The organism is Arthrobacter stackebrandtii, from assembly GCF_017876675.1.
GTDB classification, from domain to species: domain Bacteria; phylum Actinomycetota; class Actinomycetes; order Actinomycetales; family Micrococcaceae; genus Specibacter; species Specibacter stackebrandtii.
Genome location: NZ_JAGIOI010000001.1, coordinates 1,839,055 through 1,896,725 on the forward strand (window position 1 = coordinate 1,839,055; position 57,671 = coordinate 1,896,725).

The following is a 57,671-nucleotide window of genomic DNA, read 5'->3' on the forward strand; positions in this document are numbered from 1 at the left end:
CATGTCACCGTTTCACATGAAGGACCCGGCAGCGCTGCCGACGAAGCCGCCGGATCGAAGACTGTTGGGCAGGCGCGCCACAGCGGTGGCTCTGGCAGGGCTGATGGCCGTTGGAACTGTGCCGGCACTCGCAGTGTCCGGGGCCGGACTGGCACCGGCCGCGGCAGCGGACGCGGGAACCCCCATCTCGGCCTCAAGCATCAAGCCGGAAGTGGGGGTGGACGCCAACGGGAGTACCCTCGGCGCCATCGCCTCATTCAGCCAGGCCGACAACGTCGTCACCCTGGTCCCGGCCAAGGGCGCCGTCCGCGTCACCTTCCTCGACGACGGAAACTTCCGTCTCGAAGCCACCCCCACGGGAACTTTCACCGACCCTGCCAACACTCCGGAGTCCCCGGCGGACCCCACCCGCATCGCTGACATCGTGGTGGGGGCGGACCAGTTCAAGAAGGGCTCCGTCACGGTCACCGATTCCGGCGGCGTGATCACCATGGCCACTGCAACGGTCAAGCTGGAAGCCAACAAGGCCAGCGGGGCCTTCACGCTCAGGCGTGCCGACGGCACCGTCGTATGGCAGGAGTCCTCGGCACTGAGCTTTGGTTCCGACACCACCACCCAGCACCTCGAGCCCATCGCCGGGGAGCAGTTCCTGGGCGGCGGCATGCAGAACGGCCGCGTGGTCCACACGGGATCCACCATCAACATCTCCAACAACTTCAACTGGGCGGACGGCGGCCACCCCAACGCCGCCCCCTACTACATGACGAGCGCCGGCTATGGCGTGCTGCGCAACACCTTCGCGCCCGGCTCCTACACGTTCACCCAGAACGAGACCACCACACACCGCGAAAAGCGTTTTGACGCCTACTACTTTGTCGGCGACTACAAGCAGAGCCTGGACGGCTACACCAAGCTGACAGGCCGGCCCAACCTGCCTCCCGTCTACGGCCTGGAGTACGGCGACGCCGACTGCTACAACCGCTCAAACCCGGGATATTCGTCGTCCGGCTATGGTGAGGGCGACACCCCCAAACAGGTCACCTTCGACGCCGTCCAGACGGCCAAGGCGTTCAAGGACAACGACATGCCGGCCGGCTGGATGCTGGTCAACGACGGCTACGGCTGTGAATACACGCCGGACCCGGCAGGCTACGACAAGGACGCCCCCTACGATCCGGTCAACCCGGACAAGGGCCTCGGCGGGACCGTGAAGGCCATCAAGGCCGAGGCGGACCTGAAGACCGGCCTGTGGACGCAGCGCTCACTCACCAACCAGGAATCCGAGGTCGGCAACGACGGCATTGCCCTGCGCAAGCTCGACGTCGCCTGGGTCGGTGCCGGCTACCGCCTGGCCCTGACCGGCTGCGAAAGCGCCAAGTCCGGCATCGAAAGCTATTCCGACGGCCGCGCCAACACCCTCATGGTCGAGGGCTGGGCCGGCTCCCAGCGTTGCGGCGTGCAGTGGACAGGCGACCACTCCGGCAACCTGGACCAGGGCCGCTGGGGTGTTTCGGCGCTGGCCGGCGCCACGAACTCGGGGATGGCCTTCACCACTTCGGACGTGGACGGCATCTTCGGCGGCAGCGCCGAAAGCTACGTCCGCGACCTGCAGTGGAAGGCCTTCGCCCCGGAAATCTACTCCATGAGCGGCTGGGCGCCCACCGACAAGCGCCCGTGGCTCTACGGCGAGACCGCCACGGAGATCAACCGCAAGTACCTGCAGATGCGCCAGGAGCTCATGCCCTACATCTACTCGCTGGCGGTTGACGCCAGCAACACCGGCGTGGGCATGATGCGCACCATGCCGCTGGAGTTCCCCAACGACCCGCTCTCCTACACCAAGGAAGCCGAGACGCAGTTCTTCCTGGGCCGCGACTACCTGGTCGCACCCATCTCCAACAGCAACCCTGTCCGCAACGGAATCGTGCTCCCGGCAGGGTCACAGTGGGTCGACTACTGGACCGGCGCCGTCTACGAAGGCGGCCAGATCCTGAACGGCTACAGCGCCCCCCTGGAGACGCTGCCCATGTTTGTCCGGGCAGGATCCGTGGTGCCGCAGGGCGAGATTGCCCGCAACGCCTCGCTCGTCCCGGAGGACTCACCCATCACGGTTGACGTCTACCCTGCAGGTGCCTCCTCATTCGCCATGAATGAGGACGACAAGGTCAGCCGAGAATACCGCAACGGCGCCACCAGCCGGCAGGAATTCGCCGTCACCGCACCCGCCAAGGACGGCGGCGACGTCGCCGTCACCATTGGCAAGCGCGACGGCGACTACGCCGGCAAGGCTGCCGCCCGCCCCTACAAGCTGGACGTCCACAGCGGCTCGCAGCCGTCGGCCGTGCTGGTCGGGGCCACCATCCTGGACAAGGTCGCCGACGCTGCAGCCTTCGACGCCGCCGAGACGGGCTGGTACTACGACGCCGCCGACGCGGGCGGCACGGTGCATGTGAAGGCCGGGGCTGTTGCCTCCAACGCAACCGCAACGATCACGCTCAAGGATGCATCCGCCGTCGGCGGCACCGATTCAGACGCCAAGGCCGCACAGGTGGCAGTGACGCTGGAGGAGAAGGTCTTCCAGGGCCAGGCAACGCAGGCCTCGGCACAGTTCACCAACACCGGATCCAATGCCAAGACCGACGTGGTCATCACACCCGCCGTCCCCGAAGGCTGGAGCGTCAGCAACGCCAAGGGCAACACCGTGGCCTCGGTGGCTCCGGGCGCCACGGTCCAGGCAACATTTGAACTGACACCCGGCACGGAGGCTGCGGCCGGGCTGCAGAGCATCGGTGCCACCGCGAGCTACACCGACTCCAAGGGCGCGGCCCGGGAAGTCACCGGTTCCAACCAGATGTACGTTGCGTACGGCTCACTCGCCGGAGCGTTCAACAATATCTCCGTCACGACCGCCAACGGCTCGTTTGTTGACAAGCTGGGCAACTTCGACGGCGGCGGCGCCACGTTCAGCGCCGACCAGCTCAAGACCGCCCCGGTTCCGGCCGGCGGCGTAAGCCCCGGTTCCACGGTAACCGTGGACGCGGGCCTGCCCACCGAGGTCAACTACACCTGGCCTGCCGTGGGTGCGGACAAGAACAACGCGGTGGCCCTCAACGGCCAGACCGTTGCCCTCACCGGCAAGGGAACCGACCTGGCAGTACTTGGTTCCTCCGCATCCGGCCCCGGCGTCAGCCCGGAATTCACCATCACCTACACCGACGGCACCGTCCAGAAGCAGAGCCTGTACTATCCCAACTGGCTGCCGCAGGGCGACACCAAGGGCGCCAAGGTGGCCATCAAGTCCATGGGCCGCAACAGCACCGGACAGGCCAGCAACCCCGAGTACACGAGCACCGGCTACCAGATCTACTCCGGCACCCTGCGCCTGCTGCCCGCCAAGGAACTGGCGTCCGTGCAGCTGCCCATTGCCGAAAACGTGAAGATCTTCGACTGGCAGGTGGTGGACTTCCCGCTGCCGACGGCCCCGGATGCGGACGCCTTCGCCTCCGACCTGGAACCTGTCAGCGCCACCAACGGCTACGGCGTCATCGGCTGGGACGTGGTCAACAAGGACTCGGCCGGCTCGCCGGACGTCCCGCTGACCATCATCGACAAGACGGATCCGGCCAAGCCGGTCACCAACACCTATGAAAAGGGCCTGGGCGTTCACGCGCCGTCCAACGTCCAGTTCTACACGGGCGGGCAGTGCACCAGCTTCTCGAGTTTCGTCGGCCTGGAAGGTGCGTTCGGCGGCAAGATCATCTTCACCATCGTCGGCGACGGCAAGGTCCTCTACCAGAGCCGCACCTTCACGAGCGGCTTCGCCCCGGAGCACCCTGTGGTGGACCTGACGGGCGTCTCCTATGTTGAGCTGAAGGTCGACCCAATCTCCGCCGGCGCCATCAACGGCGCCCACGGCGTGTGGGGCGATGCCAAGTTCAGCTGCGGCGCACCCGCCCCGGTGGATGAGACCGCACCCGTCACGACGGCGACAATCGCACCCGCCGAGCCCGCCGCATCCGGCTGGTACACCACTGCCCCGGCGGTGACGCTGGCAGCGGCGGACGAGTCCGGCGTCGAGCTTACCGAGTACAAGATCGGTGAGGGACCCTGGACCGAGTACACCGGGACGGTGACGCTCCCCGAGGGTGTCAACGGCTTCAGCTACCGCTCACGCGACACGGCCGGCAACCTCGAGGAGGCCAAGGCCGCCGCCGAGTTCAAGGTGGACACGCAGGCGCCCACGGTGTCGGCCGCGGTTGACGCCGATGCCCGCACCGTCACGGTTGAGGCCGCGGATTCCGGCTCAGGCATTGCCACGGTGGAATACTCCACCGACGGCGGCGCCACCTGGCAGGCCTACGCGGCTGCGATCCAGGCCGGGGACGACGGCGTGTCCGTCGCCTACCGCGCCACGGACCACGCAGGCCTGGCAGCAGCCTCCGCCGCGGACGCCGTCGTGGCACCGGTTGACACGCCGGCACCCCCGGCACCCGTGGTCGATGCACCCGCCAAGGCCGCACCGGGCGAAACCGTCACGGTGCAGTTCACCGGACTCGCGGCCGGGGCCAAGTACGCGCTGTGGACCAACGCCAAGCCCGGCAAGTCCGCGGCCGTGGGCGACCTCAAGCTCGCGGACGTCACGGCCGGGGCCAACGGTTCCGCAACCGTTGACATCACCCTGCCGAAGTCGCTGTCCAACGGCATGCACACCCTGCTCCTGCAGCAGGGCGGGACCGTGGTGGCCAATTCCGCCATCGTGGTGAACAAGGGGAAGGGCGGCAGGTAGCCGTTCCTGAATTGCAAGGGCCGGGCCCGTCCGCCTTGCGCGGGCGGGCCCCGGCCCTATTTTGCGGGGGCGTTGGTGCGGCCGGCCTGACCGTTCCGGCGGCGTTTCCCGCGGATCAGCCCCGCGTCTGCAGGAATTGCAGCACGGCCAGGACGCGGCGGTGGTCGTCGGGACCCTGCGCCAGCCCCAGCTTCATGAAGATGGAGCTGATGTGCTTTTCCACGGCGCCGGCGCTGACCACCAGGGCCCTGGCGATGCCGGCGTTCGTGAGCCCCTGCGCCATGAGTCCGAGGACCTCCGATTCCCGCGGGCTCAGCGCATTCAGCGGGTCCTGGGCGCTCCGGTTGCCCAGCAGGGCGCCGACAACCTCGGGGTCGAGCACCGTGCCGCCGGCGCAGACGCGTGCAACGGCGTCCGTGAAATCTTCAAACCGCGCCACCCGGTCCTTGAGCAGGTAGCCCAGCCCGGCGCCGCTGCCCGCACCCGCCAGCAGTTCGCCGGCGTAGCTGAGCTCAACATATTGCGAGAGCACCAGGATGGCCACCTCCGGGTGCCGGGCCCTGACCTCCAGCGCCGCACGCAGCCCCTCGTCCCGGTGCGACGGCGGCATCCGGACATCCGTGATGAGCAGCTCCGGGCGGTGCCGGGCCACCGCCTGGAGAAGTTCGACGCCGTCTCCCACCGCCGCGCACACCTCGCCGCCGATTTCCCCGAGCAGGCGGACCAGGCCCTCCCGCAGCAGGACGGAATCTTCAGCTATGACAACACGCATGGCATCCACACTAGCGCCCGGGTGCCGTGGACCGGCCGCTTCCGGCCAGGCCGCAGCCGGCAGGTGCGCCATGGGTTTCAGCCGTTGAGCGGGATGCTGGCGCGCAGCGAAGTGGGCCCGCCCGCGGGGCTGCTGATCTCCAGGGAACCGTCCACGCCGGCCAGCCGGTCCACGAGCCCGGCCAGCCCGTGGCCCTTGCCCACATGGGCGCCGCCAACGCCGTCGTCCGTGACAACAATGAGCAGCTCGGTGGGCTGGGCGTCGACGGCGACACTGGCGCTGCCGGCACCCGAATGCTTGGAAACGTTGGCGAGGGCTTCCGAGACCACAAAGTAGGCTGCGTTTTCCGCACCCTCGGCGAGCCTGGCGCCGTGGGCAAGGCTGCCGTTGACGGTCACAGGGACGGCGGATTTTGCGGCAAGGGACTCGACGGCGGCGCGCAGCCCACGGTCCGCCAGCAGCGGCGGCGCGATGCCGCGGGAGAGCTGGCGCAGCTCGGCGAGGGCCTCGCGGCTCTGCTCAATGGCGCCGTCCATCAATTCGCGGGCGCCCGCGGGGTTCTTCTCCATCTGGCGCTGGGCCGCCTCGACGTCCATTTGCAGGCGGATCAGGCGCTGCTGCGGGCCGTCGTGGAGGTCGCGCTCGATCTTGCGCAACGTGCTGGCCTCCTCTTGGACCACCTGCGCGCGGCTGGCGGCCAGCTCCTCGCTGCGGGCGCGCAGGGCCGCGGTCTCGTTGGTGAGCAGGGTGCGGGTGGTGGCGGCGTCGGCCAAGGCCAGGGCGTGGGTGATGAAGGGCAGGGCGAGCAAAAGTATCACGCCGTAGGCCAGGCCGAACCAGGACTCGGCTGTCTCCGGGCTGACACCCAGGTACGTGTCCAGGCCGATAAGTTCGGCGAGGGTGGTGTTGTCCGAGGGCAGGAACCTCATCCAGAACCACTGCGTCAACCCGCCGGCCGTGGCTGCAAGGATGGTGATGGCCGTGCAGAAGGTTGCGGTGCGCAGCGGAAAGGCAACCAGGAAACCGTGGAAGAAGTCCTTCCACAGCTGCGGATCGCCAAGGTTCTTGAACATGCCGCCAATGGAATATTTGTGCGGCTCCCGGTAATGGACAGGCGGAATATTACCCGCCCAGCGGCGCAGGGCAGCACGGTTGACGCCGGCAAACCAGCGGGCCGTTGCGAGGCAGGCGATGAGCACCGGCAGCCCCACCCAGATGATGAGGGTGCTCACGCCGAGGGTGAACAGGGCCGTCAGTGCCGTGAACGAGGCGATGGAAATGAAGAAGCCCGGCAAGATATATGCCAAGTCGCGGCCGATCTGGCGCCACGTGGCGGGGCGCAGGATGAACCAGGACTTCTGTTGCATGGGTGACATGGTTTTGCTCATGTATCAATCCTTGTTGCGGCGGCGTCCTGAAACCATCATGCCAGCCGGTGAATGCGGGGTGGGGTTTTCCCCACCTGCGACAGGGTCCGTGAAATTCCAGCCAGTGCTGCGACAGGGTCCACGAAGAATCAGCCAATGCCGCGACAGGGTTTGGGGGAGGGGCGGGGAAGTCGTGCGGAAGATGGGAGAATTGCCGGGTGGGACATATTGACGTTGCAAACATTGACTATTTTCTCTCCGACGGCCGGCAGCTGCTGAACGGGGTGAACTTTCGCGTCTCCGACGGCACCAAGACGGCCCTGATCGGGCCCAACGGCACCGGCAAGACCACACTGCTGCGCATCATCTGCCAGGACATCAAGGCTGATGAAGGGGCGGTGTCGCGCTCGGGCAGCATGGGTGTGATGCGCCAGTTTGTGGGCCAGGTGCGCGATGACAGCACGGTGCGCGACCTGCTGCTGTCGGTGGCGGCCGAGAACATTGCCAAAGCCGGAAAGGCCGTCGACGACGCCGAGCTGGCCATGGTTGAGCGCGACGACGAGCCCAGCCAGATGGCCTACGCGCAGGCGATTGCCGACTGGGGCGACGTGGGCGGCTACGAGATGGAGACCACCTGGGACGAGGTCACCATGGCCGCCATGGGCATGGACTTCTATACGGCGCAGCATCGCAAGGCGGCCTCGCTGAGCGGCGGCGAGCAGAAGCGGCTCGTGCTGGAGGCGCTGTTCTCCGGTCCCGACGAGCTTCTGCTCCTCGATGAGCCCGACAACTACCTCGACGTGCCCGGCAAGCGCTGGCTCGAGGCGAAGATGGCGGAGTCGGACAAGTCCGTGCTGTTTGTCAGCCACGACCGGGAGCTGCTGGCCAACGCCGCGGACCGGATTGTCACGCTGGAGCCGGGCATCAACGGCGCCTCGAGCTGGACGCACGGCGGCGGATTTGAGTCATATGTGAAGGCGCGCGAGGACCGCAACGCCCGTTTTGAGGAGCTGCGCAAGCGCTGGGACGAGGAGCACATCAAGCTCAAGGAACTCGTCAACATGTACAAGACCAAGGCGGCCTTCCGCTCCGACATGGCCAATCGCTACCAGGCCGCGCAATCACGGCTGGCACAGTTCCTCGAGAAGGGTCCGCCGGAAGCACTGCCGATCGAGCAGAACGTGAAGATGCGGCTCAAGGGCGGGCGCACGGCGAAGCGTGCAATCGTCGCCACGAAGCTGGAGCTGACAGGGCTCATGAAGCCGTTCAACACCGAGGTGTGGTTTGGCGACCGCGTGGGCGTCCTCGGCTCCAACGGCTCGGGCAAGTCCCACTTCCTGCGCCTGCTTGCCGCGGGAGGCTCAGACCCGGACAAAGAGCATGAGCCGGTGTCCGACGTCGAAATTGCCCACGTGCCCCACGAGGGGTCCGTGAAGCTTGGCGCCCGGATCCGTCCCGGCTTCTTTGCCCAGACGCACGCCCGCCCGGACCTGCTGAACCGCACGCTGCTGGACATCCTGCACCGCGGCGACGAGCACCGTTCCGGGCTGGGGCGCGAGGCCGCCGCCAGTGCGCTGGACCGCTACGGCCTGGCCTCCAGCTCCGAGCAGAAGTACGACTCCCTCTCCGGCGGGCAGCAGGCGCGCTTCCAGATCCTGCTGCTGGAGCTTTCCGGGGCAACGCTGCTGTTGCTTGACGAGCCCACCGACAACCTTGACCTGCATTCGGCCGAGGCGCTGGAAAAGGCGATCGACTCCTTCGAGGGGACCGTCCTGGCCGTCACGCATGACCGCTGGTTTGCCCGGTCCTTTGACCGGTTCCTGGTGTTTGGCTCCGACGGCAAGGTGTACGAATCCGACGAACCCGTGTGGGACGAAAAGCGGGTGGAGCGGGCCCGCTAGAACTGGGCGAAGGTCTTCTGTGCCAGTCCGAAGCTGATGGTCATGCCGATGCCCGAGGTGACCGAGACTGCGGTGACGTTGGGCGCCAGCTCCTTGATGAGGAAGCTCTGCTGCGGGCTCGAGGCGTAGATGCCCTGCCACCGCTGCAGCACCTCGAAGTTGCGGCCCAGCAGTGTTTGGGCGGCCTGCATCAAGGTGTCCGAGGTTGCCTCGGACAGGAACGGGTCCTGCGTGGTTTCCGTGTGGTGGCTGTCGCCAATGAGCAGGGTGCCGTCGGGGCGCTGGGTCAGCATGAGGTTTGCGTCGATCGCCAGCAGCTCGGGACTCCTGGCTTCCAGTTCCGTCCGCAGGGCCGCGGCGGCAGCGGTCTCGGCAAAAGCCGGGTAGCGCAGCATCGACGTGCCGGTCAGCACGGCGCGCTTGATGGACGTGTGGGCAGCGGGGCGGACCAGTGCCATCTGCAGTGCGCAGCGGTTGACCTCGAACGGTTCGGCAAGTTCAGTGTGCACCCAGTCGAGGTCGTGCCCCACGCAGACAATGGCGCGCGACGCCGTCACCGGGCCGCGGGAGGTGCGCACGGTGACGGGGCCCTCCGGGGAGGATCCGGCGTCGGCCACGCCAAGGTAGGAGGTGCGCCAGGAGAAGCTGACGCCGGGCTGCGTGGCAAGCCAGGCGGCCAGCCTGCCCACGGCCTCGCGGGGGTCCACGCGGATGTCGCGGTGCAGCAGCGCGCCGCCCAGGATGGCCGGGTCGCCGCTGCCGGAAAGCTCCTGCCGCACGCGTGCGGCGCCCACCAGCTCCACCTCGCCGGCGCCCCGGACGGCCGAAAGCTCCTCGAGCACGGCCACCTCCTGCACATTCCGCGCCACGGCCAGGGCGCCCGACTCCACCGCAAAAAAGCCGGCCAGTGCGCTGTGCCTGAGCCAGCCCTCCCGTGCGGCCGAGGCCAGTTCGAGCAGTTCGCCGGACTGTGCGCTGACGCAGCAGTGCCCGAAGTTGCGGATGGAGGCGCCCACGGCGCGGGTGTCGCGGTCGATGATGTGCACGCTCAGGCCGCGGGCCACTGCCTCGGCGGCGTGGGCCAAGCCAATGATGCCGGCCCCCACGATGAGGACGTCGGCGGGCGGAACGGGGTTGGAAACTGTCATGACTTCGACTTTTCCTTGCCGGGATCGGGCCGGGCAAGCTGTGGCGGGCCCGCCGCGGGAAGTTCTCCCAGGGTTCATCCGGCGGCCCCACTGTTTGCAAATTGTTCAACCGAAGGGCCTCTGGTTTGGCGGAATTCCGCGGATTTCGGGGGATAGACTCAACGCCATGAGCGGGCAGCCCCGCACCCACAGCACTGCAGCCAAGGATTTGAACACCATGATTGAACTCGCCGTCTTTGACATGGCCGGAACCACTGTCGATGACCACGGAATTGTCTACATCGCCCTCAAGGACGCCGTGGAGGAGACCGGGGCCCCGGTGTCGGCGGCGGACCTGCAGGAGTGGATGGGCGCCGACAAGGTTTCTGCCATCACGGCCCTCATGAAGCTTGGCGGACAGGAGCCCGACGGCGGCCGGGTCGCCGCCGCGTTTGTTCGCTTCCGCGAGATCCTGGCCGAACGCTATGCGGCCACCCCGCCCGTGGCACTGCCGGGCGTGGCGGAGGCCATCGAAACGCTGCGCGGCCGCGGCATCAAGGTTGCGCTTACCACCGGCTTTGACGACGGCGTTGCCTACCCGCTGCTCGAATCGCTCGGTTGGGCAGTTGGGGCGGGGGAGGGGACGATGGTCGATGCCGTTGTCACCACCTCCGACGTGGCGCAGGGCCGGCCCGCGCCCTACATGATCCACCGGGCCATGGAGCGCACCGGCGTGCACAACGTCCGTGCCGTGCTGGCCGCCGGGGACACGGTGGTCGACATGCAGGCGGGGCGCAATGCCGGAGCCATCGCCGTGGGTGTGCTGACCGGCAAGCTCGGCCGCGCCGAACTGGCGGCCGTGTCCCACGACCACATCCTGGCCGGTGTGGCGGACGTTCCGGGACTGGCGGAGACGCAGCCGGGGGCCTGACCGCCGGCCAAGCCGGTGCGCCGGGGCAGGCCGTTCCGGCGCACCTCTGGACAACAACGGCGCAGGCGGCACTAGAGTTGATGGAGCGCCGGGAAGTGTGGCGCCCCTTTCGCCCCTCCCCGTGTAAAGAGCCCCACCACCATGAACCAGAACACGGTCCGCGCAGCCGCGGTCGCCACCTTCTCCGTCTTTGCCATCAACGGCTTCGTCTTCGCCAGCTGGGCCGCGCGCATCCCCGCCGTCACACGCATCCTTGACCTGACCGCCGGGGAGATGGGCCTGCTGCTGCTGACCATCGCAGCCGGCTCCGTGATTGCACTGCCGCTGGCCGGGACCGTGGTGGCGCGGATCGGCACGGCACATACCATCCGCACCGGCGGCTTCACCGCGGCGTTTGGCGGGCTCATCATTTCCCTGGCCCTTTCCCAGCACAATGTTCCGCTGACCGCCGTGGGGCTGTTCTTCTTCGGCATCGGGATCGGCCTGTGGGACGTGGCCCAGAACATCGAGGGCGCCGACGTGGAACGCCACCTCGGCCGCACCGTCATGCCCCAGTTCCATGCAGGGTTCTCCGGCGGGGCGCTCATCGGCGCCCTTGTTGGAGCCGGCCTTTCCGCCCTGGACGTGAGCATGTCGGCGCACCTGCTGGTCATTGTGCTGGGCGTGTCGGTGGCAATGGTGTTCGTGCCCAAGCTGTTCCTGCCCGAAACCGCCACCAGCGGCAGCCGCAGCTCCGCCGCGGACAAGGCCGGGAAGGGTCGCAGCGCCTGGACCGAAAAGCGCACGCTCATGGTGGGCCTGGTGGTCCTGGGCGCGGCCCTCACGGAAGGTTCCGCCAACGACTGGATCGCCAAGGCAACGGTTGACGGGCTGGGCTCCACCGAGGCCGGCGGGGCCATCATGTTCGCCGTCTTCGTCGCCTCCATGACGCTGTTCAGGTTCTTTGGCGGAAGCTTCGTGGACAAGTTTGGCCGCGTCCCCGTGCTGTACGGCAGCCTCGGCTCGGCGCTGCTGGGCCTGGTGGTCTTTGTTGTGGCGCCGAATCTCCTGCTCGCCGCCGTGGGAGCCGTATTGTGGGGCGCCGGGTCCGCCATGGGCTTCCCCATGGGCATGAGCGCCGCCGCCGACGACCCCGCCCGGGCAGCCGCCCGCGTCTCCGTGGTCTCGACCATCGGCTACGTGGCGTTCCTCGCGGGTCCTCCGCTGCTGGGCTTCCTGGGCGACCACTTCACGATCCGCTGGGCGCTGCTCGCGATCGCGGTGGCCATCATTGCCTCCATCCTGACCGCCCCGGCCGCCAAGCCGCTGCCGAAGTCGGAATACGAGAACGCAGCGAACTAGCCCGGCATATGCTGGCCCAGGCATTTGTTCCTGGCCACGGCCCACACCAGCAGGACCATGCCGGCTCCGAGCAGCGCCCCCGCAATGGTGTCGGAGAGCCAATGGGCGCCCAGATAGGTGCGGCTGTACATCATGGCCACGCTGAGGATGGCGCCGCTGACCCACATCCACAGCCTGCCAAGCACGACGGCGGTTGCCACCATGGCAGCCACCGTGGCACTTACATGCCCGGAAGGGTATGAGTCCGAGCTGACATGCACCAGCCGGTCCAGCGGGCGCGGGCGGCCCACAAGGAACTTGACGAGGTGGGTCAGGCCCAGCGCGCCAAGGTTTGCGCCTGCGGTAAACAGTGCCAGTCGCCAGTGGCGGCGGGCCAGCACCAGTAACAGCGCCACGGCGTAGATGTACATGCCGGCGTTGCCCACGAAGTTCAGCACGAGATTTGCCTGGGTGAGCCACGGCGTGCGCGAGGACAGCATGAAAAGGTACCAGTCGTCGTCGTACTTCTGAAAGGGCGGGTTGTTGCCGGTGGCCCACACCAGCAGGCCCCCGGCCAGCATGAGCGCCAGGGCGGGCAGCGATGCCCAGAGAAGGCGGGACCGGGCCCAGTCGAGGGGGCGCAGTGCGGCGGTGCGGAGAGCAGTTTGGACCATGGGGCAAGTCTAGGGCGGCGGGCCTGTCATCCCTTGTGACTACCCTGAGTGAACCCTGAATCATCCCTGAGATAGATGTAATACGGCATTCCGTTGCGTACCGTGGTTATAGATTCGCACGCCGTGCCGCAATGGGCCGGCGGTCACCCGAGGGGGAACCCACATGATTGAGGCAGTAAACCTGGCCAAGCACTACGGTGCCAAGACGGCCGTCGGCGGTGTCACGTTCACCGTCAAGCCGGGAATGGTGACGGGCTTCCTGGGCCCCAACGGCGCCGGCAAGTCCACCACGATGCGCATGATCGTGGGACTGGACAAGCCCACCCGCGGCACGGTCACCGTCAACGGCAAGCCGTTTGAACAGCACCGCGACCCGCTGCACCAGGTGGGCGCCCTGCTCGATGCCAAGGCCGTGCACACGTCCCGCAGCGCGTACAACCACCTGCTGGCCATGGCCGCCACGCACAACATCCCCACCCGCCGCGTCAACGAGGTCATCGACATGACAGGCCTGGGCCCGGTGGCCAAGAAGAAGGCCGGCGGCTTCTCCCTCGGCATGGGCCAGCGGCTGGGCATCGCCTCGGCACTGCTGGGCGATCCCCAGACCCTGATCCTGGACGAGCCCGTCAACGGCCTGGACCCCGAAGGCGTGCTGTGGGTGCGCAACCTGGCCCGCTACCTGGCCTCCGAGGGCAAGACCGTGTTCCTGTCCTCGCACCTCATGAGCGAAATGGCGCAGACCGCCGACCACCTCATCGTGATCGGCCGCGGCCAGATCATCGCCGACGCGCCGATAGCCCAGATCCTGGCCGGTTCGGACAAGGCCAAGATCCGCGTCCGCACCTCCGAGGTCACGCGCCTGAGCCAGCTGCTGGGCGGTGCCGGCGTCAACGTGGCCTGCCACGAAAACGAGACCCTTGAGGTCACGGGCCTCGATGCCCGCCAGATCGCGGCCACCGCCCTGGAGAACCAGGTGCTCGTGTACGAGCTGACGCCCATGAACGGCTCCCTGGAGGACGCGTACTTCAACCTCACGAAGGACGAGGTCGAATACCACTCCCAACAATTCAATGACCAAGCCCCCGTTGCTGTGAAGGGACTCTAAAGATGAGCACGACGACGATTTCCTCACCCTCGCGCGCCGCCGGTGGCACCGGGCTGTCCTTTGCCGGCATCCTCCGCAGTGAATGGATCAAGTTCCGTTCCCTGCGCTCCACCCAGCTGTTGCTGCTGTTCACCTTCCTGGCTGTTGTGGGCGTTGGCGCCATGACGGCCTGGGTACAGGCACTGTCCCTTGACGGGATTATGCAGCACGGCATGGGCATGGGTGCTCCCGGGTCGCCGGAGAGCAAGATGACGCTCGACCAGGCCACCGCTGCCATGGGCGTCAACCTCTACGGGATCCCGAACGCGGGCCTGCAGATCGGCATCTTGATCCTGGGCTCCCTGGCCGTGCTGTTCATCTCTTCTGAATTTGGCACCGGCATGATCCGCTCCACCCTCACCGCTGTCCCCAAGCGACTGCCGGTCTTCTTCGCCAAGGCAGCCGTCCTGGTGGTGGTTTCCTACGTCCTGACCCTGGTGGCCGCCGTTGCCACGACGGTTGTGGCCATGCCCATCTTCAGCGCCTACGGGATTGAGATCTCCTTTGGCCTGGACGGCATTGTCTACTCAATCCTCATGGGCGGGCTCTATGTGGCCGGCGTGGCCCTGATCGGCCTGTCCCTGGGCACGCTGCTGCGCAGCTCCGCAGGCGGCATCATCGTCTTGGTGGTGGTATTTTTCCTCCTCGACTTCGGCACCCAGCTCATGAGCTTCATCCCCGGTGAGTTCTGGAAGTACGTCAACCAGTACGTGCCCAGCGTGGCCGGCGGCCGCATGCTGGAGATCAACGACAAGGTGGCCTTCATCAGCCCCGGGGCCGGAGCGCTGATCTTCGTCGGCTGGATCCTGCTCTTCATGATTCCGGCACTCATCGCCCTCAAGACCCGTGACGTCTAGAAACGGTCCGGCGCCCCGCACGGGGCCCTGACCCGAAGCGATGAGCACACCAGACCAGGCGGGGGACGCGGAACGAACGGCCGCGCCCCTCGCCGAACTACCCTCCGTTGTGCGGCGGGCCGAAGAATTTGCGGCCCGCCGCCGCGGCGTGCTCCGGACTTATTTTTACAACCACCCCCGCATCATGGATGTGGTGGTGGTTTTGGTTTACCTGCTGGTCTCCTCCGGGGTGTTTGCCGGCGACCGCCCCGGCATGAACGTGCGGGCCCATGTCGTCATGGTGGCTGCGTCCGCGATCGTGCTGATGTTCCGGCGGGACAAGCCGCTGGCCGTGCTGGCCATCCTTTCCCTGTTTGAAGTCATCAACATCGCCATGGTGCCCAACACCGGCAACATTGGCGTGAGCCTGTGGTTCGCGTTGTACTCGGTGGCCGTTGCCTACCGGGCGCTCATCAGCTTCGCCCTGTCCGTGCTGTGCTCGGTTCCACTGATCCTCTACACCCTGTTTGTCTACCGGCTTCCGCCGGAATTGCTTCTGCCGGACGGCCCCAGCGCTGCGCAGACCAGCCTGATCACGGCCATCATCATGGTCCTGGCCAACATCATTGCGGCAGGCATCGGCGCCTCGGTGCGCAGCGGCCGCGCCCATGAGACCGAGCTGCGCCAGTGGGCGGTGCGCAATGCCGAGCTTGCCTCCGTTGCCGAGCGCAACCGCATCGCGCGCGAAATGCACGATGTGGTGGCCCACTCGCTGACTGTCATGGTGGCGCTCTCGGACGGGGCCGCCGTCGTGGTCAGGCGCGATCCGGCCCAGGCGGGGGAGGTGCTGGGCCAGCTGTCCCAGACCGGCCGCACCGCACTCGCCGACATGCGCCGCGTGCTGGGCGTGCTGCGTGCCGACGGCGGATCCCAGCGTTCGCCGCAGCCGCTGCAGGCAGACATGGGCGCGCTGGTTGAGGGTTTCCGCCAGGCCGGGCTGCCCATCACTTTCTCGCAGGCCGGGCCCGCCGTCCCCGAAGACCCTGCGTTGGCCCTGACCGTGTATCGGATCGTGCAGGAATCGCTGACCAATGTGCTGCGCTACGGTGCCGCCGTCTCGCGCGTGAATGCCGCATTGGAATACGACGCCGGCCTGGGCGTGCTGGTCATCACCGTGACAAATGACGGCCACGCCACCCTTGATGGCTCGATCGGCACGGGCCGTGGGATAGTCGGTATGCGGGAGCGTGCCGGTATTTTCGCCGGGACGGTCGACGCCGGACCCCTTGCGTCGGGCGGTTGGCAGGTCCGGGCCGTGCTGTATCCGGCGCAGGGGCCCGAATAGTGGGGGAGCATTCAGATGGGAAGCATGCCATGGAAGATGAACTGATCAAGGTCCTGCTGGTTGACGACCAGCCGCTGCTGCGGATGGGGTTCCGGCTGATCCTTGAAGGTGAGGACGACCTCGTGGTGGTTGGCGAGGCCTCCAACGGCATCGAGGCGCTGGCCGCGGTTCAGTCCCTGCAGCCGCATGTGGTGCTCATGGACGTCCGCATGCCGCTCATGGACGGGATCGAGGCGACCGGGCGGATCACGGCCTCCGAATCATGCGCCCGGGTCATCATCCTGACCACCTTTGACCTGGACGAGTATGCCTTTGCTGGATTGCAGGCCGGTGCCAGTGCGTTCCTGCTCAAGGACGTGGCGCCCGCAGACCTGGTGCAGGCAGTGCGGCTCGTTGCGAGCGGGGACGCCGTCGTGGCGCCCCGGGTCACGCAGCGGCTGCTGGAGAACTTTGTCCGCAGCCGCCACCCCGTCACCCATCCGGACCCGCTCCTGGAGGACCTGACACCCCGCGAACTTGAAGTTGCCAAGCTGATTGCGCAGGGGCTGTCCAACGCCGAGATCGCCCACAAGCTGTTCCTCTCCGAGGCCACCGTCAAGACCCATGTGCGCAGGATCCTGACCAAGCTGCACCTGCGCGACCGCGTGCAAGTGGTGGTCTACGCCTACGAAACCGGGCTGGTCATTCCCAGCAACCCGGATTATTGACCCCGGCACCGGCTACTCCCCTCGCCGTTCATGATTGAATCGAAGCATGACTTCTGTTGAGCACATCCTGGACCTTCGCGACTTCATCGAGGCCTCGCCGTCGAGTTTCCATGCGGCCCGTGAGGCCGGTCGGCGGCTGGCGGCAGCCGGCTTTACACAGTTGGACGAGGCAGCCGCATGGCCCGTCCACGGCAAGTTCTTCATGATCCGCGACGGTGCGGTCATGGCCTGGATCGTGCCGGAGGACGCCACAACTACCACCGGCTTCAATATTTTGGGTGCGCACACGGACTCGCCGTCGTTCAAGCTCAAGCCCAAGCCCACCACGGGCCGGTTTGGCTGGCTGCAGGCGGGCGTTGAGGTGTACGGCGGGCCGCTCATCAATTCGTGGCTGGACCGGGAACTGCAGTTTGCCGGCCGCCTCGTGGACCGCGACGGCACGGAAACACTCGTGGCCACCGGGCCGCTGCTGCGCTTCCCGCAGCTGGCCATCCACCTGGACCGGGCCGTCAACGACGGGCTGAAGCTGGACAAGCAGTACCAGATGAACCCTGTCTGGGGGCAGGGTGATGCCGGGCAGGCCGACCTCCTGGGCCTGCTTGCCGACCGCGCCGGCGTCGACGCGGCCACCATCGGCGGCTACGACATCATCGTGGCGGACACCCAGCCGGGCCAGGTCTTTGGCGCCAACAACGAGTTCTTCGCCGCCGGGCGCATGGACAACCTGACGTCCGTGCACGCCGGCCTGGTGGCACTGATCGCAGCCGCCGACAAGCCCGCTGCCAATGTCATTCCCGTGCTGGCCGCGTTTGATCACGAGGAAATCGGCTCGGGCTCGCGCTCCGGCGCCTGCGGACCCATCCTGGAAGACGTGCTGACCCGCGTGTCGGACGGCCTGGGCGCATCCGTGAGCGACCGCCGTCGTGCCTTCTCCAATTCGTTCTGTGTCTCAGCTGATGCCGGACATGCTGTCCACCCCAACTACGGTGAACGCCACGATCCCGCCAACCTGCCGGTGCTCAACGGCGGCCCGCTGCTGAAGATCAACGCGAACCAGCGCTACGCCACCGACGGCGTTGGCGCGGCAGTGTGGGCCGGGCTGTGCGAGAAGGCCGGAGCGCCGTACCAGGAGTTCGTGTCCAACAACAATGTGCCGTGCGGCTCCACGATCGGCCCGCTCACGGCGACTCGCCTGGGCATCCGCACACTGGACGTGGGAACGCCGCTGCTGTCGATGCACTCGGCGCGCGAACTGTGCGGCGTCGACGACCCGCACCACCTGGCCCTCATCACGGGTGTGTTCTTCACGGCAGCCGTGTAGCGGCCGGCCGGGAACCTGCAGCGCTACGGGGCGAGGCTGACCACCAGGTTGATCGTGGTGGCGAGGATGCCGGTGCCAAACACAAATGCGAGCAGGCTGTGCCGGAACACGGCCGAGCGCATGGCCCGCGTGGTGATGTTGGTGTCGGACACCTGGTAGGTCATGCCCACGCTGAACGCCATGTATGCAATGTCCATGTATTGGGGAGGCTCATCCTGGTTGAAGCCGATGCCACCGGGCTCCCCGCTGTAGTAGATCTCGGCGTAGCGCAGCGTGAACACGGTGTGCACCATGAGCCACGACATGGCCGTGCACGTCATGGCGAGCAGCGCCAGCAGCAGCCGGCCCTGGCCCCCCACGTCCTTGCTGCCCACCATGACCAGCACGACGGCGGCCAGCGAACCCAGTGCGGCCAAGAGGATCAAGAGGTCGGAAATGTTCCGGCCGGGGTCCTCCTCCATGGCGTGAATTGCCGTTTGCGTGGCGTCCATGGGTGCGATCTTCAACCACACCCATGCGTTGTAGATCAGGGCCGCGACGGTCCAGCCGACGGCGGGGGCGTAGACCCATGCGCCCAGCAGGCCGCTGATAGCCGTGGCTGCGGCACCGCACACCAGCATGGCAATGATGCGCAGCTGCCGGTGCCTGGCACGTGCGGAAGTCAGGTGGTCCATGAGTGTGATCATGCCACGGCCGGGCCTTCCCCGTCCTGACGTTTCGCCACGCCGCTGGATCTGCTGCGGTGCACGGATCGTTTATGACGGGATCCAGGACCCCGCGACGGCCGTGCATTCGAGAAAATCCATCAATCTTATTAAGCTCCTAGGGGGCCTTTGATACGGGCCGTCATCACCGCACAGGATATGGGGAACTCGAGTGACATCGTCACCACAGGAATCACAACCGGAAACAGGCGCCGCGCCGCCGCCCGAAACTGCACCGACCGCGCCGGCTCCGCAGCAGGGTCCGCCTGCAGGGTGGCCGGCACCACCGCCTCCCGGAGCTGCTCCGCAGCAGGGTTGGCCGGCACCGCCCGCGCCCGGGTCGGCACCGCAGCAGGGTTGGCAGGCTCCTCCTGCTCCCGGGTCGGCACCGCAGCAGGGTTGGCAGGCTCCTCCTGCTCCCGGGTCGGCGCCGCAGCAGGGCTGGCAGGCTCCGCCCGCGCCGCAGCAAGGTTGGCCGGCGGCGGCCCCCATCACCGTCGTCAAGAAGCGCGAGATGCCTGCCGGATTGAATCCGGCAGCATGGTGGACCGGTGCAGTGGCAGGTGCCGGCGTGTATGTTGCTGTGCTGCTGCTGTCGCTGGCCATCACCACGATTGCCGTGATCGGTGCGGCACTGGGCGGATCGGGCGATGCATCTGTTGTCCCTGACAACCCGTTCATACCTCAGGACGCCATGCCGTCGCCGTGGTCGATCCTGTTCTCACTGGCCGCCCAGCTCCCTGCCCTTGCCATGTTTGGCAGCCTGGGCGGGGCCATGGATGCCGATCTTGGCATGTTTGGGCAGATGAACGTCGCGATGACGATTGCCTTCGTGCCGCTACTGCTGACAGTTGCGGTCGTTGCCTTCGCTGCACTGGCTGGAAAGTATGCCCAAAAGAGCATTCCATCAGCCACCGTCCTGGATCGCCTGGCGCAGTCCATCATTACAGGCGTCGTGGCCTCGCTCCTGCTCAACGTGGTGGCGGCCATTGCGGCTCTGCGCATCCCCGTGGGTGACGGTGTCGGCATCTCACTGAACGCAGTCAACTTTGGCTCCGTCGCCATGACGTTCGCCGTGGCAGCTGCCGCCAGTTATTGGGGCCGGCGCAAGCGTGGCATTCCGGGCGCGAGCAAGGCGGCATTTGCATTCTTCCTGGTGCGCGACGCCGGCCGAACCGTCGCCATTCATGTGGGCGTCTTCCTCCTGGTTGCCGTGCCGGTGGCCGTTGTCGTCCTGGGCATCAAGGGTGGCGTCAGTGCTGTCCTGTCGTCCCTGATCTGGGTGCCGACACTCGGCCTGGTCATGCTTGGTCTGGGACACCTGGCCGCTATTGGCGCGGTCACTGTCGGAGGCGTGGGTGCTGCCGGAGCCACCGTGAGCAAGCATGAATTTGCCTACGGTGTCGATGGTTCCCTTGCCGACGCTGGACTGCCGGTCTGGGCAGGCTGGCTCCTCGTGCTGCTGGTGCTGATCTCGCTGACGGCAGCCTCCGTCCACTGGTACTTGCGCCGTGGCGGACAAAAGGCCCGCGGCGTCCTGGGCTGGGCGGCCCTCCCCGTGGCGTTCCTGATCCTGGGCATTCTCCTGCTCTGGCTGACGGGCATCCAGGCAGAGGTCACCACGCCCCTGGGCGGCGGCGGCGCGGCTGTCGGCTTCGCCTGGTGGACTCCCTTCCTGTTTGCCTTGTGGGGCGTTGGTGCCGAGGCTCTGTCGCGCTACGTGGCACCGCACCTTGCCCCGCTGCTGCCGGCCGCACTTGTGCGCCGCATCCAGCGCTGGCCCTCCGTGCCGTTCCCGGCCGGTGCCGCATCCGCCCCTGCTGCGGGTGCGCCCGCTGCGGCGGGCATTGTCGGCACCTCCACCGGAACTTCCGCGCCACAGGCTGCGGCGCCGCTCCCGGTGGGAGGCGTAAAGGTGGAGCACAAGCCTCTGTCCAAGAAGGCCAAGCGGAACTTGATCATAGGTGCAGGTGCGGCCGGGCTCGTGGTGTTGCTGGCCGTCGGCGGCAGCATCGCCGTCGGCGTCGTCAAGGGGGCCAATGGCCCCGAGAACGTGGTCGAAGACTACCTGGAAGCCCTTGTTGCAGGTGACGCGGCACGCGCCATGGAGATTTCCCAGGCCAGCGTTCCCAATGACCAGCGCCTCCTGCTGACGAACGAGATTTACTCCAAGGCCACCAACCGTATCGACGGGTTCACGATCGGGAAGTCCACGGTCAAGGGGAATACGGCAACGGTGGCAGTAGAGGTGACGCAGAACGGGCAGCGCCTGGAAGACAGCGTCATCCTCACCAAGAAGAACCCAACGTTCTTCAATGACAACTGGAGCATGGGCAACGCGCCGACTTCATTTGGCATGGCCGTTCAGGGAACGGGCACGCTGAGATTCTCTGCTGACGAAGGCGCCTCGGCGGTGCTGGTCAACGGTGTGGAGGTTTCCCTCGAAAACGCCACCGGCCGGCTCGACGGCTACTACGAGTTGCCTGCCTATGCCGGAAGCTACGAATTGGAGCTCGCGACCGACTCGAAGTACCTTGGCTCCAACAAGGTGTCGGGACTGGTCTCGATCGACGCGCGCAGCAGCCTTGACATGGCACGGTTGGAACTGGAGCCCAACGAGGTCTTCGATGCAGAGGTGACCAAGCAGGTGGGTGACTACCTGAAGGCTTGTGCGGCCCAAACCGTGGTGAAGCCCGTCGATTGCCCCATGAGCGCATACTCGTACGGGGACACCCGCAACGTGGTCTGGAAGATCACGAAGGAGCCGACGCTGCGCATCTCGTCGTACTACGACGGCGCCTGGCGGTTCAGCTCGGATGAATTCGGCGAAGCAACGGCCACCTTCCAGGAAAAGAGTTCGTTCTCTTCCAAGGGTGAATGGGAGGACGAAAGCTACGATGACCGCTTCTACCTGTACGGCAACATCGCCATTGACGACGGCGGCAAGCTGGCGGTGACGTTCACGGACTAACCGCCGGCACCCGCACATAGGCCGATGAACGCGCCCAATTCAGCCATTCCCTCCGGCCGCCCGGGCATGAAGTTGCTCAGGCCGGGAGAGCGGATGATGACGGCGCGCCATTGGCCGCGCGAGACCGCAACGTTGATCCGGTTGCGGTTCAGCAGGAACTCCATGCCGCGCGGGGCCCCCGTGGGCTCCGCGCAGGCCATGGTCACCAGCACCACAGGTGCCTCCTGCCCCTGGAACTTGTCCACGGTGCCCACACGCACGTCCGGAAGCCCGGCGTCGTCCAGGGCCTCCCGGACCAGGTGCACCTGCGCGTTGTAGGCGGCCACCACCAAAATATCGTCCTGAACGAGTGCCATGGCAGGCTGGTCCGGGCCCGGCGTCCACCTCAGCCCGAGGTGTTCGCGGGCCTGGGCCACCACCTCGGCCGCTTCCTCCGGGGACGACTGCCGGTTGTCGCGCCCACTGGCGGGGTCCGGGCTGACCAGGACAGTTTCCACCCCGGGTGCCTTGCCTTCCAGGTGTCGAAGCGACGCCGCCGGGGCGGACTGCAGCCTGCCGTCGTAGCTCAGGCGCGACACCGCAGCGCACAGCTCCGGGTGCATGCGCCACGAGTCTGCGAGGAAATAGCCCAGCTCGGACGGCAGCGTGGCGTGCCCTGCGGACAGCCAGCCCAGCGCAGATTCATCCACGGGTGCCGGGTGCGAACCCTGCGTCACCTGCGGCAGCTGCTGCGGGTCACCCAAAAGCAGCAGGTTCTTCGCCGCGCGCGACACCGCCAGGGTGTTGGCCAGCGAATACTGCCCGGCCTCGTCAATGACCAGCAGGTCCAGCGAGCCCTCAGGGACATTGGCGCCCGTCAGGGTCCAGGCCGTTCCGCCAATCAGCGCCCCGCCCTCGCTGTTCAGCAACTTGCCGAACTGCTTGTCGTCGGTGACCTTCCAAGGTACCTCGTATGCGCCGTTGAGCTTCTTGCCCACGCGATCCGGGTCCACCCCGGCCTTCTCAATGGCGGCACGCAGCATGTTTTCCACCACGGCGTGCGACTGCCCCACCACGCCGATCTTCCAGCCCTCATCCATGAGGTTTGCGATGACGTGTGACCCCACGTGCGTCTTGCCGGTGCCCGGCGGGCCCTGGGCGGCCAGGTAGGAACGGTCCAGGTCCAGCACGGCGGCTGTGATGGCGCCAATGTAGTCGTGCTCCTGGGTGCTGTGCCCGTCCCCATGAACGACGGCGGAGGGCAGGCTTGCGCCGCTTGCCAGCCTTGGCATGGCCTTGCGCAGGATGTCGATTCCCGGGTGCCGGGGCAGCTGTGGCGGCTGGCCGGGGGTGGGCAGGCCGGCGCCGACGGTTGTGGCCAGCTCGGACAGGGCCGCCCGGATGCTGGTGGTGCGGATCGGCTGGTCGGGCGTCACTGCGATGGGAAGCGAGCCGTAGGGCTGGACCTTGGTGGTGGACTTTTCCGAGACCAGCAGCGTGGTGGTTTCAGGGGTGGCCGGATCCGAGACGTCCTCCACAACGGTGATGTTGAAGATGCCGCCGCGCAGGGCAGGGGGCCTGCCGGATTCGGCGGGGTCATCCTCCATGCCGTCCGGCAGCGGGGCATTGTGCATGCCAAACCACGTGCTGCCTGGGCGGAAGTCCGAGCCCTCCGTGGCCGTTCCGCTGACCCTGAGGGTTCGCTGCTCCGTCCGGGCCCGGGGCTTGTCGGCCGGCGTGGCCCAATCGTCCACCACCTCCACGGTTTCGATGCGCAGCATGTTGCGTTCTTCGGTCCAGGCCCCCGGCCCCTTTTCGAGCCGGTCGAAGTGGCCCCACCAGAACTGCTTGTCCTCGCGGCGGTGGTAACTGGCGGCTGCTGCCACCATGCCCACGGCGTGTTCGTCTGCGGTGACCTCATGGCCCTTGAGTTCCTTCAGGGCCGCCACATATTCGCTGAGGCACAGTTCTTCCGGGCTTGCTTCCCAGCCGGCCTTCTTCTCCTCGGGGAGGTCCAGCTTTCCGCTGCCCTCGGACCAGCTGTCCACCGTGGTGGCGGCCTTGATGCGGAGGAGCCAGTCGCGCAGCCTCAGGGTGGAAACGCAGTCGTACTCGTTGTAGTCGCTGATGGACGCCAGGGTCTCCTCAGCCTTAGCGGCCATGGCAGCGTCACCCGCCTGTCCGGCGTCGCGCTGTTCACAATAATCCGCATAGGCGACCACGGAGGCGCCGGCGTCCTTGACGTCCCCGGAGCGGACGTTCTCGCCCATGTAAAACGGCTCGAGCTTCTTGATGGAGTAGGAGCTTTCCGAGATGCGCACGGATTGGCGCACGGTGTCGAGGAGGTCGACGAGGAGGCCGGTGCGCAGCCAGTTGTCGATGGTGTCCTCGCCCGTGCCGTGGAACACCGAGAGGTTCCGCAGCGCCGACTTTTCGTACGGCGCATAGTGGTAGACATGCATGTCCGGCCATGCTTTCCGACGGGCCTGAACATATTCCAGGAAGGCCATGAAGGCTTCGCGCTCTTCCGCGCGTGTGTGTGCCCAGAACGGCTTGAACACCAGTTCGCCGTCGGGAATTGTCAGCGGGTCCGTGCCCGCGGGGACTGCCTCAATGGAGCCGAACAGGTACTCGATGCCCCACTTTTCCGTGGCGGGGTCCTGCCACAGGGGGTCGCCCTCGAAGTCAAAGAAGATGTCGCCCGGGCTGGGCTTTGGCAGGTGGCTGACGGTGGGCAGCACCTTGAAGCTGATCTGGTGGGCATCTGCGTCCTTGCCCGCGATGGCCGTGCCGGTGGGTGTTTCCAGGCCAAGCTGCATGCGGGCCTGGTCGCGCAGCCGTTCCACGGGGCCGGTGGCTGCAGAGGCGGGCATGTTTGCCAGGTCCTGGATTGTCCCGATGCCCTCCGCCATGAGCTTGCGGCGCTGCGAGCCCGTCATGCCGTTGACCAGCAGCAGGTCCTGGTGGAGTCTCACCTGCTCGGCGCAGTAGTCGCAGCGGCCGCAATACGAGATGCCCTCCTGCAGCCAGGCAACAGGGGCCGGCTGCGCCCGGTGTGCGGACGTCAGTGTGAGGAAGCGTTCCCGGTGCTCCCGGAACACGGGCAGCAGGTCCGGCATGGGGTGGTTGCTGTGCGTGCGGTCACCGAGCACGAGCGTGGCCACCGGGGCCACTGGTATTCCGTACCTTTCGAGCTGGTCCCCGTAGGCAGCCAACTGCAGCAGGGCGCTGACCCGGGCGTGGCGGGCCAGCTTGGTGTCGTGGACGGCGTAGGAACCGTCCGGCTGCTTCATGAGGAAGTCGGCAAAGCCCACCAGGGATCCGTCGAAGAAGGTGGCCTGGAAGACCACGTCGGCCCCGGCGCGCAGCGCCTCCAGCGTCTCTTCCCGTTTGGCCTCGAGACCTGCCCAGCTCAGCTTCCCGCGCTCCACGTGCTTAACCCCGGACCCGGTGGCGGAGTCCCAGTTGCCAAAGTTTTCCTTGTACTCGTCCAGGATTTTGTGTTCAAAGGCGTCGCCTAGCTTGGAGGCCCGCTCCAGCATTTCGTCCCTGGCAAAGTCGGGCCGCGGCGTCCGGCCCAGTTTCTCGTCGAGGATGCGCAGGGTGCGGTACTGGCACTCGCTGGCCGTCACGAGGTCGGAGGCGGAGAAGATCAGCGGCGTGCCGCCGTCGGGGGAGTCAAGCAAGAACATGCAGGAGCCTTTCCTTGCAGCGCCTGGTTCGTGCGCCGTCAACACCATTGAATCTAGCAAGGCGCACCGACATGCCGGCCCCGCGTCCGTGGCCGCCAGCGAATGATGCAGCCAAGATGTCCGTGTCGGACTCCAACTGGCCCTCGGATTGAATGCAGTATTTGCTAGGGTCTAGCCACGGGTGCGGGATGCGGATTCCTGGCCCGCACGTTCATGATCAGGAGAAACGGTGGGCAATCGCGCCAATACCGTGACAATCCTCAATGCGCCGGGCAGGCTGCAAGCCACAGTGGTGGAGGAACTTCGCTTGGTGGCCGAGGACTGCGTGGAACGGGTTGCGGCGGACCTGGAAATCGGTGGCGTCGATGTGGTACTCACAACGGAATACACCTATGTGCCCATTGAGGAATTGGCCGTCGGGGGATATGCGCCCAGCGCCAGCCTGGTGTTCATCGCCATGGATCCGGAGAACCCAGCATTCGCACGCTGGCGCGAGAATTTGCCCGGCACCGTGGCCCATGAACTAAACCACGCTGCCCGCTGGCGGTCTGCCGGGTATGGATCCACGTTGCTGCAGGCACTGGTGTCCGAGGGGCTCGCCACCGTCTACGAAAGCATCATGACCGGGCACACGCCACCCTGTGCAGAAGCCAGGGGTGATTTCCACGAGGTGTGGACGGAAGCCGCGCCGTTGTTGCACACGACAGGCTACGGCCATGCCACCTGGTTCTTCGGTGAAGGGCACCTGCCCCGCTGGACCGGCTACGGCCTTGGGTACGAGTTGGTGTCCCGTCACCTGGCTGCCGGAGGGGTGTCGATCCAGGAAGCGACGAAACTCCCAGCCCGTGATTTTCTGCAATATTTGCCGGAAGCACTGTCCGCATAGTCAGGCTGCCGCGCCGGTGTCGGCACCTTTTGTCATGCCGTGCCGCCGAGTGGGGGAGGATGGAAGGACCACCCAGCCTTGGAGGCGACATGCCCACGTTCCGCCGTGAAACTTTCCTTCCCTTTCCCCGCGCCGACGTCTTCGGGTGGTTTACCCGGCCCGGCGCCCTGGTGAGGCTCACGCCGTCGTTCTTTGGGACGATCCTGGCCGAGCCCAGCGACGGCATCAATCCCGGCTCGACGGCGGCAATGGGTGTGGGTGCCCCGGGCGGGCTGGGCATGTGGCTGGGGTCGGCGGCGGGAAGCGTGCGCGGGGTGCTGCCCCAGGCGCTGGCCGGCAGCACATGGGCGCGGCCGGAGGTTCGATGGGACGCGCTGCACACGGAGCTGGTTCCGGGCGAGAGCTTCACCGATGTCATGGCGAAGGGCCCGCTGGCGTCCAGCAGCCACCGGCACAGCTTCCGCGACGGAGGCGGCGGGACGGTGATGCTCGACGAGATGCACTACGAGCTGCCTGCGCCGGTGCGAAACAAGTGGACCCACGGGCAGATGGAGGCGGAGCTGGCGCGCATGTTCGCGTTTCGTGAGCGGCAGCTCCGCGCCGACCTGGCCTTCCATGCCGCGCATGCCGGGCCGCCGCTGACCATTGCCGTGACCGGGGCGCACGGCCTGGTGGGACGCCAGCTGGGGGCGTTGCTGGGCGGTGGCGGGCACACAGTGCTGCGGCTGGTGCGGTCGGCGCCGCGTGCCGCCGATGAAATCTTTTGGGACCCCGATGCCGGCGTCGTGGACACCTCCGGGCTGGCGCGGGCGGACGTGGTGGTCAACCTGGCCGGGCACCCCATTGGCGGGCGGTTCACGCCGGCCGTCAAGGAAGCGATCCGCCGCAGCCGGGTGCGCGGCACGGGGCTGCTGGCCAGGTCTCTGGCCTCCCTGGCGCCCGACGGCGTGCAGCGCACCTTGGTCTGCGGCTCCGCCGTGGGGTACTACGGGGCGGACCCGCATGCCGGGCTGGGTGGCGGCAATCCGTCGCCGTTGCTGGAATCGGCCCCTTCCGGGGACGACTTTCTCGCGTCGGTGTGCCGGGATTGGGAGGCGGCCTGCGAACCGGCGGCGGCCGCGGGGGTGCGGGTGGTCAACGTGCGCACGGGCATTGTGCTTTCCGCCGGTGGCGGCGTGCTGCAGCGCCTGCTTCCGCTCTATCTGGCCGGTGTGGGCGGCCCGCTCGGGGACCGGCAGTGGCAGAGCTGGGTGGGGATTGACGACATCGCGGGGATCTTTGCGCACGCAGCGCTCACTGATTCGGTGGAAGGCCCCGTCAACGGCGTGGCCCCGCATCCGGTGACGGCTGGTGGCTTTGCCAGGATCCTGGGCCGGGTGCTGCAGCGGCCCGCCGCCCTGAAGGTCCCTGAGATCGGGCCAAAACTGCTGTTGGGCAGGCAGGGTGCGGCCGAGCTGGCGCTGGCCAGCCAACGTGTGTCGGCCGCCAAGATTCAGGGCTCGGGCTATGAATTCCGGAATGCAGAGCTGGAGCCGGCGCTGCGGCACATTCTTGGCAAGCCGCAGCCGTAAAGGCTCGTTGCCGTGGCCGCAACCAGCCGGTGGCCCGGCGATTGGGCAGCCCGGCTCAGCCCACGGCGTCGGTGAGCCGCTCCGCAGCGGAGGGCTCCGGCGTCGACAGGAACGCGCGCACGCCCAGCACCACCATGACCACCAGCACGGCCAGGGCCATCATGTTGACCCAGAAGAAGCCGCCCAGCGCCAGGACCGGGCCCGCGAGGGCGGCCATGCCGGCGGCGCCGAAGTTCATCATCATGTCGTTGGCGCCCTGCAGCGGAACGCGGAGTTCATCCGGCGCGGACTGGTTGAGCAGCGAGGAGCCGCCGATCAGGCATGCCGACCACCCCAGCCCCAGCAGCGTCAGCGCCACTGACATCAGGACGGGATTGCTGCTGTCGGAGACCACGGCACCGGTCGCTATGGCTGCGAGGAAAATGGCGCAGCCCAGCAGCACCACGCGCAGCGGCCCCAGCCTGTCCACGAGCCAGCCGAATATGGGGCTTGCGGCATACATGCCCAGGATGTGCAGGCTGATCACTATTCCGATGATTTCCAGCGAGTGCCCGTGCGCATCCATGGCCACGGGGGTCATGACCATGACGCCGACCATGATGGCGTGCCCGCCGGTCACGGTGGCGAGTGCGGCCAGGGCGCGCGGGTTATGGCTCGCCAGCCGCAGCGCCCGCCAGGCGCCGTGGCCCTTGGCGGGCTTGGCCGGGGTGCTTGCGCCTGCCGCGGACAACGCCGGGCCCCTGTCTTCGCCGAACCCGGAAGCTTCGGCGGCTCCGTCGTTGGGGGACGCCGCGGCCTGTGCCGCTGGGGCTGCTGCAGGCGGCGCCAGGAAGAAGATGGAGATGACCAGGGCTGCCGTCACGAACGCCACGAGGGAAAACACAAACGGCCCCGACAGCGGCACAAGCCCCAAGCTGATGCCCAGCTGACGGCCGGGTTCGGACAGGTTGGGCCCCGCCACCGAACCCACCGTGGTGGCCCAAATGACGATGGCCATGGCCCGCCCGGCCTTCTCCGGCGGCGCCCCGTCCACCGCGGCGTAGCGCGCCTGCAGTCCCGCGGCCGTGGCAGAACCAAAGAACAGCATGCCGGCAGCCATGAGCCAGAACTGCCCCAGCGCGGCAGCCAGCAGCACCGTCGCAGCACCCACGGCGCCCAGGGCAAAGCCGGCGCTCAGCGCCCAGCGCCGCCCGGCCCGCACCGCAAGGTTGGCCAACGGGACCGCAACCAGCCCCGCACCCAAGGCGGAGGCTGTCTGCACAAAGCCGGATGCCGCCGTCGTGCCTGCCAGCTGGGCAGCCAGAATGCCGCCCACGGCCACGCCGGAAGCAACGCCCACGCCGGAGAGCAGCTGGCCGATGACCAGCACTGTCTGGTTGCGGCGGCGCAGGGTTGAGGAGCTCATGTTATGGTCCTTCATGCAAAGCGGGGGCTGGTGGCGTGCCCTAAGGTAAAAGCAGACAGAACCAGTGTGACAGAGGAGTGTTGGACCATGACAACCGCCCCGGCAGCGACTTCCACGGCAACCGCGTTTGATGCGATCACGGAGGAGGTGCTGCGGGCGGTGGGCAGCAAGAAGTGGTCGGAATTCCCCGGCAAGCTGCCCGCGTGGGTTGCGGAGATGGACTTTGGCCTGGCGGCCCCCATCGCGGGGGCCCTGCACAGTGCCGTGTCGCAGGGCCAGGTGGGGTACCTGCCCGCGGGCCTCGTGGCACCCATGGCGCAGGCATGCAGCGACTTTATGGCGGACCGCCACGGCTGGAACGTGCCCGCCGAGTGGATCCGGCCCGTGCCGGACGTTCTCACCGCACTGGAATGCACCGTCCGCTATTTCACGCCGGAGACGGGCCGGATCGTGGTCATGACCCCGGCGTACATGCCGTTCATTTCCCTGCCGGCCACCTACGGCAGGGAGCTCGTCCAGGTCCCGATGCTCCGCGGCGCATCCTGGGAAATCGACTTTGATGCGATGGAAGGCGCACTGGCCGAGGGCGACCTGCTCGTGCTGTGCAACCCGCACAACCCGATCGGCAAGGTCTACGCTCGTGCCGAGTTGGAGCGGCTCAGCGAGATCGTGGAACGCCGCGGTGCCCGGGTTTTCTCCGATGAGATCCATGCGCCCCTGGTGTACGACGGCGGCCGGCACGTTCCATACGCATCGGTCAGCGACGCTGCGGCACGCCACACCGTGACGTCCACGTCGGCGTCGAAATCGTGGAACCTGGCCGGACTGAAAACGGCGCAGATCATCTTCTCCAACGCCGCCGACCTTGCCGTGTGGCAGGAGAAGGGGACGTTCAAGGAGCACGGGGCCACGCCGCTGGGCGTTGTGGCGAACACGGTGGCCTACCGCGACTGCTTGCCCTGGCTGGCCGACGTCCTGGGCTACTTGGACGGAAACCGGGTACTGCTGAGCCAGCTCGCGGTGCAGTACCTGCCCGGCGCGTCCTTTGCCATGCCGGAGGGGACGTACCTGGCGTTCATTGACTGCAATGCCCTGGACCTGGGCGGTTTTGCGGGCACGCCCACCGAGTTCTTCGCCGAGAGGGCCGGCGTTGTGCTGACCGAGGGCGGGCTGTGTGGCGACGCGGGCACCGGATGGGTGCGGCTGAACTTTGCCACGCCGGCGCCTATTTTGAGGCGGATTGTGGCGGCGATGGGTGCGGCGCTTCGGATGCAGTGAACTCATACGCAGCACTCCTTGTTACTGGCGCGTCTAGACACCCATACGCAGAGGCGACTTCGAGTGGTGCGCCTGCGTTCGGAGTCCCGCGCTCCTACGCAAAAGTGACGCCGAGTGGTGCGCCTGTGCGGCGGGCCGGCCCATCCTCACGCCAGCGCACCGGCGGCTGCGGCCACCACTGCGGCAGTCAGCGTGTCCAGCGCGGCGGAGTCGATCTTCCAGCGTTGCCAGAACAGCGGCACACCCACCACGCGCCCCGGAACCAGCTCCAGAAGTTCCCCCGACTCCAGCCCGGATCGGCACTGGGCCTCGGGCACCAGCCCCCACCCCAGCCCGCGGCGGACGGCCTCGGCAAACTGCAGCGTGTCGGGGACAAACCTCTGAACCCCGGATGGCGGCTGCCCCGCCACGGCACGGCAGAAGTTGGCCTGCAGGGTGTCGCTGCGGTCGAACTGCATCGCGGGCGCGGCGGCAAGCAGGCCGGGGGAGAAGCCGTCGGGGAACCACCTGCGCATGAACGCGGCGGAAGCCACGGGCCGGTACTCCATGGACCCCAGCGCCACCACGGAGCAGCCCTGCACCGGAACGGCGGAGGCAGTCACGGCCGCCATGACCTCCCCGGAACGCAGCAGCGCCACCGAGTGGTGTTCGTCCTCACGCACCAATTCCACTGCGAGTTCCTCAGGCAGCAGTTCCAGGGCTTCCATGAACCAGGTGCCCAGCGAATCCGCGTTGACCACCACGGGCAGCGACCGCGCCGAGGCCCCGGCCAGGCCCAGCTCCGCCGCCGCATCCGCCTCCAGCTGGCCCAGCTGCCGCGCCAACCGGTGCACCACCAGGCCCGCTGAGGTGGCCTTGACCGGCGTCGAACGCAGCAGCAGCACCTGCCCGGCGGACTGCTCCATCGCCTTGATCCGCTGCGACACGGCCGAGGCTGTTACATGAAGCGCACCCGCCGCCGCGTCAAAGGTGCCGTGTTCCAGCACCGCAAGGAAGGTGCGCAGTTGCTCCGCCTGAAACATCACCATTAGATTTCCTTAGGCATCCCAAAAATAATTAGCTGTACTGATCATTTCCAGCCTAGTAGCTTCAATGCTTGTGACCACACTGGATATTTTCGCCGTCTGGGCCACCGGCCTCGGCGCCGGCCTCGCCCTCATCATCGCCATCGGCGCGCAAAACGCCTTCGTCCTGCGCCAGGGCATCCGCGGCGAGCACGTCGGACTGGTCGTCACGGTCTGCGCGCTCAGCGACATCGTGCTCATTGGGGCAGGCATCCTCGGCATCGGTGCGGTGATCACGGCCGTGCCGTCCGTGGTTGTGGTGATCCGGCTGGCCGGCGCTGCCTTCCTGCTGGGCTACGCGGTCCTCGCCGCAAAGCGCGCCATCCGCCCGGGTTCGCTGCACGAAGGAACACAGAAGGGCACGCTCTCCTCCAAGGCCGCCCTCGCCACGGTCCTGGCCCTGACCTGGCTCAACCCGCATGTCTATCTCGATACCGTGCTCCTCCTGGGCACCCTCGCCAACGGGCACGGCAGCCTGCGCTGGTGGTTTGGTGCCGGCGCCGCCGCCGGCAGCCTCCTGTGGTTCAGTGCCCTGGGCTTCGGGGCGAGGCTGCTGCGCCCCGTCTTCGCCAAGCCCGGGGCCTGGCGTGTGCTCGACGCCCTCATCGCGGCCGTCATGCTCTTCCTCGGCCTGCGGATGGCGTTCGGCTCCTGACGAACCCCGGCTTGCCAGACGTCCCGGGATTGTGTGTGCACAAGGGCGCCCGGGAGACGCTGCCAGCCTGCAAAATGTGCCCGGAGCAGCCTAGATGAAGTCCATCTCCACCTGGAGGAACGACTCCGCCGACGCGATGGCGCCGGCAAAGGCGTCTTCTTCGGTGGGGGGCTGCTTAGGTGTGCGTGGATACCATTCATGGGTATTCATATGGACTCGGATGACGCCGCCGTCGGCCGGGGCATAAAACAGGCCGAAGCGCTGGACGGGCCATTCGGCGGACGTCTCGATGCCCACCAGCAGGGCCGCATTCAGGGCCGGGTTGAACCATTGGGCAATGGGGCGCCGGCGGTCCTCAAAAAACAGTCCACCCGCGTAGCGGGTTGCTGCCGCGGATCCCATTTTCGCGCACAGCCGCTCCCGCCACAAGGGGAGGATCTCCGTGTCATGGCGCTGCCAAACGGCCGGAACCAGTGGCTGGTCACTGTGATAGCCCACACTTAAAGTCTAGTCAGAACTGCCCCGGTTGCCAGAGCTGGTTTCCAGCTCCGCGCGCCGCGGCACAAACACGTCAAGAAATATTTGAAATAATAGGTAAATGGGCTGGCCATGCCTCAGATGAATGTTGTAGGTTATTAAACAGTCCCGGTGAATCCTCTCGGGATGTCCGCGTGCAGTGTGAAAGGAGGCCATGATGTTTACCGCAATCAAGACTGGAGTGCATCAGTTCGACAAGGCCCCTTCCCGGCACGCCACCCGAGCGTCATAACCGACGCACTAAGGACGGTTGGGCGTTGCAGCCCGACGCCACCGCCTGAACAGGCCTCCCGCACCCTCCCGGCGTGATCCCGCGCCCGGTCATGCGGGGACTCATGCACAAAACCATTCGCGCACTTTTGTGCTCTTATATTGCCCTGTTTCTTATGCAGAGAAAGGCTTTATTTGTTGCGCCAAAAAATCCAGGTTTGTTTGTTCGATGAATAGAAGGGAGGTGTAAACATGACACAGGAATCCTCATATCCCGGCCGCCTGTCCGCCGTGAAGAGAGTCTTCTTTTCCCCGGTGGACCAGCAGAAGTTCGACCGCATGCGCGAACGCACGCAGCAGGACATCATGCGCGTTGACTTGTTCAACATCCGCTAACCACCGCCAGAGAAAAAGGAGGTGGCGATGATGGCCATTACTCATCGAAGCGACCCCAACCACCCGCATGGCCGCGCCGGTTCCGGCGGCCACGCACCATGCGAACAGCCCGTGCTGACCAGCACGGGCTGTTTCATTTAGTCGTCATTTCTTTTTGCAGGCCGGCAGTGGGCCTATTCGCAGCCCACGCCGTCACCGTCGCGGTCGAACTTTGGCTGGAAACCGGGGTCGCCGACGCGGATGGGCGAGGCGCCGGCGGCACGCACCGCGTCGCAGTTTTGGTAATAGGCTTCCGGCACGGGGGCCTCGAGGAGCGGGGCCGGTGCGGCAGGCACCTCGGCTGCGGGGGCCTCCACGATCGGTGCGGGTGGCTCAATGGGCGCCACAGGCTCGATGGGTGCCGGCGGCGGCAGGACCACAGGCTGGTTGGCGGCTTCCCCGCCGTCCGGAGCAGCCGGCGCGGAGGGCACAACGATGTCGGAGCAGTCGGCAAGGACCCTGGCCATGGCGTCGTGCTCGGCCTGCGTGACCCACAGTGAATAGCCGGCCTTGACCGAGACCTGCCTCGCCACGTAGTCGCAGCGGTAGGCCTTGTTCGGAGGCAGCCAGGTTGCCGCGTCCCCGGCACCCTTGCTCTGGTTGCTGGGCCCGTCCACGGCCAGCAAGTTGAGGGGGTCGTTGCCGAACGCCGTGCGCTGCTCGGGGGACAACTGCTGGGCCCCCTTCTGCCAGGCATCGCTCAGGGCCACGACATGGTCTATCTGCACCGCGCTGCTGGTAGCGGACCCGCGCACAAAGTTGATGGTGGTGGCTGTGTAGGGGTCTGCCAGCACGCCCGTCAGCACCACGCAGTCGCGTGTGCCGGGTTTGAAGGTCTTCTCCGCCAGATCCCGGTCCAGGATGTCGTTGCGGGTGTCGCAGCCGTTCCGGTCCACGTCCGCCCACGCCTGCCCGAACTGCTCTCGGCTGTACCCCGTCTTTGGTGCCCGGCCTTTGACGGGCAGCGTGGCCAGGAGCTCCAGTGCGGAGGTGGCAATGGCCGGCTGTGCACCGTCGTCCGGCGTGGCGCTGCCGGGGTCGGGTACGGTTTCTGGATCCAGGGGTGCGGTGTCCTCAGCAGTCGGCTCCGGCTCGGGAGCTGTTTCGGGCAGCGGGGTTGCACTGGGTGAGGATGAGGCCGATGCCGTGGTTTCAGGCGTTGTGGTTGGCACGGGGGCCGCCTCGGCCTGCACAACACCGCCGCACGCGGTGGTCAGGAAAAGGACGGAGGCGGCGGCAGAGGCCATGAGGAAATCGGTGGCGCCCCAAGAGGGGCTCCGGCGTGGAGCAGGCAATCGTGGTTCTCCCTGGGTGGAAAAGATGGTTTCATCCAGCCTATCCGCAGGCACCGACACTCCTTCCCCGGCATCTATCCGGGCAAGGAATGGCGGGCTCCAGGAAGTCCCTGCGTTCCAGCGTTTACCAAGAATCAGCCATTGCTGCGACGGCGTCCACCGGAAACCTGCCATTGCTGCGACAGCGTCCGAAGCGTGCCGGGGTCAGGGCAGGGGCGGGAGGGAGACCTGGTGAAGGACGGCGCCGTCGAGCGTGCGCATGGTCAGTGTCAGTTCTCCTTCCGTGGCCACGCCCTGGATCCAGGTGGCTGCCTCCTCGGAGGTGGGTTCGTCGTCGGGCCCGCCGGCAACGAGCTGGCCATACGGAAACTCCCGCGACGGCGGCAGCCAGGCCGGCAGGTGCGTGTGGCCGGAGACAACAATCTGCGCGCCCCAGACCACCAGCGCGTCATGCCAGGCATCGCGGCTCATGCGGCTGAACCAGTCATAGCCCTCGGCGTCGTAGTCGGCGGGGGTTTCATCGATCCAGCGCAGCGGAATGTGGCAAAACACCACCTTGTAGGGGGCGTCGCGGATCGCCGGCCGGGCGGTTGCCCCGCGCAGCCACTCCGCCTGCTCCGCGCGCAGCGGCTCGAATGCCACCCTGCCCTCAAACGTGGGGTGGCTGTCAGGCTTGTCCTCGCCGGTGTGCAGCACCACCACGGCCACCGGCCCCACGCGGAACGCGGAGAAGGGGCGGCCCTCGGGGGCTGCAACGTAGTCGTCCAGTTGGAACGCCCAGGTGCCGCGGACGTCGTGGTTGCCCACCACCACGGCCAGCGGCCTGCCCGCGCTGACATCCTGGCCTGCGGGGCTGAGAATGGTGGAGACAAATTCGCCCGGCTGTTTCCAGTCGTTGCACAGGTCCCCGTTCCACACCAGCAGGTCCACTTCGGGGGTGGAACGGTGCAGCGCCCGGAGCGTGGCCTCGTTCTGGTGGGTGTCGTTCCAGACGGCAAAGTGGGCGGTCGCGGCCTGCGGGTCAAGGGTCCGCACGTTTTTCCACGGGCTCTCGTGGCGCTCGGCGGGGCCCAGCACTGATTCGGTGACTGTCCGAAACTCCCGGGTGTGCCCCGCCTGCCAGCCGGACACCCGTACCCGAAGCACCTCCGCGTCCTGAGGCACCATGCCAAAGGCGTCCGAACCGGCACGGCCCGTGGCCCCTCCGTCCTCGCGCCACTCAACCCAGCCGCGGCTGAGGCGGCCCACGCCCCACGCCACTTCAAAGCCATCGGCCCGCGGGGCCATCACAACAGGCGGGCTGGTCACCAGCGGCTCGGCCACGGTGCCTCCTTCTTTTGGTTCTCGGGTGTTGGGTTGGGCCAGGGCGTCCAGGCCGCCCGCCACGGCGTACCTTGCCGGCGGCCTGGCGTTGGACGGAGCGATGAGAGCCCCAGCGGGCCTGGTGCCGCCGCGATCCAACAGGGAGGGCCTTGCTATCCCACCTCGGCGAGGATGCGGCGCAGGATCTCCTCCCCGGCGAGGATGCCCCGCACGGAGGTGAGCCGCAGGTGCGGGGCCAGCCAGCCGGCGTCGTGCAATTCACCGTGGAGGGGCCGGAAGGCGAGGTCGGCATCGGCCAGCATGTCCTGGTCCAGCAGGGAGTCGCCAGCGGCAATCACGGTCCCGGCACCCATGCGCCGGGCCACCTCGGCGAGGGCTCCGGACTTGTTGACGGGCAGCGGCACGCAGTACAGCTTCCGGCCCTGCACCGACACGCCCCAGCCGGCATCCGCGCACAGCACCGTGAGCTCCTCGAGGAAGGCCCCCGGCATCGCGGCGCGGTCGATGATGGCGTAGGTGAAAAGGTCCTCGGCCCGCCGCAGGCGCAGGATCCACGGCGCAAAGTCCGGGTTGGACAGGTGTGCCTCAATGTCGCCGATGGGTGCGCACTCCGCCGCCATGCGGGCCGTCAGCTGAGCATTCCAGTCGGCGTCGGGCACGCCGCGGTGCAGCAGCACGCCGCCGTTGGAGGTGAGTGCGTACTCGGGGACGGGGCCGGGCAGCTGCACGCGCTCGTACTGGGCCTGGGTGCGCGTGGTGACGGGGACGAACACGGCCGCCTCCTTCACTGCGTGCAGCAGGTCCTCGGCCGCGCGGGTCATGAAGGAGAGCGGGGCGCCGTCGTAAACCTCCGCGACCACCATGGCGGGCGCGTCCCTGTCTTCGCCCGTGAGCCAGAGGGCGTTCTTGGAGTAGATGAGTGTGCGGTCAAGGTCGCAGGCCACAAGGGTGCTCATGCGTTCGGCACCGCCCGTCCGTCGGCGCCCACGGCGCTCTTGTCGAAGGCCGGGTGGATCAAGCCGACGCAGCTGTAGGGCAGGTCCGCGACCTCCTCCACGGGCGTGCCGCGCTGCCCCGCCAGGAGCAGGACATGGGCGACGTCGTCCCTCGCCGCCGGGTTGACGAGCACCTTCCATGGCACCCGCCGCAGCAGCACGCGCGTGGCTTCGCCCACGCCGGGCTTCACCAGGTTGACGTTGTTGATGCCGTAATCAGTGCTGATGCGCTCCACCGCCTGCCAGCCGATCCAGCTGGGTTCCGGGGCGGCGGCCAGGTGCTCGGCGGCCAGCCGTTCCACGTCCGGGACGACGTCCGCGAAGTGGCGGGAAATTGCGTCGAGAAAGTCGTTGGAGACGTCGCTGTCGGACAGTTCGGAGTAGAACTTGGCCCCGTGGAATTCGTGCGGGTCGATGTGGTCCGTGTTGAACACGGTCCGCGACACCAGCCCGGACACCGTGGAGTTCAGGCAGGCGGACGGGATGAGGTAGTCCTCCCGCGTGCCGAACATGGACACGCAGTGCCCCGGATCCGCCAGCACGGCCAGGTCCGCGGGGAAGCGGGTCCCGGTCTTCTCCGCAAACCCGTCCAGGGCCGCCGACAGCTCCCGCGAAATGGCGCCCTTGCCCGTCCAGCCGTCCACAAAGAGGATCCGCTCCGGCGCAAAGTTGGCCGCCAGAAAGCGCAGCGCGGTCTCATCCAGGCCCACGCCGCGCACAATGCTCATGGTGAAGTGCGGCAGCTCGATCCCGTGCACGGCCATGGCCCAGCGGCGCATCAGGATACCAATCGGCGTGCCCGCGCGGGCCAGCGACACCAGCACCGGCCGGCCGTCCCGGGCAGCCAGCGCCTGCTCCGCCACCACGCCCACGGCGGTGGCGATCCGCACCCCGGCGCGCTCCACGGCGTCCTGGTACAGGGCCTGGTATTCGGCGCTGGGCGTGTACTCCACGGGCAGCGACTCGGCGTAGTTGGCGGCGCCCGACTGGATGGCGCGCTCGCGCTCGGCCGTGGGCGCCTCCAACTGCAGGTGGCTCAGGTCCTTCAGCAGCCAGCCCACCTCATCGGCCGCGTAGGAACCGAAGCCGGGTCCCGTCAGGGGGGCGGGAAGGGGAGGGAGGTTCATGGCAAATCCTCTGTTGGGCTGGATGGGCGGCCCGGGCTGTCCACCGGGAGAAGCACGACGACGACGTCCCCGGCCGCCGCTGCCAGCGCCTCCGCCAGCGGGGGCAGCCCCGGGACGGAGCTGCGTGAAATGTCGCCGGGCGGGGTGCCCGGTTCGGGGAAGACAACGAGCGTGGCCGGGCGCTGGCCCGAGCCCGTGAGGTTGTAGGCGAAGCGGATGCCGGGCCCGTCCAGGGTGGCGTCGTGGCTGGCAAAGCTCAGGGCCCCGGCAACGGCGTAGTCGTCGCGGTCTACGGCGACGATGGGGGAGCGGGTGGTGGTGGAAAAGCGCACGTCCCGTTCCGGCAGCAGCGTGGCAAGTTCCGCCGCCGCGGCGAGCGGCAGGTACATGTGCTCCTCGGAACCGAGCACCACAACGGAGCCTGGCGCGTTGGAAGCTGCATTGTCGGAGCCGGCCAGGTGGTCCGCCAGGGCCCGGGCAATCGCGGCGATGGCCCCAGCCGCCGGCGGTGCGGAGTTGCCGAAGCGGTCGCTGCGCACGGGCGGCACGTCGCCGGCGGACAGTTCCAGGATGCGCACGTGCCCGGCCGGCTCCGGGGAGGGCGCCGGAACCGGTTGACCGGCGGCTGCGGCCGGAACGGGAGCCGTCCCCGGTGCCGCCGGGGCAGCCTGCGCCGGGGGCAGCTCCCGGATGAGCGCGGCGGCCCGGTCCAGGATGCCGTCGCCGAGCTCGATCCGGCCCGTTCCCAGCGCCGTCACCGTGATCCGGGCCCCCAGCTCCTCGGCCAGTGCGTCAAAGCGGGCCCGGTCGGCGGTGCTGCGCAGGTCGATCAGTGCCGCGACCACATATACACGGTGCGGCACGAGTGCGTGCAGCTCCCGGATGGTGTTGATGACTGTGGCGCCGGTGCTGAACTCGTCATCCACCAGCACCACCGGCCCGTCCCCGTCCAGCCAGGCCGGGTCCGTGGGCACCATGGCATGCGAGGTGGCGTGCGAGTGTCCCTCCTCAAACCCCGCGACCGCATCAATGCCGGGGGTGGCGTGCCGGGTGGAGTGGATGTACCAGGCGCCCAGGGCGTTGGCCACGAGCCGGCCCAGCCCCGTGGCGGTTTCGGCGTAGCCAACCACGACGGCGTCGGGCACCTTGGCCGCCAGGCCCTCCAACGCTTCGTTGAGATGTGAAACAACAACGCCGCGCCGGCCGGGTTCGGCCTCGAGGGCGGCGCTGAGCGCGGCAGCCGCCCGGGTGAGCCCGGCGGCAGGCGGGCCGGGCTGCCCGGGGCGGTGTCCGGCGTCGTGCGCGAAAATTTCATGGGAGACAAAGGCGCCCAGGAGTTCCCCGGCGGCCATGACCAGGGCCGGCTCGGTGGGCACATGCTTGGCCAGGACCGTGGAGACCAACAGGTGGGCGCGCTTGGGGTTGCGGCGCAGTGCCAGCCCCACGAGGTCCTCCACGGGAACGGCGCTGGCAGGGTCGCTGTGGACCGAGACGCCCAGCTCCCGGGCCACGAAGCCGCCGCGCCAGGGCGTTCCCGTGTCCTGGGGGGCCACGTTCCGGGCGCTCACGCCATGCCCACTTCGAGGAAGTCGACGAAGGTGACGCCCTCGCCGGCCACGCCAAAGGCGTCGGCGCGCAGGAGTGTGCGGCGGGCCCAGGCCTGGTGCGGCTTCATCTCGTTCATCTTGTTCCGGTACGGGGAGGCCGCGGCGCCGCCGTTGACGTTGCCGGCAATGGCCACGGCGTCCAGGTATTCCTCGTGGCTGACCACGCTCATGGCGTGCACCAGGTTCACGTGGGTGGGGTGGATGACTGTCTTGCCGAGCAGGCCGTTGGCCAGGTCCAGCTCAATCTCGCGGATCAGGGTGTCCAGGTTGGCGGTCATGATGCGCCGGCGCAGCTCCTCTTCGTGCGGGCCGACGAACGGGGTGGCGCGCAGCTGCGGGCGCAGCACCCGCTCGGTGGCGGCGTAGTGTTCCCAGACGGGGCCGGAGATGACGAAGCCGCCGTCGGGGCGGCCCAGGATGTTGACGATGTCGCCGATCACGTTGGCCACGACGAAGACGTCGTAGATGCTCAGGTCGCGGGAGCGGCGCAGGCCGAAGGCGCTGGACATGTCGGTGGCGCCTATCCGCACGGAAAGGATGTCCTCCCGGTTGGCGTCCAGGAGTGTGTAGATGTTGGTCAGGGCCTCGGCCCGGGTCTCCAGGTGGATGATGGCGGGGGACTCCAGGATGGGCATGATCCGCAGCCGGCGGCCGTCGCCGCGGCCGTCCAGGCCCAGCTCCGCCTGGACGGTGTGCAGGGCGTTCAGGAAGGCGGCGGCGATGCCGGTTTCATTGTCGAACTTGGGGATGACGAAACCCGTCAGCATCCCCGTGGCGGCACCTGCCCGGCGTGCCACCTCAAGCAGCTGCTCCGGCGTGCGGACCCTGACAAACAGCAGCGGGAGGGATTCGGACATGCCGGAGAGCTCGCCCAGGGCGGCCACCACATTGTCCTCGGCCGCCGCCACGTCGGAGTCGGGGATGGAATCCTCCAGGCACAGCACCATGGACACGGCGCCCAGGTCCCGCTGCCGCAGGACGTCCTTGACCAGCTGCGGCCTGTTGGCGGGCGTGTACAACGTTCCGCCCAGGGCCACGGCCAGCAGTTCAGGGGCGCTCTGGGCGGACAGTTCCACCGGGAGCCGGTGGAAAAGTGCCTTGTTCTGGGCTGTGGTCAGGGAGCGGAAATGTCGCATTGGCCCTTTCAGGATTGGCCGTTTGGGAGGTGGCACGCACATGCCGGTTGGCTGTTCCTGTGGAACCGCCGGTTCAACGCCCGTACGCAGACGAAGGCGCGCTGTGCGTCATGGAAAAATCAAACTCCTGCCAGATCTGTACATCCGGCCAGTTGTGCGGGACAGGTTCGGCCCGCAGTTCAAGCACGTTGCCCACCCGGTGCACCAGCAGCACCATCTGTGTGCCGTCGGCGGCAGGCGGCAGCGCCACGGTCTGTCCGGAAAACAGGCGCACGCCCATGGCTGAGCTGCTGCGGTTGATGAAGATCGCACGGCGCAGCGTGCGCACATGGCGCAGGGTGATGAGTGCGTCGCGGCCGTGGTAGCCCACCAGCGGCCGGTTGCCTGAGGTCATGACTGCGGTGCCTGCCTTGTGCCCGTCCACCGTCTGCCCGCCGGCCACGCGCCGCACGCTCTCCCACGCCACGGCGGTGCTGCCGGAAACAACCAGCGAACCCACCGACGACTGCAGTGGAGTCAGCCGCAGCACCCTGTCTGTCAGGTTCAGCTCGTAGACGTCCTCGATTCCGGGCGCTGCGAACAGCAGCTGGACCTCGTGGTCCTCGCGCTTGGATTTTTCGCGCTGTTCGGCCAGTTTCCTGGCCCGCCCGCTGAGGTTCGACGCCGGGGCCGCGCCTCCCAGCACCAGGCCGGCGGAGGGCTGTGCACCGGCTGGGGCGCGTGGTGGTGCCTGGCCCGCCGGCGCTGCCGGTGGCGGCGAGGGCGACTGGACCGCAGGGGTGCGGCCCAGGCTCAGCGAGGCGCCCTGCGGTGCTGCCGCGGGTGCGGCTGCGCCGGGGCGTCCGAGCTCCAGGGAGGACGGTGCTGCGGCCGGGGTGTGGCGCAGGCTCAGCGACGCCGGCGGGGGAGCCGCGGTGTCGGCCGAAGGGCGGCCCAGGTTCAGCGACGTGCCCTGCTGGGCGGCCGCGGGCGCAGCCGCAGCCGCGGGGGCCTGGCCGGGCCGGATCCGGCGGCGCATCCAGGTGATGTCCGGGCGGGGGTTGGTGGGAACGCTCATGCCGCGGCCCTACAGTGCAATTCCGAAGTCCTTGGCCACTCCGGCCAAGCCTGTGCTGTAGCCCTGGCCCAGTGCACGGAACTTCCAGTCGTCACGGTGCCGGTACAGCTCGCCAAAAATCATGGCCGTCACGGAGTCCAGGTGGTCAGTGCCCAGGTTGAAGCGGACCAGTTCGCGGTTCTCCGCCGTGGCCACGCGGATGTGGGCGCTGCGGACGGAGGCAAAGGTCCCCTGGCCGCGGAATTCGGGGTCGACGTAGGCCAGGAAGATGATCTTGGTGACCTCCGCCGGAACCAGGCCCAGCTGGACGTCGATCTGTTCCTGGTCGCCGTCGCCCACAAAGGTCATGGACGCGTCGGCGCTGACCAGCTGGTTGAAAAACACCAGGTGGTCGTTGGAGACGGCCTCGCCGCTGGCGTCGCACATGAGCGCGAACGGGACCAGCTCGGCCTGCGGGCCGTTGCTGGGGATGGTGTCCCATCCCATGCCGACGACCACGTGGTCGAGGCCGGGATTCTCAGCGGTCAGGGCCGCATTGGCCCCCGCCACTAGTGTTGCCAAGGTTGGCCCTCCAAACGCAATGGGTCCCTTTCAGATGGTGGTTGATGCAGTTGCAGGGCTTCGTCCTGGGCAGAGAACTTGTCTGCCAGGAAGCGCCCGTGCGTGGAGAGTTCCTCCACGGCGCCGATGCGGATCTGGTTCAGCAGGTCCGCAAGGGTCTCTTCAAGCGTGGCCAGCTGCTCCGCGAACATGAACGTGGCCGACGACTCCTCGTCGTGGTGTGCCGGCGGCAGGGACAGGTACGCCTGCAGCGGGGCTGGCACGTAGCTGCAGATCATCGAGTTCAGCAGCACGCGCTGTTCCGTGGAACAGCCCCGGACGCTGATGTCCTCCACGGCCTCCCGCATGAGGTCGCCCAGCTGGCGCAGCTGGGAGGTCAGCAGCGGCGGCAGGGTGCTGCCGGAACGGCGCACCGCCGCCCGCAGGCTGTCCACTGCCCCGCCCATCTGGGCGATCTCTTCCGCGACGGGGTCGACGGCGGGCTGCTGCGGCACCGCCGGTGCCGCGCTTCCGCCAAACCTGCCCCCCACAAAACGGCCAATCATTGCACTTACCCTGGTTTCGTCGTCGAACTTTTCATTTTACCCGTGCGGGCCGCGGCCTCGTGGGGATTACTCGCGCTCGGACTGGCGTGAGCGCTCCAGGTACGGCTTGGCCTTGGCCAGGCCATCCTCGAGGGCCAGCACGGTGCCTTCCATGTTCTTGGCCGCGGTGGACCGGAAGGTGTCGATTGCGTCCATGGTCTGGAAGACGTTGTCGAAGGCCTTCTGCAGCGTCTCCACGCTGACGCCGGAGCTGGCAGCCTGCTGGTGGATGCGCACCGTCTGGTCCTTGAGCATCTCCGAAGTCTTCAGGATCATGTTGTTCGTGGTGGTGTTGATGGCGTCGATCTGGTCCAGGACCATCTTCTGGTTGGCCAGTGCCTGGGCCACGATGACGGCAGTGCGCAGCGCCGAAATGGTGGTGGTGCGGGCCCGGTCCACGCCCTTGATGAGTTCAAGGTTGTTCTTGCGGATCAGGTCCATGGCCAGGTAGCCCTGCACCGAGACCGCCAGCTGGGTCAGGATGTCCTGGTGGCGCTGGCGGATGGGGAAGAGGACGTCAGCTTCCAGCTTCTGGGCCTGCTCGATCTGGCCGGCCGCACGCTCGGCATCAATCTTTTCAACGCAGGCGGTGTCCAGGGCCTTGGCGAACACGGCGTATTCGCTCAGGCTCTGCATGGTCTCCCACAGCTTGACCTTTTCCCCGGCCAGCGAGGCGTTGTCCTTGAGCAGTTCGTCCTGTCCGGCCATGAGGGACTTGATGATGGCATCGAGCTGGGTCTGTGCGGACTCGTACCTCTGGAAGTACTTGGCCAGCTTGTTGCCGCCCGGGATGAAACCGAGGATCTTGCGGCCCGTGCCGAGGTCGGCATTGTTGGGGGTCAGGTCCTCCACCGTTGAGCGCAGGTCGTTGAGCGTGCCGGCCACGTGGGCCTGGGCGCTGTTGCCGGAGCGCTTGGCACCGGCCATGGAAGTGGTGGAGCGTTCCAGCATGCGGCTGGAGGCGTCCGAGGAGGTGGTCATCTCCTGCCCGGCCAGCTTGGAGATGCCGTCCACCTTGCTCGTGAACTCGGGGCTGCGGGCATCGAACGTGGCGATCTCCGCGATGAACTCCTTGGCCTGGCGGCTGATCTCCGTCTGGCGTTCCACGGGAACGGGCACCATGCCCGGGGCTTCCTCCGCCTTGACGATGTCAGGTGCGTCGGGGGCCTGGAGGACGAGGGACGTTTCGGCTGCGGTGGGAGGGGTCAACGGTGAAGACATGGTGGCTCCAAGATTTCTATCGGTTGGGTGTGCGTGGAGGGCGGGAGGGCGTGGGGATCAGCCCAGCTGGACGCCAAAGTCGGTGACGACCCCGGACAGGCCCGAGGCGTAGCCCTGGCCGACAGCCTTGAATTTCCATTCTGCGCCGTTGCGGTAGATTTCCGCGAACAGCATGGACGTCTCCGGTGCGGCGTCTTCGCTCAGGTCAAAGCGGACGATTTCCTGGTCGTTGCCCTGGTTGACCACGCGGCAGTAGGCGCCGCGCACCTGGCCGAAGTTCTGCCGGCGCTCATCCGCCTGGTCGATGGAGACCACGATGACGACGCGTTCCACATCGGCTGCGACGAGGGACAGGTCGATCAGGATCTGTTCGTCGTCGCCGGCACCTTCGCCGGAACGGTTGTCGCCCAGGTGGGTGACCGAGCCGTCCTTGGCTGTGGGCTGGTTGTAGAAAATGAAGTCGTCGCTGGAACGGACCTTGCCGTTGGCGGCAACCAGGAGCGCGGACGCGTCGAGGTCGAATGCCTCACCGGTGGTGGTGCGGGGATCCCAGCCCAGGCCAACCAATGCCTTCTGCAGGCCGGGGTCGGTCTTGGTCAAAGAGAGGTTGTTGCCTTTTGCAAGTGTCAATCCAGCCATGATTTCTTGTCCTTACAGATGGAGGGTTTGGGTGGGTGTGCGGCGCGGGCCGCACACCCGTGGGTGGTGGAGGCGGTGCGCCCCTGCTAGTCCAGCACGATGCCGTAGTCGGTGGCAATGCCATGCAGGCCGCTGGCGTAGCCCTGGCCAACGGCGCGGAACTTCCACTCCGCGCCGTGGCGGTAAATCTCGGCAAACACCATGGTGGTCTCCGATGCCGCATCCTCGGAGAGGTCGTAGCGGACGACTTCCTGGTCCGTCTCCTGGTTTACCACGCGGCAGAACGCGTCGCGGACCTGGCCGAAGTTCTGGCGGCGGGCGTCGGCCTGGTCGATGGAGACCACGATGACAATCCGCTCAATGTCGGCGGAAACGGTGGTGAGGTTGATGAGAACCTGCTCGTCGTCGCCGTCTCCTTCACCCGTGCGGTTGTCGCCCTGGTGGACGACGGAGCCGTCCTTGGATGCCAACTGGTTGTAGAAGATGAAGTCGTCGTTGTTGCGCACCTTGCCGTTGGCGGTGACCAGGATGGCCGAGGCGTCCAGGTCGAACTGGTCGCCGCTGGTGGTGCGGGGGTCCCAGCCGAGGCCGATCATGGCCATTTGCAGGCCCGGATCTGCCTTGGTCAGGGAAAGGTTGCTGCCCTTGGACAGTGTCAAAGATGCCATGAAAACTAAACTCCTATATGTACGAAGCGAGCCAACTGTTGAATCTCAAGTGCCAAGCCGGGCGTCCGGGCCAAACTCTTAGCCCAAACGCTACATCGCCAAACGCTAAAGCGCGTTGGCCGCCGGCTGGATCAGGTCCATTGCGGTGCGGCCGTTGGCGCGTTCGCCAATGGCGGTGAACTTCCAGCCTGCGCCTTCGCGCGACACCTTGGCCATGATCATGGCGGTGTGCGTGCCGGAGTCGGTCAGCTGGAAACGGGCAACCTCGGGGGACCCCGGGGTCGAGTCGTCAACGAGGCGGCAGAACGCATTCTCCACCAGGTCGAAGGTCTGGCGGCTGTAGCTGCTGATCACAAAGACAATCTGGGCCACGGCCGGGGACACGGTGGGCAGGTTGACCATGATGGTCTCGTCGTCGCCGTCGCCCTCGCCGGTCAGGTTGTCGCCCGTGTGCCGGGTGGAGCCGTCCTTGCTCTGAAGCTGGTTGAAGAACACGGTGTCAACAGCCTTGCCGCTGGCATCAAAGAAGATGGCCGAGGCGTCCAGGTCGATCTCCGCGCCCTTCTTGAGGCCGCCGAAGAGGCCGCGCTTGACCGGGGCTGCGGAATCCCAGCCGAGGCCCATCCGCACCTGGGTGAGGGCGGCGCCGTCGTTCTTCTTCAGTGAAAGGGCCTGGCCCTTTTGCAAACTAAGTCCCATAACGTGTAGCTCCTTGTTTTCTTTGGTGTGGATGGCGGCGCCGGCACCTAGCCGACTAGCTGGTTTTCCCTGGCAGCGGCGGCCGCGCGCTTGTTGCGGACAATGGAGGACAGGAATGAGGCGCCGATGAAGACCACGCCGATCAAGCCTGTGATGATCTCGCTGACCTCGAAGCTGATGGTCAGCAGGAGGATGATGGCGAGGGCGCCGATGGCCCAGTGGGCGCCGTGGTCGAGGTATTCGTAGTCGTCCAGCGTGCCTTCGCGGACCAGGAACACGGTCAGCGAACGGACGAAGATGGCGCCGATCAGGCCCAGGCCCAGGGCGATGATGATGGGGTCGGAGGTGATGGCGAAGGCGCCGATCACGCCGTCGAATGAGAAGGAGGCGTCGATGACCTCAAGATAGAGGAACAGCATGAACGCGGCCTTGCCCACAGCCTTGCCAACACCCTTGTTGTTCTTCTTCGCGGCGGCCGCGGCGAGCTCTTCCTCTTCGTCCGCCTCGACGTGGAAGAGGTCGCCCAGGCCGTTGACGAGCAGGTAGGTGACCATGCCGAGGATGCCGGCGATGAGGACGTCGACTTCCTTCCCGGGACGGACCATGGCGGCCGAGGCCACGAGGATCACCAGGGCAATGGCCATGGAGGCCCCGTGCAGGCGGCCGATGACGGCAAGCGGCTTCTCCAGCCACGTCAGCCAGTGCAGCTCCCGCTCTTCAAACATGAAGTCCAGGAACAGCATGAGCAGAAAGACGCCGCCAAACGCGGCAATCTGCGGGTGCGCGTCGTGGAGCAGGTAGGCGTAGGAGCCGGGGTCGTCGATGCTGCCCTTTTCCAGGGCCAGCTGGACGGCCTGAATGGGGTTGAGGTTGGCGGTGACGCCAACAATCAGCAGAGGGAAGGCGACGCGCATGCCGACGACGGCGATCAGGATGCCCACGGTGAGGAAGATCGTCTGCCAGAACGCGCTCATCTTTTCCAGGATGCGGGCGTTCACCACGGCGTTGTCGAAGCTCAGGCTGACTTCCAGGACGCCGAGGATGGCGCAAAGGATCAGCGCTTCAACGCCGCCGTAGAAGAAAGCAACAACGAGCGCAGCGGCGGTGATCCCAAAGGACCAACCAAATGTCTTCATGAACACGCGCTGACAAGCTCCTCAGTAGACCCCCGGGCATCGGTGCCAGGGGCCAATGGTCGATGCAGCCGCGGCATCCCGCAGCCTGGGGATCTCACAGGACCCCCAAATTCCAATTATCTCCATTCACGATACATAGTCCTAATGGTTGGGACACAAAAAAAGTTCCCCGTTCTCTCAAAGCGTTGCACCAGGGACTGACATTCTGTGTGGTGCTGTCCGGCGGGCAAGTTTTTGTCGAGGCAGGTGCTGGCCGTGCCGGTGGAGCCGGCGGTTCGCCGAATTGGCAACTGGCTGAAGTGTCCACACCAGGAAAACGTGACTTGGGTCATATGGTTGATGAAAGGTGCCGGCGGGACAAAATGCACCTTTCACCTGCCTTGCATGCCCCGCCGGCCGTGCAAGCACCGAACGGGGAGCCTGAGACCATGACCGCAGAAGTGCTGGACGCCAAGGGGCAAAAGAGGTTCCAGGTGTTGTTGGAATGGTCCCGTCATGCGGCTGCGGCCGGGCATGCGGTGCCTGACGACGCGACCCTGGAAGCCATTGCGCACACCAGGGTGGTCGTGGCGGAGGGTTCCGGCGGGGCGTTGGCCGCACGGTGGGAGGAAACCATCGTCTGGCTGCTCAAGCAGGCGGCCTTCGGCGTCAATGCACCCCACTTGCAGCTGCCGGATGAGCTGGGTGCGCCGGCGGCCGCGGAGCCGGCAGGGATTTCCGCCGGGGTGGTGCAAGCGGAGGAGCCCGAGGCTGCCGCCGAGGTGCCGGCTGAAGTGCCCGCTGCGGCGCCCGTCAAGGAAGCCGCCTCGGAAGCTGCTGCGGCGCCGGCGCCGGCACCAGGGGCCGCGGCGGCATCCAAGGCCAAGGCGAACCCGCCGCCGGCGTCGCGCCTGCCCAAGTGGGAACTTGCCGCGATCGAGCAGGTCCGCGAGGCGATCCAAAGGTACGTGAAGCCCCTGGAGGCGCTGCGTGCCCGTGACGCCAATGAAGGCGACACCCGCATGGTGGTGACCGACATGCTGTGTGAAGGCCTGGACTTCGACAAGTTCAAGGACTTGACCACGGAGTACATGGTCAAGCAGGACTTCGCAGACTATGGCGTCCGGATCGACAAGCAGATGGTTGCCTTCATAGAGGTCAAGCGGATCAGCCAGAAACTCAATGAACGGCACCTGCGCCAGGTGCTGATGTACGCCGTCAACGAGGGCGTGGAATGGATGGTCCTGACCAACGGGGCCGTGTGGCAGGCCTACCACCTGACGGGCGGGCTGCCCGTGGTGGTGGACATGGCCTTTGAAATTGACCTGCTGGGACCCGCGACGCTGGCCGAGAAAACCGACTCGATGTTCCTCTTGCACAAGGAGGCGTTGAAGCGCCGCCGCATCGACGAAGTGTGGCGGCACCGTGCCGCCACGGAGCCCGGGGCCCTGTTGGACGTCATGCTCTCCGAACCGATGCTCGACGAGCTGCGCAAGGAAGTCCGGCGCAGGACGGGGATAGCCACCACGGCGCAGGCGCTGAGCGAGGTGATCCGGACGGAAATTGTGGACCCCAAGCTCATTGCGAAGCTGTTCAAGGCGTAGCCTGCCGGCATCCGACCCGTTCCGCCGCGCCTTCCGTAGACTGGCCCCATGAGCCACACATCCGAGCCGACCGTTCACCCCGCCGCCCTGCTTTCGCTGCCCAAGGCCGAGCTGCACCTGCACATTGAAGGCACGCTGGAGCCGGAGTTGATCCTGGAGCTCGCGGCCCGCAATGGCATCACGCTGCCGCATCCCACACTGGAGGTGTTGCGCGAGCAGTATGAGTTCAGCGACCTGCAATCTTTCCTGGACCTTTACTACGCCAACATGGCGGTGCTCATCACCGAGGCCGACTTCGCCGACATGACCCGCGCCTACCTCGCCCGGGCCCGGGATTCCGGCGTGCGGCACGCGGAAATCATGTTTGACCCCCAGGCGCATGCGGCCCGCGGCATTGAACTGTCGACGGCGGTCAACGGCATTGCGGCGGCGCTCGCTTCCAGCGAGGCTGAGTTTGGGATATCCACCGTGCTGATTGCCGCCTTCCTGCGTGACGAGACCGAGGAATCGGCGCTGGAGGTCCTCGAGGCGCTGCTCGCCATGCGGGCGCCCATCACCGGAATTGGGCTGGACTCCGCGGAGGTGGGCCATCCGCCGTCGAAATTCATCCGGCTGTACAAGCGCGCGGCCGAGGCCGGGCTGCGGCTCACCGCGCATGCCGGCGAGGAGGGGCCGCCCAGCTATGTGGAGGACGCCCTGAACCTGCTGGGGGTGGAGCGGATCGACCACGGCATCCGGGCCGTCGAGGACCGGATCCTGGTCAAGCGGCTGGTGCGCGAGCAGGTGCCGCTGACGGTGTGCCCGCTGTCGAACGTGCGGCTGCGCGCCGTTGACACGCTGGCCGCGCACCCGCTGCCGCAGATGATCTCGGCGGGGCTGAACGTGTGCATCAACTCCGACGACCCCGCCTATTTTGGCGGATATGTTGGCGCGAACTTTGACGCCATGGCGGCTGAATTCGCCTGGGACGCGGCGACGGCGGAGCTGCTGGCCGGAAACTCGATCAGGTCCTCATTCGCCCCGGATGCGCGCAAGGACGCGTTGCTGGCCGAGCTTGCGGAATGGAGCACTGCCCACGGCACGGACCTGGACCCAGGCCAAGGCGCCGCCCGGGAGTCCTGACGCCCAGGCCGGCTGTCGGACGGTGGCCGCCGCCGCTGTGCAGGCCGGGTTTGGTTCAGGCGCCGGCTAGCAGGTGCCCGGCGGCCTCGGCGACGGGCCCGATTTGTTCGACCATAAGTAGGGCGCCCAGGGCGCACATGATGATGCCGCTGGAGAGTGTCACGCCGCGGGCGGCGCCGGGCCGCGAACGCAGGAGGCGCCGCGCGCCGGCCGCGACAAGCGTGTAGATGACAGCAGTGGAGAGCACGAACGACAGGCCCAGCACAGCCGACTGGGTCGGCACCGACCATGCCGCGCCGGTGCTGATGAACTGGGGTGTCAGGGCAAGGAAGAGCAGCATTCCCTTGGGGTTGATCGCGCTGGTGCCAAAGCCCTGCAGCCAGGAGCCCCAGGCCGAGCCCGGCAGTTCCGGCGGCGCCGCCTGAGCCATGGCCGGCGCGGCGAGCCCGCCCCGCGGCCCCAGATCTGCAGTGCCGGGAGTGCTGAAGCCGGCGCCACGCCAGGACCGGGTGGTCTTCACGCCAAGCCACAGCAGGTAGGCGGCGCCCGCCACCGTCAGCCAGAGCAGGAGCGCCGGGATGGCGGCCATGAGCGCGGCAATCCCGGCGGCCAGCAATATGGTGTGCAGGATGTAGCCGCTGCACAATCCGGCGACGGCGGGCGCGAAGCTGCGCCGGCCCAGGCCGGCGGCAATGGCAAGGGCCCAGTCGGGCCCCGGGGTGCACGTGAGTGTGACGGCAACAATCAGGAAGCCGATGAGTGCCTGCGGTTCCATGGCTTCTCCTGCCGTTGAATGGTGATAGTGGCAAGTTTATGGAATTGAGGCGCAAATGTGCTTGTCTTTTTTGCCCCTGCGCGCGGCTTTCGCGATAAGGTATTGCTGTGATTGATGCCATTGACAGAGAAATTTTGCGCACGCTGCAGGACGACGGCCGGATGAGCGCCACCGCGCTGGCTGCCGAGGTTGGCCTGACGGTGGCTCCATGCCACCGCCGGCTGAAGGACCTGGAGGCGTCCGGGGCCATTGTGGGGTACCGGGCAGTCATCGACCCGGCCGCCGTGGACCTGGGGTTCCAGGCCCTGGTGTTCGTGACCCTGGACCGCGTTGACCGGGCAACGGTGGACGAGTTTGAGGCGAAGGTTGCCGAAAACGTCCACATCACCTCGGCCCAGCGGCTGTTTGGGGACCCCGACTACATCCTCAAGGTCCTGGCCCGCGATCTGGAGGACTACCAGCAGTACTTCGACAACGAGCTGACCAGCCTGCCGGGCGTGCTTCGCCTGCGCTCCACCCTGGTCATGAAGAACCTCAAGCCCAAGGCGGGCCTGCCGCTGTAGGTGGCAGGCCGGCGTCGTCCGCCCCTTGCTGCCGGAGCCGGGGGCGGACGGCCTCGTGCTACCGGGCCAGGGTGATCGACTTTTGGTGCCCGCGGGTGCCGCCCACGGCGAACTCCACGGTCAGCGGACTGGTGGAAATGACGGTGCAGCCGTCGTCCGCAGCCGCCACTGAATTCCATCCCGCCGCGGTGGGCGGCAGTGTCAGCCGGACAACTGCCTGCGTCCTGGAGGGATCGGCCAACGTGAGGGTCAATTGCGTCCCAACCTCGTGGACCGCCACGGTGCACGGGCCGGATGCCGAGTAGCCGGAAGCCTCCGCGGCACTGAAGAAGTTGCCTGCAATGAGGGACTCGTCCGCCACCTTGATGAGCTGGGCGCCGGCTTTGTTCGCGAGCACCTCGATGCCGGGCCGGGCCGCCTTCTTGAAGGTGTCCGAGTGGTCGGCGGCGGGCAGGACCATGTACGCGTAGCCCGCGTTCTCCGGATCGGCTCCGTGGGACTGGACGATGGTGACGTAGTCGCGGCTGACCGGAACATCGGTGCCGCCGGTGTCTGCCCCTGAGTTGATGGCCTTCCACGTGCCGGTGCGGGCGACGACGGCCACGCTCGCCGAAGCGGCTGCGTTCTCGGCCTTGAGGAACACGAATCCGGCATATCCGTCAATGTGCACCGATCCGTTGGCCGTGCGCACCTGGCCAGCGGCCAGTGCCACCTTGGCATGGTCGATGCGCAGGGGCGGCGTCCCGCCGGGGGCGTAGGAACGGTTGTCAACCGTGGTGAGCACTTCGGCCCCGCCCGTCCCGTTGATGCCGGCGCCCAGGCACACCATAGCGCCGTCGAGGAAGAACCATGACTTCTTCGCAGCGAGGGACTTGTTGTGGTTGAGGTGGTCCATGCCCACCACGCCCAGCCGCCCGTCAAGCTGGATGCCGCCGGCAAAGGCCTGGAATGCCCCGGGAATTCCGGTGCCGGCCCCGGATGAACCGGAGGGCCGCGGCTCCAGGTTTACGGTGGTCCCGGGCAGGCGGTAGGGGTCCACGGTGGGCCAGAAGTCGCTGCTGAACTGTGCCTGGTCCGTGCGGGTGTACACGTAGCTCATGCCGTCGCCCTGGTACCAGCCGTGGTTGTTCTCGTCGTTGCCCCACTCGTAGCGGCCAACGCGCTTGGAGGAGGTGCTGACGGTGGCACCCCAGGCCGGCCGGTGGTGGACCAGCCGGTCCTGGTCGGCAAACATGCGGGTGTACACGGGCGCCGGGGAGGCTTGCACGGCTGCGTTGTTCAGGACGTCCAGCGCCAACAGTGAACGGGCCAGGCGCTGGGTGGGGTGGCCCACCATGTTCTGGTCTGCGCAGCGCTCCAGCCAGCCCTTGGCGAGGGCCAGGAACCGGGAGGTGTACGGCTCGCCGGCGCCGGGGGCGAGCAGCAGGACGGCGCCGATGAGGGCGAAGCCGTCGGTGTAGTCAGGGGCGTTCTGGCGCGACACGGCACGGCCGCGGATGGTGTCCATGACGCGGCCGTCCCAGACAAACGGGGCGAACGTGTTCTCCACACTGTCCAGCAGCGTGGTGCGTTCCGGGTCGACAACTTCCCATTCGCTGCCGCCGAGCATGTTGATCAGTTCCGCCACGCCGGCCATCGCCACCACGCCGTACGTCCCCGCGTAGGGGAGCTTGCCGTGCTGGATGAAGGAGCCGTCCGGGTAGAATCCGTCGCCGGCGGTGACCTGCTTGAACAGGCTGTTCCGGCCGTCGCCGACCACATCGCTGAGGGCGTCGCGGCTCATGGCGATCTCGTCCGGATCCTCAGCCAGAATGCCGCGCATGGCACAGGAAACGGCCTTGTCCACGCGGTTGGCGCCGGTCTCTGCGAAGCTGGCAGCGCGGCCGCGCCAGTTCGGGTTCGGTGCAAACCAGCGAACAGCGGCAAGGAGGGCTGAGCGCAAGGGTGCCGGGACGACGTCGTGCATGAGGATGAGGATGTCCGCGACCTTCCGCGGGTTGCCGATTTCCCAGAACCACCAGTTGCCGGCGGCCTTCATGCCGGGTTTGTAGGCGGTGTCGGAGAGCAATTGCAGGCCGTCGATGATGTCCGCTGCCAGTTGCGCGTTGCCAGTCTGGGCGGTGCCGGGGACGGCGTGGCCCATGGCCAGGTCAAAGAGCCGGTTGAAGGCCAGCGCCATGTTGCTGGTGGCTGTGGCGGTGGACCCGATGCCGCTCAGTGGCAGGTCGGCCCAGGGGCTGGTGCGGCCGGCAGACTTGTCCATGGATTCCCAGGTGGACGATGTCTTTGCCACGATCTGGGCCAGCTGAGCGGCCAGCTCAGGCACGGCAGAGGCATCCAGTCCGCCGGTCAGGACGGCTCGACGGCGGGCAATGAGGTCCGAGTACGTTGCGGGGGCAGCAGCGAAACCGGGGGCGGCTGTGCCCAGGAGAAGCCCGGCCACTGCTGCGGAACCGGCTGCTCGAAAGAGGGTGCGTCGGGAAATGTTGGAGATCGTCACTGCATTGTGCCTTTCGTCGTTGGGAACTGCATGGAACGTTTCTTAGGCCGTAAAAGCCAAGGCTTCCTGGCGGACAACATGCATCAGGGGCTGCCCGGCCACCAGCCGTTCAATCTCGCGGACCGCAGAATCACCCAGCCGGAACATTTCATTTCCCTGGGATCCGGCGATGTGGGGCGTCAGGGTCAAGTTGGGGGCGTGAAACCAGGGTGAGCCCGGTGGCAGCACATCCGGTTCCGTGACATCGACGACAGCGTGCAGCCGCCGGGCATGAAGTTCCGCCAACAGGGCAGGTTCGTCCACAAGGCTGCCGCGGGCGGTGTTGATCAACGTTGCGCCGTCTTGCATCAGCGCGAGCGTTTCGGCGTTCAGCATGTGGCGGGTCTCCGGCAATTCGGGTGCGTGGATGCTGACAACGTCGCTATTGGCCAGCAAGTGCTCCAGCGAGACATTCTGGACGCCGGGGAGTTGGTGGAAGGGGTCGTAAAGCAGCACCTCCACATCAAACGGAGCCAGCAGTTCAATGACGCGGCGGCCAATGAGCGACGCGCTGACAATCCCCACTGTGAGCCCGTAATTGCCCCAGCGCCCGGACTTTGTTGAGGCCGGCCGGTAATTTCCGGTCGTGCGGTATTCCGCGTCGATCTCGAAGATCCGCTTGCCGGCCAGCAGGATGGCTGCCAACGTAAATTCGGCAACCGGCTGGGCATTCGTCGCTGCACCTGAACTGACCTGGATGCCACGGGCAAAGAGTTCATCCGTGACGAACCCCTTGACGGTTCCGGCCGTGTAAACCACTGTATGCAGTCGCGGCATGCGGTCCAGCACGCCCGCGTCGAGGACGGGGCAGCCCCAACCGCCCAGCAAAATTTCGGTTGTGGAAAGGTCGACGCCGGTCATGTCCAGGTTGGTGATGGCACGGTCCTGGAGGGAGACGTTGGATGCCAGGCGGTTCAGCGCCGCCGGTGTGAAGAGTCGGTCGCGCAGGCCCGGTTCCATGGCGAGGGTTGCCTGGGGGAGTCCGGCGGCGGGGTGTTTGGCAGGCATTACTTGATGGCTCCTGATCCTAGGCCGGCTTTCCAGAAGCGCTGCAGGGACATGAACATGACAATGACGGGGATGATGGCGATGAGCGAACCGATGATGGTCAGCTGCGCGAATTCCGGTTCGACGTCCGAGCGGCCGTTCCAGGAGTACAGGCCAAGGGCGATCGGGAACAGCTGGTTGTCGGTGAGCATGACCAGGGGCAGGAAGATGTTGTTCCAGGCGGCGCTGAAAGACATCAGCAGCAGCGTCACGATGCCGGGCTTCATGAGCGGGGCGACGATGGTGGTGAAGATCCGCATCTCGCCGGCGCCGTCGAGCCGGGCGGCTTCAATCAGTTCGGCGGGGACATATCCGTTGGAGAACACGCGGGCCAAATAGACCCCGAAGGGGCTCGCAATGCTGGGCAGGAAGACACCCCAGAAGGTGTTGACCAGCCCAATATTTGCTGCCAGGAGGTACAGCGGCATGGTGGTGACGGCGGCGGGAATCAGCACGCCGACCAGGATGAAGGCGAACCAGCGTTCCTTGCCGGGGAAGTCGAACTTGTCGAAGGCGTATCCGGCCAGGAATGAAACGAAGACCGAGAATACAGAGCCGACGCCGGCGTACGCCACCGTGTTGAGCAGCCACCGCAGATAGGTGCCGTTCTCCCACGTAAACAAGGTGACCAGGTTCGGAATGAAGTTCATGTCCCCGAAGGCAAAGCCGGGAGTTCCATAAAGATCTGCCGTGCTTTTGGTGGAGGCCACGACGAGCCACGTCAGCGGCAGCAGGGTGTAGAGGCAGAACAACACAAGCATGAGGTTTACTGCTGCCTTGGACGACCAGGCCGGTGCTGACCTCTTGGTGCGGACCTTGACGGGGGCGGCTGGTGCCGCACCGTTCACGGAGCTGCGGGTGATGGTTGGAGTGCTCATGCCTGTGCCTTGTTTCCGATCTTTGTAACCACCCAGGAAAGCAGGCCGATGAGAGAGGCAAAGATGATGGCCGTCGCTGCCGCATAGCCGAAGTCGTGCTTCTCAAAAGCCGTCTGGTAAATGAACATGTTGGGCGTCCAGGTGCTGTTGATGGAGGTCGCCTTGCCTTGCAGCAGCAGCGGTTCGGCGAACAGCTGCATGGCACCGACCACCGTGAACAGGACAGCCAGGCCAACCGCACCGGAAATCATGCGCGCCTTGATGGCAATCGCCGTGCGGAACGGCCCGGCACCATCGACCTTGGCCGCCTCAAGGACCTCGCGGGGAACCGCCTGGAGGGCGGCAAAGAACAGGATCACGTTGTATCCGGTGTGCAGCCAGATGGCGATGTTGGACAGCGAGAATAGCGCCGCGAGCTGCCCTCCCATGTTCCAGGTGGCCCCTGTCATTTCGAAAAGGTCGACGACGGGGCTGACCCCGGGCGTGTAAAGGTACGTCCAGATGATGGCGGCAATGAGACCCGGAACGATTGTCGGCAGGTAGAAGGCCAGCCGGAAGAAGGATTTGGCGCGTGCCACTGCACTGTCCAAAAGAAGCGCTATGGCAAGTGCCAGCGCAATCATGATGGGAATGTAGATCAGGCAGTACGTCGCGACGTTGAGAAAGCCGGTGAGGAACACCGAATCCTGGAAGGCCCGAATGTAGTTTTCAAGCCCAATGAACGTTTTCTTGACGCCGCCGAAGCCCAAACCACTGGATTTCTCCGCGAAGAGGCTCAAATAGGCCGAGTAAATGATGGGGGCAATCGTGAAGCCGAGAAACAGCACGAAGAATGGTGCAATGAATGCCGCCGCAATTCGGGTTTGCCGTTTGCTGTGGGCGGGTCTGGATGGTGTTCTGGTCTTCGCGATCGCGCCAACCATGGGCTTTCCCTTCGATAGACGGCACGGGGATGTTGCATCCGTGCCAAGGGCTGCCGCCGGGGATGCCGGCGGCAGCCGGTTGCTTCCGTGCTACTTGACTGCGATGCCGCGGTTCTTAAGGTCCTCAACGGTGGCCGTCTGGGCTGCGGGGAGGCCGTCGGCGATCGTGGCAGTGCCCTCCTTGACCTTTGTCGCGGAATCGACTAGCGACGTGAAGGTGGTGACGGTGGCCGGTCCCCAGACCCAGCCTTCCGGGATGGACTCCAGGCCTTCGCCCGCCACTTCGTAGATGTCCTGGCCGCCGAAGAACGACGGGTCAAAAGCCTTGAATGCGGCGGCACGGGCGGTCTCATTGACCGGGAAGACGGATGACTTCCCGGACAGGCGGGCTTCCATGCCGGCCTCCGTCGTTGTCATCCACTGGATGAACTTGACCCCTGCTTCGGCCTTGTCGCTGGTGCTCGAAATGCCAAAGGTGGAACCGCCATACATGGCGGATGCCGGCTTGTCGGAGTTGGAGGGCAGCGGGGCAACCCGCCACTTGCCGGCCTGGTCGCCGAAGCTGCTCATCAGGG

At 66.8% G+C, this 57,671-nt stretch carries 47 protein-coding genes (1 of these 47 running past the window's edge); 18 read left to right on the forward strand and 29 right to left on the reverse strand.

Annotation, left to right across the window (positions count from 1 at the left end):
- Positions 1-103 precede the first annotated feature (103 nt).
- Positions 104-4,786: an NPCBM/NEW2 domain-containing protein gene (locus JOF48_RS07685; protein WP_245346441.1), complete on the forward strand. Its 4,683-nt coding sequence runs from the start codon at positions 104-106 to the stop codon at positions 4,784-4,786.
- A gap of 115 nt (positions 4,787-4,901) precedes the next feature.
- Here JOF48_RS07685 and JOF48_RS07690 read toward each other — a convergent pair whose 3' ends face one another.
- Together JOF48_RS07690 and JOF48_RS07695 are read right to left on the reverse strand one after the other, a co-directional pair.
- Complete coding sequence (locus JOF48_RS07690; RefSeq protein ID WP_209679174.1) at positions 4,902-5,558, reverse strand: response regulator transcription factor; 657 nt, start codon at positions 5,556-5,558, stop codon at positions 4,902-4,904.
- A 77-nt stretch (positions 5,559-5,635) separates the two neighbouring features.
- On the reverse strand, positions 5,636-6,946 hold the full coding sequence (locus tag JOF48_RS07695) for a sensor histidine kinase (protein WP_209679175.1): 1,311 nt from the start codon (positions 6,944-6,946) through the stop codon (positions 5,636-5,638).
- A 197-nt stretch (positions 6,947-7,143) separates the two neighbouring features.
- Here JOF48_RS07695 and JOF48_RS07700 point away from each other — a divergent pair, with 197 nt between their 5' ends.
- A complete protein-coding gene (locus JOF48_RS07700) occupies positions 7,144-8,826 on the forward strand; it encodes an ABC-F family ATP-binding cassette domain-containing protein (protein WP_209679177.1) in 1,683 nt (560 codons plus the stop codon).
- Here the strand turns inward: JOF48_RS07700 and JOF48_RS07705 are convergent.
- Positions 8,823-10,052, reverse strand: coding sequence for a TIGR03364 family FAD-dependent oxidoreductase (locus JOF48_RS07705; protein ID WP_209679179.1), 1,230 nt, complete (start codon positions 10,050-10,052; stop codon positions 8,823-8,825). The genes JOF48_RS07700 and JOF48_RS07705 overlap by 4 nt on opposite strands.
- Positions 10,053-10,140: 88 nt before the next feature.
- Between JOF48_RS07705 and JOF48_RS07710 the strand changes: the two genes are divergently transcribed.
- Positions 10,141-10,884, forward strand: coding sequence for a phosphonatase-like hydrolase (locus tag JOF48_RS07710; RefSeq protein ID WP_245346443.1), 744 nt, complete (start codon positions 10,141-10,143; stop codon positions 10,882-10,884).
- Between the two features lie 141 nt (positions 10,885-11,025).
- Positions 11,026-12,225 carry an MFS transporter gene (locus JOF48_RS07715; RefSeq protein WP_209679181.1) on the forward strand — a complete coding sequence of 400 codons (1,200 nt, stop codon included), beginning with the start codon at positions 11,026-11,028 and terminating at the stop codon, positions 12,223-12,225.
- Here JOF48_RS07715 and JOF48_RS07720 read toward each other — a convergent pair.
- Complete coding sequence (locus tag JOF48_RS07720; protein ID WP_209679183.1) at positions 12,222-12,878, reverse strand: phosphatase PAP2 family protein; 657 nt, start codon at positions 12,876-12,878, stop codon at positions 12,222-12,224. The genes JOF48_RS07715 and JOF48_RS07720 overlap by 4 nt on opposite strands.
- Before the next feature lie 163 nt (positions 12,879-13,041).
- On the opposite strand from JOF48_RS07720, the gene JOF48_RS07725 reads away from it, so the two are divergent.
- The 5 genes from JOF48_RS07725 to JOF48_RS07745 are packed head-to-tail and all read left to right on the forward strand — an operon-like array spanning position 13,042 to position 18,231.
- Positions 13,042-13,983, forward strand: a complete 942-nt coding sequence (locus JOF48_RS07725; protein WP_209679185.1) for an ABC transporter ATP-binding protein — start codon at positions 13,042-13,044, stop codon at positions 13,981-13,983.
- Between the two features lie 2 nt (positions 13,984-13,985).
- Positions 13,986-14,879: an ABC transporter permease gene (locus JOF48_RS07730; protein ID WP_209679187.1), complete on the forward strand. Its 894-nt coding sequence runs from the start codon at positions 13,986-13,988 to the stop codon at positions 14,877-14,879.
- A gap of 40 nt (positions 14,880-14,919) precedes the next feature.
- Positions 14,920-16,203 (forward strand): sensor histidine kinase, encoded by a 1,284-nt coding sequence (locus JOF48_RS07735; protein WP_245346444.1) that lies wholly within the window; start codon positions 14,920-14,922, stop codon positions 16,201-16,203.
- A gap of 29 nt (positions 16,204-16,232) precedes the next feature.
- Positions 16,233-16,910, forward strand: coding sequence for a response regulator (locus JOF48_RS07740; RefSeq protein ID WP_209679191.1), 678 nt, complete (start codon positions 16,233-16,235; stop codon positions 16,908-16,910).
- A 46-nt stretch (positions 16,911-16,956) separates the two neighbouring features.
- The gene (locus JOF48_RS07745) at positions 16,957-18,231 is read left to right on the forward strand and encodes a M18 family aminopeptidase (protein WP_209679196.1); all 1,275 of its coding nucleotides are present in this window, start codon (positions 16,957-16,959) and stop codon (positions 18,229-18,231) included.
- Positions 18,232-18,254: 23 nt separating this feature from the next.
- On the opposite strand, the gene JOF48_RS07750 is transcribed toward JOF48_RS07745, so the two are convergent.
- The gene (locus JOF48_RS07750; RefSeq protein WP_203311774.1) at positions 18,255-18,917 is read right to left on the reverse strand and encodes a DUF1345 domain-containing protein; all 663 of its coding nucleotides are present in this window, start codon (positions 18,915-18,917) and stop codon (positions 18,255-18,257) included.
- A gap of 532 nt (positions 18,918-19,449) precedes the next feature.
- Between JOF48_RS07750 and JOF48_RS07755 the strand changes: the two genes are divergently transcribed.
- Positions 19,450-21,906, forward strand: coding sequence for a nuclear transport factor 2 family protein (locus tag JOF48_RS07755; RefSeq protein WP_209679200.1), 2,457 nt, complete (start codon positions 19,450-19,452; stop codon positions 21,904-21,906).
- On the opposite strand, the gene JOF48_RS07760 is transcribed toward JOF48_RS07755, so the two are convergent.
- Entirely contained in the window at positions 21,903-25,577 is a 3,675-nt protein-coding gene (locus tag JOF48_RS07760; protein WP_209679203.1) for a TM0106 family RecB-like putative nuclease, read from the reverse strand. The genes JOF48_RS07755 and JOF48_RS07760 overlap by 4 nt on opposite strands.
- A 229-nt stretch (positions 25,578-25,806) precedes the next feature.
- Here JOF48_RS07760 and JOF48_RS07765 point away from each other — a divergent pair, with 229 nt between their 5' ends.
- The gene (locus JOF48_RS07765; protein WP_209679206.1) at positions 25,807-26,463 is read left to right on the forward strand and encodes a DUF2268 domain-containing putative Zn-dependent protease; all 657 of its coding nucleotides are present in this window, start codon (positions 25,807-25,809) and stop codon (positions 26,461-26,463) included.
- A gap of 89 nt (positions 26,464-26,552) precedes the next feature.
- Positions 26,553-28,034: a TIGR01777 family oxidoreductase gene (locus tag JOF48_RS07770; RefSeq protein WP_209679209.1), complete on the forward strand. Its 1,482-nt coding sequence runs from the start codon at positions 26,553-26,555 to the stop codon at positions 28,032-28,034.
- A gap of 55 nt (positions 28,035-28,089) precedes the next feature.
- On the opposite strand, the gene JOF48_RS07775 is transcribed toward JOF48_RS07770, so the two are convergent.
- Positions 28,090-29,439 (reverse strand): MFS transporter, encoded by a 1,350-nt coding sequence (locus tag JOF48_RS07775; RefSeq protein ID WP_209679211.1) that lies wholly within the window; start codon positions 29,437-29,439, stop codon positions 28,090-28,092.
- An 87-nt stretch (positions 29,440-29,526) separates the two neighbouring features.
- Here JOF48_RS07775 and JOF48_RS07780 point away from each other — a divergent pair, with 87 nt between their 5' ends.
- Positions 29,527-30,717: a MalY/PatB family protein gene (locus tag JOF48_RS07780; protein WP_209679215.1), complete on the forward strand. Its 1,191-nt coding sequence runs from the start codon at positions 29,527-29,529 to the stop codon at positions 30,715-30,717.
- A gap of 146 nt (positions 30,718-30,863) precedes the next feature.
- Here the strand turns inward: JOF48_RS07780 and JOF48_RS07785 are convergent, their stop codons facing one another.
- The gene (locus JOF48_RS07785) at positions 30,864-31,745 is read right to left on the reverse strand and encodes an ArgP/LysG family DNA-binding transcriptional regulator (protein ID WP_209679218.1); all 882 of its coding nucleotides are present in this window, start codon (positions 31,743-31,745) and stop codon (positions 30,864-30,866) included.
- A 64-nt stretch (positions 31,746-31,809) separates the two neighbouring features.
- Between JOF48_RS07785 and JOF48_RS07790 the strand changes: the two genes are divergently transcribed.
- A complete protein-coding gene (locus tag JOF48_RS07790; RefSeq protein WP_209679221.1) occupies positions 31,810-32,436 on the forward strand; it encodes a LysE/ArgO family amino acid transporter in 627 nt (208 codons plus the stop codon).
- 90 nt (positions 32,437-32,526) lie between these two features.
- Here the strand turns inward: JOF48_RS07790 and JOF48_RS07795 are convergent, their stop codons facing one another.
- Entirely contained in the window at positions 32,527-32,934 is a 408-nt protein-coding gene (locus JOF48_RS07795) for a hypothetical protein (RefSeq protein WP_209679224.1), read from the reverse strand.
- A gap of 501 nt (positions 32,935-33,435) precedes the next feature.
- On the opposite strand from JOF48_RS07795, the gene JOF48_RS07800 reads away from it, so the two are divergent.
- On the forward strand, positions 33,436-33,579 hold the full coding sequence (locus tag JOF48_RS07800; RefSeq protein WP_209679227.1) for a hypothetical protein: 144 nt from the start codon (positions 33,436-33,438) through the stop codon (positions 33,577-33,579).
- A 173-nt stretch (positions 33,580-33,752) separates the two neighbouring features.
- On the opposite strand, the gene JOF48_RS07805 is transcribed toward JOF48_RS07800, so the two are convergent.
- The 14 genes from JOF48_RS07805 to JOF48_RS07870 all read right to left on the reverse strand — a co-directional run bounded on the left by JOF48_RS07805 (position 33,753) and on the right by JOF48_RS07870 (position 47,672).
- Positions 33,753-34,913, reverse strand: a complete 1,161-nt coding sequence (locus tag JOF48_RS07805; protein ID WP_245346445.1) for a GmrSD restriction endonuclease domain-containing protein — start codon at positions 34,911-34,913, stop codon at positions 33,753-33,755.
- A 204-nt stretch (positions 34,914-35,117) separates the two neighbouring features.
- Positions 35,118-36,299, reverse strand: coding sequence for a metallophosphoesterase family protein (locus JOF48_RS07810; protein ID WP_209679230.1), 1,182 nt, complete (start codon positions 36,297-36,299; stop codon positions 35,118-35,120).
- Positions 36,300-36,388: 89 nt separating this feature from the next.
- Positions 36,389-37,192 (reverse strand): HAD family hydrolase, encoded by an 804-nt coding sequence (locus JOF48_RS07815; protein WP_209679232.1) that lies wholly within the window; start codon positions 37,190-37,192, stop codon positions 36,389-36,391.
- Positions 37,189-38,358 (reverse strand): cysteine protease StiP family protein, encoded by a 1,170-nt coding sequence (locus tag JOF48_RS07820; RefSeq protein ID WP_209679234.1) that lies wholly within the window; start codon positions 38,356-38,358, stop codon positions 37,189-37,191. Before JOF48_RS07820 ends, JOF48_RS07815 begins: the two co-directional genes overlap by 4 nt.
- Positions 38,355-39,926, reverse strand: a complete 1,572-nt coding sequence (locus JOF48_RS07825) for a phosphoribosyltransferase domain-containing protein (protein ID WP_209679236.1) — start codon at positions 39,924-39,926, stop codon at positions 38,355-38,357. The genes JOF48_RS07820 and JOF48_RS07825 overlap by 4 nt, the downstream gene beginning before the upstream one ends.
- Entirely contained in the window at positions 39,923-41,101 is a 1,179-nt protein-coding gene (locus JOF48_RS07830; RefSeq protein WP_209679238.1) for an HpcH/HpaI aldolase/citrate lyase family protein, read from the reverse strand. The genes JOF48_RS07825 and JOF48_RS07830 overlap by 4 nt, the downstream gene beginning before the upstream one ends.
- 73 nt (positions 41,102-41,174) lie before the next feature.
- Positions 41,175-42,158: a hypothetical protein gene (locus JOF48_RS07835; protein ID WP_209679240.1), complete on the reverse strand. Its 984-nt coding sequence runs from the start codon at positions 42,156-42,158 to the stop codon at positions 41,175-41,177.
- A 9-nt stretch (positions 42,159-42,167) separates the two neighbouring features.
- Positions 42,168-42,719, reverse strand: coding sequence for a TerD family protein (locus tag JOF48_RS07840; RefSeq protein ID WP_209679242.1), 552 nt, complete (start codon positions 42,717-42,719; stop codon positions 42,168-42,170).
- Entirely contained in the window at positions 42,707-43,264 is a 558-nt protein-coding gene (locus JOF48_RS07845; RefSeq protein WP_209679245.1) for a hypothetical protein, read from the reverse strand. Before JOF48_RS07845 ends, JOF48_RS07840 begins: the two co-directional genes overlap by 13 nt.
- A 66-nt stretch (positions 43,265-43,330) precedes the next feature.
- Positions 43,331-44,524: a toxic anion resistance protein gene (locus JOF48_RS07850; protein WP_209679247.1), complete on the reverse strand. Its 1,194-nt coding sequence runs from the start codon at positions 44,522-44,524 to the stop codon at positions 43,331-43,333.
- A 57-nt stretch (positions 44,525-44,581) separates the two neighbouring features.
- Positions 44,582-45,163, reverse strand: a complete 582-nt coding sequence (locus JOF48_RS07855; RefSeq protein ID WP_209679249.1) for a TerD family protein — start codon at positions 45,161-45,163, stop codon at positions 44,582-44,584.
- Positions 45,164-45,249: 86 nt separating this feature from the next.
- The gene (locus tag JOF48_RS07860; RefSeq protein ID WP_209679251.1) at positions 45,250-45,831 is read right to left on the reverse strand and encodes a TerD family protein; all 582 of its coding nucleotides are present in this window, start codon (positions 45,829-45,831) and stop codon (positions 45,250-45,252) included.
- A 105-nt stretch (positions 45,832-45,936) separates the two neighbouring features.
- On the reverse strand, positions 45,937-46,530 hold the full coding sequence (locus JOF48_RS07865; protein WP_209679253.1) for a TerD family protein: 594 nt from the start codon (positions 46,528-46,530) through the stop codon (positions 45,937-45,939).
- Between the two features lie 47 nt (positions 46,531-46,577).
- Positions 46,578-47,672, reverse strand: a complete 1,095-nt coding sequence (locus tag JOF48_RS07870; protein ID WP_209679254.1) for a DUF475 domain-containing protein — start codon at positions 47,670-47,672, stop codon at positions 46,578-46,580.
- Positions 47,673-48,094: 422 nt separating this feature from the next.
- Here JOF48_RS07870 and JOF48_RS07875 point away from each other — a divergent pair, with 422 nt between their 5' ends.
- Together JOF48_RS07875 and JOF48_RS07880 are read left to right on the forward strand one after the other, a co-directional pair.
- Positions 48,095-49,249: a type I restriction enzyme HsdR N-terminal domain-containing protein gene (locus tag JOF48_RS07875; RefSeq protein ID WP_209679255.1), complete on the forward strand. Its 1,155-nt coding sequence runs from the start codon at positions 48,095-48,097 to the stop codon at positions 49,247-49,249.
- 48 nt (positions 49,250-49,297) lie between these two features.
- A complete protein-coding gene (locus JOF48_RS07880; protein WP_209679256.1) occupies positions 49,298-50,371 on the forward strand; it encodes an adenosine deaminase in 1,074 nt (357 codons plus the stop codon).
- A gap of 55 nt (positions 50,372-50,426) precedes the next feature.
- Here JOF48_RS07880 and JOF48_RS07885 read toward each other — a convergent pair whose 3' ends face one another.
- Positions 50,427-51,146, reverse strand: a complete 720-nt coding sequence (locus JOF48_RS07885) for a LysE family translocator (protein WP_209679258.1) — start codon at positions 51,144-51,146, stop codon at positions 50,427-50,429.
- A gap of 107 nt (positions 51,147-51,253) precedes the next feature.
- On the opposite strand from JOF48_RS07885, the gene JOF48_RS07890 reads away from it, so the two are divergent.
- A complete protein-coding gene (locus JOF48_RS07890) occupies positions 51,254-51,709 on the forward strand; it encodes an Lrp/AsnC family transcriptional regulator (RefSeq protein ID WP_209679260.1) in 456 nt (151 codons plus the stop codon).
- A 58-nt stretch (positions 51,710-51,767) separates the two neighbouring features.
- On the opposite strand, the gene JOF48_RS07895 is transcribed toward JOF48_RS07890, so the two are convergent.
- From JOF48_RS07895 to JOF48_RS07915, 5 genes are all read right to left on the reverse strand, one after another.
- Positions 51,768-54,209, reverse strand: a complete 2,442-nt coding sequence (locus JOF48_RS07895) for a polysaccharide lyase 8 family protein (protein WP_342591190.1) — start codon at positions 54,207-54,209, stop codon at positions 51,768-51,770.
- A gap of 42 nt (positions 54,210-54,251) precedes the next feature.
- On the reverse strand, positions 54,252-55,256 hold the full coding sequence (locus JOF48_RS07900) for a hydroxyacid dehydrogenase (protein ID WP_209679262.1): 1,005 nt from the start codon (positions 55,254-55,256) through the stop codon (positions 54,252-54,254).
- Positions 55,256-56,173 (reverse strand): carbohydrate ABC transporter permease, encoded by a 918-nt coding sequence (locus JOF48_RS07905; protein ID WP_209679264.1) that lies wholly within the window; start codon positions 56,171-56,173, stop codon positions 55,256-55,258. The genes JOF48_RS07900 and JOF48_RS07905 overlap by 1 nt, the downstream gene beginning before the upstream one ends.
- On the reverse strand, positions 56,170-57,000 hold the full coding sequence (locus JOF48_RS07910; RefSeq protein ID WP_342591191.1) for a carbohydrate ABC transporter permease: 831 nt from the start codon (positions 56,998-57,000) through the stop codon (positions 56,170-56,172). Before JOF48_RS07910 ends, JOF48_RS07905 begins: the two co-directional genes overlap by 4 nt.
- 186 nt (positions 57,001-57,186) lie before the next feature.
- On the reverse strand, positions 57,187-57,671 hold the final stretch of the coding sequence (locus JOF48_RS07915) for an ABC transporter substrate-binding protein (RefSeq protein WP_209679268.1). Its footprint extends 811 nt past the window's final position; 485 of the gene's 1,296 nt are visible here — the last part of the coding sequence; the start codon falls outside the window, past its right edge — the gene reads right to left on this strand; the stop codon is at positions 57,187-57,189.

Bases quoted from the DNA above. Each gene is read 5' to 3' on its own strand.
- JOF48_RS07685 (WP_245346441.1), top strand. From the start codon at position 104: ATGGCCGTTGGAACTGTGCCGGCACTCGCAGTGTCCGGGGCCGGACTG.
- JOF48_RS07690 (WP_209679174.1), bottom strand. From the start codon at position 5,558: ATGCGTGTTGTCATAGCTGAAGATTCCGTCCTGCTGCGGGAGGGCCTG.
- JOF48_RS07695 (WP_209679175.1), bottom strand. From the start codon at position 6,946: ATGAGCAAAACCATGTCACCCATGCAACAGAAGTCCTGGTTCATCCTG.
- JOF48_RS07705 (WP_209679179.1), bottom strand. From the start codon at position 10,052: ATGAACCCTGGGAGAACTTCCCGCGGCGGGCCCGCCACAGCTTGCCCG.
- JOF48_RS07710 (WP_245346443.1), top strand. From the start codon at position 10,141: ATGAGCGGGCAGCCCCGCACCCACAGCACTGCAGCCAAGGATTTGAAC.
- JOF48_RS07715 (WP_209679181.1), top strand. From the start codon at position 11,026: ATGAACCAGAACACGGTCCGCGCAGCCGCGGTCGCCACCTTCTCCGTC.
- JOF48_RS07720 (WP_209679183.1), bottom strand. From the start codon at position 12,878: ATGGTCCAAACTGCTCTCCGCACCGCCGCACTGCGCCCCCTCGACTGG.
- JOF48_RS07725 (WP_209679185.1), top strand. From the start codon at position 13,042: ATGATTGAGGCAGTAAACCTGGCCAAGCACTACGGTGCCAAGACGGCC.
- JOF48_RS07730 (WP_209679187.1), top strand. From the start codon at position 13,986: ATGAGCACGACGACGATTTCCTCACCCTCGCGCGCCGCCGGTGGCACC.
- JOF48_RS07735 (WP_245346444.1), top strand. From the start codon at position 14,920: ATGAGCACACCAGACCAGGCGGGGGACGCGGAACGAACGGCCGCGCCC.
- JOF48_RS07740 (WP_209679191.1), top strand. From the start codon at position 16,233: ATGGAAGATGAACTGATCAAGGTCCTGCTGGTTGACGACCAGCCGCTG.
- JOF48_RS07745 (WP_209679196.1), top strand. From the start codon at position 16,957: ATGACTTCTGTTGAGCACATCCTGGACCTTCGCGACTTCATCGAGGCC.
- JOF48_RS07750 (WP_203311774.1), bottom strand. From the start codon at position 18,917: ATGATCACACTCATGGACCACCTGACTTCCGCACGTGCCAGGCACCGG.
- JOF48_RS07755 (WP_209679200.1), top strand. From the start codon at position 19,450: ATGCCTGCCGGATTGAATCCGGCAGCATGGTGGACCGGTGCAGTGGCA.
- JOF48_RS07760 (WP_209679203.1), bottom strand. From the start codon at position 25,577: ATGTTCTTGCTTGACTCCCCCGACGGCGGCACGCCGCTGATCTTCTCC.
- JOF48_RS07770 (WP_209679209.1), top strand. From the start codon at position 26,553: ATGCCCACGTTCCGCCGTGAAACTTTCCTTCCCTTTCCCCGCGCCGAC.
- JOF48_RS07775 (WP_209679211.1), bottom strand. From the start codon at position 29,439: ATGAGCTCCTCAACCCTGCGCCGCCGCAACCAGACAGTGCTGGTCATC.
- JOF48_RS07780 (WP_209679215.1), top strand. From the start codon at position 29,527: ATGACAACCGCCCCGGCAGCGACTTCCACGGCAACCGCGTTTGATGCG.
- JOF48_RS07785 (WP_209679218.1), bottom strand. From the start codon at position 31,745: ATGGTGATGTTTCAGGCGGAGCAACTGCGCACCTTCCTTGCGGTGCTG.
- JOF48_RS07790 (WP_209679221.1), top strand. From the start codon at position 31,810: ATGCTTGTGACCACACTGGATATTTTCGCCGTCTGGGCCACCGGCCTC.
- JOF48_RS07800 (WP_209679227.1), top strand. From the start codon at position 33,436: ATGACACAGGAATCCTCATATCCCGGCCGCCTGTCCGCCGTGAAGAGA.
- JOF48_RS07815 (WP_209679232.1), bottom strand. From the start codon at position 37,192: ATGAGCACCCTTGTGGCCTGCGACCTTGACCGCACACTCATCTACTCC.
- JOF48_RS07820 (WP_209679234.1), bottom strand. From the start codon at position 38,358: ATGAACCTCCCTCCCCTTCCCGCCCCCCTGACGGGACCCGGCTTCGGT.
- JOF48_RS07830 (WP_209679238.1), bottom strand. From the start codon at position 41,101: ATGCGACATTTCCGCTCCCTGACCACAGCCCAGAACAAGGCACTTTTC.
- JOF48_RS07835 (WP_209679240.1), bottom strand. From the start codon at position 42,158: ATGAGCGTTCCCACCAACCCCCGCCCGGACATCACCTGGATGCGCCGC.
- JOF48_RS07845 (WP_209679245.1), bottom strand. From the start codon at position 43,264: ATGATTGGCCGTTTTGTGGGGGGCAGGTTTGGCGGAAGCGCGGCACCG.
- JOF48_RS07850 (WP_209679247.1), bottom strand. From the start codon at position 44,524: ATGTCTTCACCGTTGACCCCTCCCACCGCAGCCGAAACGTCCCTCGTC.
- JOF48_RS07855 (WP_209679249.1), bottom strand. From the start codon at position 45,163: ATGGCTGGATTGACACTTGCAAAAGGCAACAACCTCTCTTTGACCAAG.
- JOF48_RS07860 (WP_209679251.1), bottom strand. From the start codon at position 45,831: ATGGCATCTTTGACACTGTCCAAGGGCAGCAACCTTTCCCTGACCAAG.
- JOF48_RS07865 (WP_209679253.1), bottom strand. From the start codon at position 46,530: ATGGGACTTAGTTTGCAAAAGGGCCAGGCCCTTTCACTGAAGAAGAAC.
- JOF48_RS07875 (WP_209679255.1), top strand. From the start codon at position 48,095: ATGACCGCAGAAGTGCTGGACGCCAAGGGGCAAAAGAGGTTCCAGGTG.
- JOF48_RS07880 (WP_209679256.1), top strand. From the start codon at position 49,298: ATGAGCCACACATCCGAGCCGACCGTTCACCCCGCCGCCCTGCTTTCG.
- JOF48_RS07885 (WP_209679258.1), bottom strand. From the start codon at position 51,146: ATGGAACCGCAGGCACTCATCGGCTTCCTGATTGTTGCCGTCACACTC.
- JOF48_RS07900 (WP_209679262.1), bottom strand. From the start codon at position 55,256: ATGCCTGCCAAACACCCCGCCGCCGGACTCCCCCAGGCAACCCTCGCC.
- JOF48_RS07905 (WP_209679264.1), bottom strand. From the start codon at position 56,173: ATGAGCACTCCAACCATCACCCGCAGCTCCGTGAACGGTGCGGCACCA.